This window comes from Leptotrichia sp. SK-5 (assembly GCF_055387215.1).
In genome coordinates this window covers 2,133,846-2,191,516 of sequence record NZ_AP028931.1, presented here as the reverse complement: position 1 = coordinate 2,191,516, position 57,671 = coordinate 2,133,846, and the positions used below count along the sequence as shown (strand labels likewise).

46 protein-coding genes, 1 tRNA gene, 1 other RNA gene and 1 other annotated feature (2 of these 49 cut by a window edge) are annotated in these 57,671 nt (G+C 29.6%); of the genes, 34 read left to right on the top strand and 14 right to left on the bottom strand.

Annotated elements, in window-relative coordinates:
- Together ACZ5B9_RS10755 and ACZ5B9_RS10750 are read left to right on the top strand one after the other, a co-directional pair.
- Positions 1 to 403, top strand: the final stretch of a protein-coding gene (locus ACZ5B9_RS10755; protein WP_464422583.1) for a DUF5724 domain-containing protein. It extends 4,607 nt beyond the left edge of the window; 403 of the gene's 5,010 nt are visible here — the last part of the coding sequence; the start codon falls outside the window, past its left edge; the stop codon is at positions 401 to 403.
- Between the two features lie 147 nt (positions 404 to 550).
- Positions 551 to 1,045: a DUF441 domain-containing protein gene (locus tag ACZ5B9_RS10750; RefSeq protein ID WP_021769871.1), complete on the top strand. Its 495-nt coding sequence runs from the start codon at positions 551 to 553 to the stop codon at positions 1,043 to 1,045.
- 132 nt (positions 1,046 to 1,177) lie between these two features.
- Here the strand turns inward: ACZ5B9_RS10750 and ACZ5B9_RS10745 are convergent, their stop codons facing one another.
- The 6 genes from ACZ5B9_RS10745 to ACZ5B9_RS10720 form a co-directional block, all read right to left on the bottom strand.
- Positions 1,178 to 4,093 (bottom strand): autotransporter domain-containing protein, encoded by a 2,916-nt coding sequence (locus tag ACZ5B9_RS10745; RefSeq protein ID WP_464422582.1) that lies wholly within the window; start codon positions 4,091 to 4,093, stop codon positions 1,178 to 1,180.
- A gap of 145 nt (positions 4,094 to 4,238) precedes the next feature.
- Positions 4,239 to 4,886 (bottom strand): N-glycosylase/DNA lyase, encoded by a 648-nt coding sequence (locus ACZ5B9_RS10740; RefSeq protein WP_464423962.1) that lies wholly within the window; start codon positions 4,884 to 4,886, stop codon positions 4,239 to 4,241.
- Positions 4,887 to 4,972: 86 nt separating this feature from the next.
- The gene (locus ACZ5B9_RS10735; RefSeq protein WP_464422581.1) at positions 4,973 to 5,848 is read right to left on the bottom strand and encodes an alpha/beta hydrolase fold domain-containing protein; all 876 of its coding nucleotides are present in this window, start codon (positions 5,846 to 5,848) and stop codon (positions 4,973 to 4,975) included.
- A gap of 95 nt (positions 5,849 to 5,943) precedes the next feature.
- Positions 5,944 to 6,714 carry a LamB/YcsF family protein gene (locus ACZ5B9_RS10730; protein WP_464422580.1) on the bottom strand — a complete coding sequence of 257 codons (771 nt, stop codon included), beginning with the start codon at positions 6,712 to 6,714 and terminating at the stop codon, positions 5,944 to 5,946.
- A 32-nt stretch (positions 6,715 to 6,746) separates the two neighbouring features.
- Positions 6,747 to 8,090 carry an acetyl-CoA carboxylase biotin carboxylase subunit gene (gene accC, locus ACZ5B9_RS10725; protein ID WP_464422579.1) on the bottom strand — a complete coding sequence of 448 codons (1,344 nt, stop codon included), beginning with the start codon at positions 8,088 to 8,090 and terminating at the stop codon, positions 6,747 to 6,749.
- A 674-nt stretch (positions 8,091 to 8,764) separates the two neighbouring features.
- Positions 8,765 to 9,346 (bottom strand): helix-hairpin-helix domain-containing protein, encoded by a 582-nt coding sequence (locus ACZ5B9_RS10720; RefSeq protein ID WP_464422578.1) that lies wholly within the window; start codon positions 9,344 to 9,346, stop codon positions 8,765 to 8,767.
- A gap of 847 nt (positions 9,347 to 10,193) precedes the next feature.
- Between ACZ5B9_RS10720 and ACZ5B9_RS10715 the strand changes: the two genes are divergently transcribed.
- Together ACZ5B9_RS10715 and ACZ5B9_RS10710 are read left to right on the top strand one after the other, a co-directional pair.
- Positions 10,194 to 12,020 (top strand): DUF4153 domain-containing protein, encoded by a 1,827-nt coding sequence (locus ACZ5B9_RS10715; RefSeq protein WP_464422577.1) that lies wholly within the window; start codon positions 10,194 to 10,196, stop codon positions 12,018 to 12,020.
- A 104-nt stretch (positions 12,021 to 12,124) separates the two neighbouring features.
- Positions 12,125 to 12,910 carry a hypothetical protein gene (locus ACZ5B9_RS10710; protein ID WP_464422576.1) on the top strand — a complete coding sequence of 262 codons (786 nt, stop codon included), beginning with the start codon at positions 12,125 to 12,127 and terminating at the stop codon, positions 12,908 to 12,910.
- Positions 12,911 to 13,011: 101 nt separating this feature from the next.
- On the opposite strand, the gene sfsA is transcribed toward ACZ5B9_RS10710, so the two are convergent.
- Entirely contained in the window at positions 13,012 to 13,752 is a 741-nt protein-coding gene (gene sfsA / locus ACZ5B9_RS10705) for a DNA/RNA nuclease SfsA (RefSeq protein WP_464422575.1), read from the bottom strand.
- A gap of 154 nt (positions 13,753 to 13,906) precedes the next feature.
- Here sfsA and ACZ5B9_RS10700 point away from each other — a divergent pair, with 154 nt between their 5' ends.
- The 5 genes from ACZ5B9_RS10700 to pflA all read left to right on the top strand — a co-directional run bounded on the left by ACZ5B9_RS10700 (position 13,907) and on the right by pflA (position 21,788).
- A complete protein-coding gene (locus ACZ5B9_RS10700) occupies positions 13,907 to 14,731 on the top strand; it encodes an undecaprenyl-diphosphate phosphatase (protein ID WP_464422574.1) in 825 nt (274 codons plus the stop codon).
- Entirely contained in the window at positions 14,732 to 16,255 is a 1,524-nt protein-coding gene (locus ACZ5B9_RS10695) for a coproporphyrinogen III oxidase (protein WP_464422573.1), read from the top strand.
- Positions 16,256 to 16,589: 334 nt separating this feature from the next.
- On the top strand, positions 16,590 to 18,029 hold the full coding sequence (locus ACZ5B9_RS10690; RefSeq protein ID WP_464422572.1) for a hypothetical protein: 1,440 nt from the start codon (positions 16,590 to 16,592) through the stop codon (positions 18,027 to 18,029).
- Between the two features lie 267 nt (positions 18,030 to 18,296).
- Positions 18,297 to 20,528, top strand: a complete 2,232-nt coding sequence (gene pflB / locus ACZ5B9_RS10685) for a formate C-acetyltransferase (protein ID WP_464422571.1) — start codon at positions 18,297 to 18,299, stop codon at positions 20,526 to 20,528.
- 531 nt (positions 20,529 to 21,059) lie between these two features.
- Positions 21,060 to 21,788 (top strand): pyruvate formate-lyase-activating protein, encoded by a 729-nt coding sequence (gene pflA / locus ACZ5B9_RS10680; RefSeq protein WP_464423960.1) that lies wholly within the window; start codon positions 21,060 to 21,062, stop codon positions 21,786 to 21,788.
- A gap of 50 nt (positions 21,789 to 21,838) precedes the next feature.
- Here the strand turns inward: pflA and ACZ5B9_RS10675 are convergent, their stop codons facing one another.
- Positions 21,839 to 22,156 (bottom strand): thioredoxin family protein, encoded by a 318-nt coding sequence (locus ACZ5B9_RS10675; protein WP_464422570.1) that lies wholly within the window; start codon positions 22,154 to 22,156, stop codon positions 21,839 to 21,841.
- 15 nt (positions 22,157 to 22,171) lie between these two features.
- Complete coding sequence (locus ACZ5B9_RS10670; protein WP_464422569.1) at positions 22,172 to 22,825, bottom strand: 2'-5' RNA ligase family protein; 654 nt, start codon at positions 22,823 to 22,825, stop codon at positions 22,172 to 22,174.
- Between the two features lie 187 nt (positions 22,826 to 23,012).
- Between ACZ5B9_RS10670 and ACZ5B9_RS10665 the strand changes: the two genes are divergently transcribed.
- From ACZ5B9_RS10665 to ACZ5B9_RS10545, 25 genes are all read left to right on the top strand, one after another.
- A complete protein-coding gene (locus ACZ5B9_RS10665) occupies positions 23,013 to 24,500 on the top strand; it encodes a nucleotidyltransferase family protein (RefSeq protein WP_464422568.1) in 1,488 nt (495 codons plus the stop codon).
- A 165-nt stretch (positions 24,501 to 24,665) separates the two neighbouring features.
- Entirely contained in the window at positions 24,666 to 25,619 is a 954-nt protein-coding gene (locus ACZ5B9_RS10660; RefSeq protein ID WP_464422567.1) for an alpha/beta hydrolase, read from the top strand.
- 97 nt (positions 25,620 to 25,716) lie between these two features.
- Entirely contained in the window at positions 25,717 to 27,045 is a 1,329-nt protein-coding gene (locus ACZ5B9_RS10655) for an MFS transporter (protein WP_464422566.1), read from the top strand.
- A 45-nt stretch (positions 27,046 to 27,090) separates the two neighbouring features.
- Positions 27,091 to 27,909: a transketolase gene (locus ACZ5B9_RS10650; RefSeq protein ID WP_464422565.1), complete on the top strand. Its 819-nt coding sequence runs from the start codon at positions 27,091 to 27,093 to the stop codon at positions 27,907 to 27,909.
- A gap of 393 nt (positions 27,910 to 28,302) precedes the next feature.
- Positions 28,303 to 29,229 carry a transketolase family protein gene (locus ACZ5B9_RS10645; RefSeq protein ID WP_464422564.1) on the top strand — a complete coding sequence of 309 codons (927 nt, stop codon included), beginning with the start codon at positions 28,303 to 28,305 and terminating at the stop codon, positions 29,227 to 29,229.
- A 41-nt stretch (positions 29,230 to 29,270) separates the two neighbouring features.
- An RNA gene (rnpB, locus tag ACZ5B9_RS10640) (RNase P RNA component class A) lies at positions 29,271 to 29,618 on the top strand.
- Positions 29,619 to 30,235: 617 nt separating this feature from the next.
- Positions 30,236 to 32,500, top strand: a complete 2,265-nt coding sequence (gene glgP, locus ACZ5B9_RS10635) for a glycogen/starch/alpha-glucan family phosphorylase (protein ID WP_464422563.1) — start codon at positions 30,236 to 30,238, stop codon at positions 32,498 to 32,500.
- A gap of 153 nt (positions 32,501 to 32,653) precedes the next feature.
- Positions 32,654 to 32,827, top strand: a complete 174-nt coding sequence (locus ACZ5B9_RS10630) for a hypothetical protein (RefSeq protein WP_464422562.1) — start codon at positions 32,654 to 32,656, stop codon at positions 32,825 to 32,827.
- Positions 32,828 to 33,374: 547 nt separating this feature from the next.
- On the top strand, positions 33,375 to 33,524 hold the full coding sequence (gene rpmG, locus ACZ5B9_RS10625; protein WP_006807173.1) for a 50S ribosomal protein L33: 150 nt from the start codon (positions 33,375 to 33,377) through the stop codon (positions 33,522 to 33,524).
- A 16-nt stretch (positions 33,525 to 33,540) separates the two neighbouring features.
- Positions 33,541 to 33,616: transfer RNA gene (locus ACZ5B9_RS10620), tRNA-Trp, on the top strand.
- Between the two features lie 161 nt (positions 33,617 to 33,777).
- Positions 33,778 to 33,993, top strand: a complete 216-nt coding sequence (gene secE, locus ACZ5B9_RS10615; protein WP_021768937.1) for a preprotein translocase subunit SecE — start codon at positions 33,778 to 33,780, stop codon at positions 33,991 to 33,993.
- A gap of 1 nt (position 33,994) precedes the next feature.
- Positions 33,995 to 34,621 (top strand): transcription termination/antitermination protein NusG, encoded by a 627-nt coding sequence (gene nusG, locus ACZ5B9_RS10610; RefSeq protein ID WP_464422561.1) that lies wholly within the window; start codon positions 33,995 to 33,997, stop codon positions 34,619 to 34,621.
- Between the two features lie 118 nt (positions 34,622 to 34,739).
- Complete coding sequence (gene rplK, locus ACZ5B9_RS10605; RefSeq protein WP_006805107.1) at positions 34,740 to 35,165, top strand: 50S ribosomal protein L11; 426 nt, start codon at positions 34,740 to 34,742, stop codon at positions 35,163 to 35,165.
- A gap of 110 nt (positions 35,166 to 35,275) precedes the next feature.
- Entirely contained in the window at positions 35,276 to 35,983 is a 708-nt protein-coding gene (gene rplA, locus ACZ5B9_RS10600; RefSeq protein WP_021768935.1) for a 50S ribosomal protein L1, read from the top strand.
- 164 nt (positions 35,984 to 36,147) lie between these two features.
- Positions 36,148 to 36,313: a sequence feature (ribosomal protein L10 leader region), on the top strand.
- A gap of 11 nt (positions 36,314 to 36,324) precedes the next feature.
- The gene (gene rplJ / locus ACZ5B9_RS10595; protein WP_464422560.1) at positions 36,325 to 36,831 is read left to right on the top strand and encodes a 50S ribosomal protein L10; all 507 of its coding nucleotides are present in this window, start codon (positions 36,325 to 36,327) and stop codon (positions 36,829 to 36,831) included.
- Positions 36,832 to 36,894: 63 nt separating this feature from the next.
- On the top strand, positions 36,895 to 37,266 hold the full coding sequence (gene rplL, locus ACZ5B9_RS10590; RefSeq protein WP_464422559.1) for a 50S ribosomal protein L7/L12: 372 nt from the start codon (positions 36,895 to 36,897) through the stop codon (positions 37,264 to 37,266).
- Between the two features lie 622 nt (positions 37,267 to 37,888).
- Positions 37,889 to 41,335 (top strand): DNA-directed RNA polymerase subunit beta, encoded by a 3,447-nt coding sequence (gene rpoB / locus ACZ5B9_RS10585; RefSeq protein ID WP_464422558.1) that lies wholly within the window; start codon positions 37,889 to 37,891, stop codon positions 41,333 to 41,335.
- 109 nt (positions 41,336 to 41,444) lie between these two features.
- Positions 41,445 to 45,506, top strand: coding sequence for a DNA-directed RNA polymerase subunit beta' (gene rpoC, locus ACZ5B9_RS10580; RefSeq protein ID WP_464422557.1), 4,062 nt, complete (start codon positions 41,445 to 41,447; stop codon positions 45,504 to 45,506).
- A gap of 169 nt (positions 45,507 to 45,675) precedes the next feature.
- Positions 45,676 to 46,221 carry a guanylate kinase gene (gmk, locus tag ACZ5B9_RS10575; RefSeq protein WP_021768929.1) on the top strand — a complete coding sequence of 182 codons (546 nt, stop codon included), beginning with the start codon at positions 45,676 to 45,678 and terminating at the stop codon, positions 46,219 to 46,221.
- Between the two features lie 91 nt (positions 46,222 to 46,312).
- Positions 46,313 to 46,519 carry a DNA-directed RNA polymerase subunit omega gene (gene rpoZ, locus ACZ5B9_RS10570; RefSeq protein WP_071123889.1) on the top strand — a complete coding sequence of 69 codons (207 nt, stop codon included), beginning with the start codon at positions 46,313 to 46,315 and terminating at the stop codon, positions 46,517 to 46,519.
- A 100-nt stretch (positions 46,520 to 46,619) separates the two neighbouring features.
- Positions 46,620 to 48,443: a DNA primase gene (gene dnaG / locus ACZ5B9_RS10565; protein ID WP_464422556.1), complete on the top strand. Its 1,824-nt coding sequence runs from the start codon at positions 46,620 to 46,622 to the stop codon at positions 48,441 to 48,443.
- Complete coding sequence (gene rpoD, locus ACZ5B9_RS10560; RefSeq protein WP_071123887.1) at positions 48,436 to 49,614, top strand: RNA polymerase sigma factor RpoD; 1,179 nt, start codon at positions 48,436 to 48,438, stop codon at positions 49,612 to 49,614. The genes dnaG and rpoD overlap by 8 nt, the downstream gene beginning before the upstream one ends.
- Positions 49,615 to 49,690: 76 nt before the next feature.
- Positions 49,691 to 50,641, top strand: coding sequence for a sigma-70 family RNA polymerase sigma factor (locus ACZ5B9_RS10555; protein ID WP_464422555.1), 951 nt, complete (start codon positions 49,691 to 49,693; stop codon positions 50,639 to 50,641).
- A 26-nt stretch (positions 50,642 to 50,667) separates the two neighbouring features.
- The gene (locus ACZ5B9_RS10550; protein WP_464422554.1) at positions 50,668 to 51,480 is read left to right on the top strand and encodes a Nif3-like dinuclear metal center hexameric protein; all 813 of its coding nucleotides are present in this window, start codon (positions 50,668 to 50,670) and stop codon (positions 51,478 to 51,480) included.
- Positions 51,481 to 51,649: 169 nt separating this feature from the next.
- On the top strand, positions 51,650 to 52,924 hold the full coding sequence (locus ACZ5B9_RS10545; RefSeq protein ID WP_376823076.1) for an NRAMP family divalent metal transporter: 1,275 nt from the start codon (positions 51,650 to 51,652) through the stop codon (positions 52,922 to 52,924).
- 117 nt (positions 52,925 to 53,041) lie between these two features.
- Here ACZ5B9_RS10545 and ACZ5B9_RS10540 read toward each other — a convergent pair whose 3' ends face one another.
- From ACZ5B9_RS10540 to cbiT, 5 genes are all read right to left on the bottom strand, one after another.
- Positions 53,042 to 54,064 (bottom strand): hypothetical protein, encoded by a 1,023-nt coding sequence (locus ACZ5B9_RS10540; protein ID WP_464422553.1) that lies wholly within the window; start codon positions 54,062 to 54,064, stop codon positions 53,042 to 53,044.
- Positions 54,065 to 54,088: 24 nt separating this feature from the next.
- The gene (locus ACZ5B9_RS10535; protein ID WP_464422552.1) at positions 54,089 to 54,805 is read right to left on the bottom strand and encodes an FtsZ/tubulin family protein; all 717 of its coding nucleotides are present in this window, start codon (positions 54,803 to 54,805) and stop codon (positions 54,089 to 54,091) included.
- A gap of 24 nt (positions 54,806 to 54,829) precedes the next feature.
- On the bottom strand, positions 54,830 to 55,777 hold the full coding sequence (locus ACZ5B9_RS10530) for a helix-turn-helix transcriptional regulator (RefSeq protein WP_464422551.1): 948 nt from the start codon (positions 55,775 to 55,777) through the stop codon (positions 54,830 to 54,832).
- A 93-nt stretch (positions 55,778 to 55,870) separates the two neighbouring features.
- Entirely contained in the window at positions 55,871 to 56,959 is a 1,089-nt protein-coding gene (locus ACZ5B9_RS10525; RefSeq protein ID WP_464422550.1) for a hypothetical protein, read from the bottom strand.
- Between the two features lie 144 nt (positions 56,960 to 57,103).
- A protein-coding gene (cbiT, locus tag ACZ5B9_RS10520) for a precorrin-6Y C5,15-methyltransferase (decarboxylating) subunit CbiT (protein ID WP_071123880.1) crosses the window boundary here: on the bottom strand, positions 57,104 to 57,671 show its 3' portion. Its footprint extends 2 nt past the window's final position; the window shows 568 of its 570 coding nt (coding positions 3–570); only part of the start codon is in view: it crosses the right edge, with 1 base visible at position 57,671; it ends in the stop codon at positions 57,104 to 57,106.

Sequence of the window (57,671 nt, the reverse complement as noted above, 5' to 3'; positions counted from 1 at the left end):
TTTAATCTTTACAGAAGTAATGAGAGATGTGGATCTGGCTGTAAGTGTAGCTCATGTTGGCGGTGTTGATCCTGAAGCTAGTCATTCGACTGTTGAAATGAGAAAAGCTATTGTTGAGTTTAATCTTAAATTATTTAAACTTAAAAATATTACATTTACTGAAAAACATGCTATAATAAAAGGTGAACGTGCAGAATACACAGTTCATTTGGGAAGTGGAGTAGTTCATCAGAGAGCAGGAGCTGAAATAAATGTACTTCCAATACATTCTCAGCATAGAGGAAGGATATTTCTACCATTTGTTGATGAAGATCCCAAAACAGCTGAAATTATGAGTAAAATCATTTTATTTGCAGAAGACACTAAAATAAAGGATCCGTTTATTTTAGAACAAATTAAGTAATACTATTTTTCCATTTAAATAATGAATTTATTAAAAATTTTTATTTAGCAAATGATTCTTGGTCTTTTATTACTAACTAACTAAAATATAATGTTTATTGTTTAAATGTAATTTAGTATAAAATAACAAAAATAGAAAGGAAAAATTTTGGAAAGTTTTATTTTTTTAGGGCTAATTTTATTAGTTGGTGCAATTACACAGAATAAATCCATAGTTTATGCAACAATTTTCGTGTTAATTTTAAAAGTTTTATTTAATATTACAGAAAGTTATAAATTAAAAGGAATTGATATTCAAAATTTTATGACTCAATTTAGAAAAGAAGGTATAAATTGGGGTGTTTTAGTAATCACAGTTGCTATTTTAATTCCTATTGCTACAGGAGAAATTGGTTTTTCTCATTTATTAAATGCCTTTAAATCTCCGATTGGATGGATTGCGATTATAAGTGGAATTACCGTTTCTATTCTTTCTTCAAAAGGAATAGGATTACTCTCCGGGCAGCCTGAAATTACAGTCGCTCTAGTAATTGGAACAATAATGGGAGTTGTATTTTTTAAAGGGATTGCGGCAGGGCCTGTTATTGCTAGCGGAATTACTTTTTGTATTTTGAGAGTTGTTGAATTGTTTTTTAAAAAATGATTTTAAAGAAGTATTGTTGTTATGTCCAATAATGATTTAATTTATAATAAGAAAAGTTGTAACTGAAATTAAAAGCCACAACTCTTCTTATTTTTTTATTTTTTAAATAATTATTTTTATAACAAACCTATATTAGAAGTTAAATCTAAGTCCTGTTGTAAACACATTGTTATTTCCTTTACCTTTTCCACTGTCAATAGAACCATCATAGTTTACATACCATCCAAATTTAGAATTTACTTCAGTCAATGCTCCAACTCCTATCCAAGTTCTATTTTTAGCAAGTCCAATTCCTTTTACCTTGAATGTCGCTCCTGGTAGTCCTGTATATCTTGCATCAAAACTTAAATCCTGATCATTAAAAGCTCTTTGATGTGTTACATAACCTTGGAATGTAGTCTTGCTTTCACTATTCCAGTTTACAGCTTTTCCAATTCTAACTCCAAGTAATGCAGCTGTCTGGTTATAATTTTTCTTGTCAGCAGTCAATCCAAATTGACTCTTTTCTTCTGAGAATGATCCTCTTACAACTGTATCGTGAGTTAGTCCCACAAATGGTGTTGCAACAAAGTCTCCATTACCATTTTTAATATCATATCCTGTTTCTAAATATCCAGAATAAACTTTATCATTATGGTTAATTTTAGCTCTTGTGTAGTCATTAGTACTTAAAATAATATCTCTTTCGACATCACTGTCAACAAATCCAACTCCAAAACGTCCTTGCAAGTAGAATGGAATATTTTTGTTTCCTAATCTTCCATATAGTGAAACTCCAAAGTTATTAGCATCAGATTTACCACCATATCTGTTAAATTTAACGTTAGCTTTTGAATAAGACAATGCAGTACCTAAAATCAAGTTTTCACCAAATTGCTTATCAACTCCAACTTGCCCACCAACGACTTTAGTATCTCCTTTACCATATCCATCTTGTTTTAATGTACCATTAGCTCCCAATCCAGAAATCCACAATCCAAAATTATCTCCAACATTGTCAAGAGTTCCAAGCATAACTAATCTGTTTGACAAGTCCTTATTTACAGTTTGTGAATGTTGAAAAGTAAGAGCTTGTGCAGAAGCATAAATTTGTCCAGATAAGCTATCTAAAACAGCAGCTCTGTTAGAAGAAGTAAGAGCTTGTAGAGTAGCAGCTTTTCTTTCAAACTGAGCGACATTTCCAGCAGTACTATTTTCTATATTTTGATCTAATTTTTGGAAGGCAGTTTCCAAGTTTTGTGCAGTGTTTTTTTGCATTTCATCAGATTCTGCTATTTTTTCTACATAGTCTAATACATTTTTTCTGCTTACATTTGCAGAAACAGTATTTTCATTTTGATTAATTTTAGCATTTAACATTTCATCAGTGTTTACATTTTCAAAATTTCCTTCGATTTTGTGGTCTGATGTAATTACATTTTGTGTAGTCCCATTAGCTGTCACATATTTTCTTTCTCCATTTTCTTCTGGTTTAATTTCAAGTCTTGAATTATTTAAATTAACTTTTCCTTGTACATGTAAGTTAGAATTTAAATCTGTTACAACTCTTGAATTTTCCAAAGCCTCATAATTTCCAGAAACTTGTGTTGAACCAGAATTTTCTATAATACCATTATTTGTAATATCATTTTTTATTACAGCATTATTTGTAGAAAGAATAGCTTGTTTTTTGACATTTATTGATGAAGCATAAACACCATTTACTTGTAATCTTCCTGCATTTACTGTTGTTGGACCTGTAAATGTAGAGTTTCCAGATAAAATTAAATCTCCAGAACCATCTTTAATTACACCAGCATCTCCTGAAATATCATTTGAAAAAGTATAACTTCCATTTGGAATATTAATAGTCACATTATCTCCAAGTGCAAGCTGTTTACTAAATAATGCAGGTCCTTTAAGAGCTTTATCAATATTTAAAAGTCCCCATCCATAAATATCGTCAACTCCAGTTGCTCCTATGTCAGTTGCAGTTGATAAAATTGTTTGACGAATTAGACTAGCATCCATCCAAGGATATTTTTCTTTAATCAATGCCGCTGTTCCTGTTACAAGTGGTGCGGCAAACGAAGAACCACCACCCACATAATTTTTTCCTTTTATTGAGAATACTTGATCTCCAACTGCTGTCACAGTCCAATTTTTTGCAACTCCTGCAGGTGAAAGCGGTGTCAAGTTATCCCAGCTTGTATCTCCTAATTTTGATTCTTCTTTTGAAGTTAATGCAACTACATTTATCCATCCTTTTTCAAGTCCAGTTTCAAAATAAGGCAATCCTCCTTCAAGAGTAGGTTGTGTATCAGATGAATCATTTCCTGCAGCCCATACAAATAACGAACCGTTATTTACTTCATCTTTATAGAATTCAAGTATATTGCTTCCTATTTGATGCCCATAATAATGGCTAGAAGTTGAAGTATTGTTAAAATCTGTTACTACTCCGTCAATTCCAAATGATTGGTTATAAATAGTAACCCCTTGATTTTTTAATGCTTGATACATTTCCAGTGTTATTTTAGGATATACTCCTTTCTCACCTTGTTTACTAGAATCAATGGCATAAACAGTTGCATTTTTTGCAATTCCAGCAGAAGAACCTGCTGCAAGATCAGCTACAACTATACCATGATCATCATTCGCAGTAGATTCAGCTGTGAATCCAGGAACTGTAAGTTTTGACAAACGACTTCCAAATTTTGTTGATAAATCTGCATCAAATGATGAATTTTGGAATCCTACATCAATAATTCCGATTTTAACATTGGAACCTGTAAATGTCGAATTCGAATTGTTATGTGGGTTATCTTTGTTGTATGAAAAAGTGGAGTCGTTCCATGCAATTGAACTAGCTGATTTAGTTACAGTTGGCTTAGTTTTTACTGGTGCTGTAGGTAGAGAACCAGTATCAGACGTTGGAGTGCTTGATGATGTGGAACCTCCACCGCCACCACAACTTACTAATAATGCAGTTAACGCAATAAGAATTGATTTTTTTCTGAAGTTATATTTTTTTATATCTTCATTAAATTTTTGTAAATTAGCAGTCATAACTATCTATACTCCCTTCAATATATATTTTCAAATTGTTTTATTTATTTTTCTTTGTTAACATTAATATTAAATTAACAAAAATGATATTTTCCAATACTATTTTACCATATTTTTTAAAGAATTTCACTGTGAATTAAAAATTTTATTTAAAAATTTCCCCAGCTTCCTTGTACCATAAAACTAAGTCCAGCTCATCCATTTTTATTTTTGAAAAATTAGAATATTCTCGCATTTTTTCTTCAATTTCATAGTATTTTTTTTCAGTTATTGTTTTAGGAATTTCGCTAATTACATTAAGTGCTTTGAGATTTCTTAGAATATGTCTATCCAAAATGGCAATATTTTCTCCAAACCCAAGATTTCTGAGCACATGATTTGCTTCTTTTAATCCCATTCCTTTAATATTTTTCAAAATCCATTTTCTTTTTTCAAAAGTATCACCAATTTCTGATAATATTTTTTTTGGCTGTAATTTTCCATCTTTTGTCATCAGTTCCCGCAATTCTACTAAATAACGTGATTTATTATTCTTAAATCTGACAATATTTAGAAATTCTACTATTTCTTCAGGCTTCCCGTCGTAAAGCAGTCCATTTTCCACCAAAGTTGTAATGGCTTGCCAAGCATTCTTTGCTTTTGACTGAGGTGTCAGGATACAAAATGCCATTTCTGCAAACACTTCTTTTTCTGTACCTTTCCAAGCCTTTTTATAGCCTTTTATAGCTTTTTCAATACCTCCTTTTATTTCTTTATAAATTTTAAGAATTTCTTCGTGTTTTTCCTTATCAATTTTTTTACTAATTTCATTGTTTTCTATATTCTTTTTTTGTTTTTTTTCAGGCATAATTAAAATTCCTTGTTTTATTATTTTTTATTTTATTTTAGAAAAAAATTTCCGATTTCATCAATAGTTTCTTCTGATTCCTTGAGAGGTGCCAAAATCCAGTCGTGACATAAATTTTCCCCAATTTTTATTTCCACGCTTGTTCCAATCGCAACTTCAAGCATATCACTTAATTTTAAGCAATCAGGATACAAAATTTCATTTGTCCCAAAAATTAGAAAAATTTCTCCAAGATTGTCCATATTTCCATAAATTGGCGAAATCATAGGATTTTTCACATCCAGTTCTCCTGCAAACTGCTTTCCTGTTATAATCAGTCCATTTAGTGGCAAGAGAGGATCTTTTTCTGCAAATTCGGGTATTTCTTCATTTGTCATTGAAACATCTACCCAAGGTGACATTAATGCAGTCTTCTTTGGAAATGGGAAATCTTTCTTATTTTTCAATATTTGTAAAAATGCAAGTGCCAAGCCACCGCCAGAAGAATCACCAAATAAGTAAAATTCATCATCTTTATAATTATTGGTTATATGTCTATAAGCATCCATTAATACTTGATGAGCTTTGTCAACAGTATTTTCTGGAGCAAGCGGGTAGTCAATGAATGTAACTTTTAAATGGAATTTCTTAACCAGCTTTTCAATAATATTTTTGTGAGCCCTGACTGCACGCATTACGTAAGCCCCGCCATGTAGAAAAACAACATGCTTGTTATAGCTTTCTTCTGAAAAAACTGTCAAAACTTGGTATTCATCAATAAACTGTTCATCAAGAATAAGCGTTTTGTCAAAATTTTTTTTATTCAAAAAATCTGTATCTCTTCTTGGATTTAAAAAATCTTTTTCCTTATATTTTTTAATATTCACCAATTTTGCGATTGGCACTGCAATATCTGATAATAAACTCATTTTTTCATTTTATTTTTTAAGAAAAATAATCAAACTCCTTTCTTATTTTTTAAATTTGCTTAATTTAATCAATCAATTAACAAATTTTAAATTTATTATATGATTTCTAATAATTTTTGAACTATGATTCCTTCACTTTCTAATTTTTCACGTATTCTTCTTACAAAAAGCAAAGCTTTTTCACCATCACCGTGAACACAAATAGAATCAGCCTTTATCGGAATTTCTTTTCCTGTTATTGAAGTTACCTTTTGTTCCTTTATCATTTTTATTACACGTTCTATTGCTTCGTTTTCATCGTGAATCATTGCCCCTTCCTTTGAACGTGCCACAAGGCTTCCATCTTCCTCATAAGCCCTGTCTGCAAAAACTTCACTGGCATATTTTAAGCCTAGGTCTTTTGCAGCTCTTAAAGTTTCGCTTCCCGAAAGTCCAAGAATTATGAGAGAACTGTCAAAATAAGCAATAGCCTCACAAATAGCCTTTGATAGTTCATAGTCTTTTGCAGCCATATTATACAAAGCTCCGTGAGGCTTTACATGTTGCAGCTTTACACCTTCATTTTTGCAAAAAGCCCCTAAAGCTCCCAATTGATACAGCACATAGGCTTTCGCTTCATCTAATGAAATTTTCATTTCACGCCGTCCAAATCCCATTAAGTCTAGAAATCCAGGATGAGCTCCTATTCCGATGTTATTTTTTTTAGCAGATTCTATCGTTTTTTTCATAACGACAGGATCTCCTGCATGAAATCCGCAAGCTACATTAGCACTGGAAATAAGAGGAATAATTTTATCATCTCCTCCAATTTTATAATTACCGAAACTTTCTCCCAAATCACAGTTCAAATCAACTTTAAAAGCCATATTTTACCTCTTTTCGTTTTAAATTTAAATTTTTAATAAAGCAATACATTTTCAATAAAACTTGTAGTTGCCTTTCCTTCACAGAAAACCTCGTTTCTCATAATTTGATATTGAAAATCTAGATTAGTTTCCACACCTAAAATAACAGTTTCGTTTAGTGCTGAACGCATTTTTTGAAGTGCCATTTCACGAGTTGGAGCGTGAACTATAATTTTAGCAATCATTGAATCATATTCAGTTGGTATTGTATAGCCTGTGTAAATAGCAGTATCAACTCTTATTCCATTACCATCTGGTAAATGTATGTTTGTTATTTTTCCTGGACTTGGCATAAAGTTTTTTTCAGGAATTTCTGCATTTATACGGCATTCTATTGCATGCCCTCGTAATTGTATATCTTCCTGTGAAAAACTTAATTTTTCATTCATTGCCACTCTAATCTGTTCAATTATCAAATCTGTTCCTGTCACCATTTCAGTAACTCCGTGTTCTACTTGAATTCGAGTATTCATTTCCATAAAGTAATATGAACCATCTGAACCCATTATAAATTCTATGGTTCCAGCATTTGTGTAATTTACTGCTTTTGCTGCTAGAATAGCATATTTATTTAGTGCTTCCCGAGTTTCTGGGGAAATTGCAGGAGATGGCGATTCTTCTACTAATTTTTGATGGTTTCTCTGAACAGAACAGTCTCTTTCCCCAAGAGCCACTACATTTCCAAAATTATCAGCAATTACTTGAATTTCTATATGTCTTGGATCTTCTATAAATTTTTCAATATACATAGTATCGTCACCAAACGCATTTATGGATTCCCGCTGAGCCACATTAAATAAAAATTCAAAACCATTCCTATCCTTTACAACACGCATCCCTTTTCCGCCACCACCAGAAGAAGCCTTTACCATAACAGGGTAGCCAATGTTTTCAGCAGCTTTCATTCCAGATTCTACATCATAAACAGGTTCTTTTGTTCCTGGTACAACTGGTACTCCAGCATCCATCATTGTTTTTCTAGCCTGAGATTTATTCCCCATTCTATCAATAACTTTGGCTGTTGGACCAATAAAGTTTATTCCGTTTTCCTCGCACATTTTCACAAACTCTGAATTTTCCGACAAAAAGCCGTATCCAGGATGAATCGCATCTGCTCCCACATTCAAGGCAGCCGTAATGATACTTTCCTTATTCAAGTAACTATTTCTTGCAGGACCTTCTCCAATGCAAATACTTTGATCAGCCAATTTTATATGAAGACTATCCTTATCTTCCTTTGAGTAAATTGCAACACTCAAAATCCCCATGTTTCTACAGGCTCTAATAATTCTAACCGCAATTTCCCCACGATTTGCAATTAATACTTTTTTTATCATAAATACATCCCCTTTCTTTCTTTTTTTTTATATTTTTTTATTTTGTTTATATCTAAGTTTATTTAAGCAGGGAGATCAGACGCCATCTCCTCTGTTTCGCAATAACAGTTATTTTAGTATAATTAACTAATCAACACTTAATAATGTTTGCGAAAGTTCTACGAACTACTCACGCTTTACGCAAAATTTTCTTATAATAAAGAAAAATAAAACTCGATTTTGAATCAAGATTATTTTGATACAATTAACTAAATACAGTTTCGATTTTATACCAAAATCTCAAACAGTTATTTTTCCTTTAACGAAATTTTACTTGTTATTTGAATTAATTAAACTAACATTGTAATTAATCTAAAATTGTCGTGATTTTTTTGGAATGAAAACGATTGTTTGAGCGAAGCTTTACGTAGCGAGTTTCGTTTTTATTTCAAAAAAATTCTTAGACAAGCCGGGTTTGCAAAGGGGATGGCGTTTGTTCCCCTTTGCTTTATAAAAAAGAAAAAACATAAAAAAGTAGAAAAAATATTTATTAATAAAAATAACTCTTATCAATTTTAATTAAAAATTATTAATCTGAATAATTAAGGATAAAATTTAGTAATTTAATAAAAATAGAATTAGTATAAATTAGATTATTTAAGCAGCAGATTTTTTTGAATATAATACATTATATTTTATTCAATAAATTTTATTTTATCTTCAATTTCTGCATAACGCTCTTTTCCAATAATCTTTTCTAAATCGATATTTGATTTTATGTTACTTTTTTCAATTTCAGGAAGTAATTTTTTTATTTCCTTATTTGTAAATCCTATTTTTTTTAATTCTTTTTCATTTAGCTTGTTAATGCTGTATTTTGTAATTTCACGTCCATAATTCTCATTTGGATTCTGAATTTTTTCATTATCCACAAACAAAAATTTTTGTGCAGTTTCTAATCCAGTTTTTCCAAATCCTGAAATATTTTTCACTTCGTTAATATCTTTAATAATCCCAACTTCATCCCGATATTTCACAAATTTTTCAGCCTTATTCTTATTAATCCCTAATTTTAGTAAATCCTTGTATTCAACATTATTAATGTCAAATTTTACATTACTTTTTGTCAAATCAGCATCTTTTTTAGCCTTTTCCTTTTTATAATTTTTTTCTTTACTAATTTCAATTTTTGGAATATTTTTGTCCTCAATTAAAAGTCTTAAAAAATTTCCCGCAATTAACAGCATTACAAAAATAATGACATATTTTATTTTCATAAATAATCCCCCTTTTGATTACATTATACTTAACATTTTTCCCCAAATCTGCTACTTAAATAAAATAACTTATATTTTATGACAAATTATATCACATTGACTTGTTATTTAACAGATAAAAAAATTAAAATTTGAATTTTATAATTCTGTAATCATTAAACAAAATTTTTAATTATTTAATTAAGTTATTTTCTAAATTTTTTTGATTAATAGTTATTTTTATATTTTAAGTATAAAGGGAATCAATCGCCATCCCCTTTATAATCCTGGCTCGTCTAAGCATTTTTTTGAAATAAAATTGAAACTCGCTTTTTAATAAAAGTTGTTACTAACTCTTAAATTGATTATAACTTAAATGTTTTGAAAAAGCTCAAACAGTCAATTTCATTACAAAAAAATCACGACAATTTTTAGTATAATTACAAAAGATAATTTTATTAAAATAAATTCCAAGCAAAATTTCGTTAGAAGAAAAATAGCTGTTTGAGCTTTTGGAACAAATTTTAAATTAGATAAGATTGTTTGAATTAAAATTATTTATATTCAAAAGCGAGTTCTATTTTTCTTATATAAGAAAGTTTTGCGTAAAGCGGTGTTGTAAGGGCATGGCGTCTGATGCCCTTACGTCAAAAAAGATTTAGAATTATAAATAAAAAAAATAATTAATTAAAATAATCTAGAAAATAAGTGATTAAGGAAATAATTTTATTGAGGGAGAAAAAAGAAAATAAAATAATTTTCTCATTTTTTTTTAATAAAAATGTGTTATTATTATTGTGAAATAAATTGTTTTCTCTATTTATTTAATTTTAGAGAAAAGATCAAAGTATGATAAGAGGTGATTTTTATGAAAAAGATTAAAGAAAATGTAAAGAAACTTCTTTTGCATTTTAAAAGTGGGGTTGAGAGATTTCCAATAACGATTATTCTAGCTTTTTTGCATTTTATTACAGGAATATACATAGCAGAAGTTAGAAGTTTTCAGTCTGATGAATTTGTTGAAGTTAATCTTCTTTTGTTTGGAAGTATTTTTATTACGGCAATGTTTGAAATGCTTTATGAAAAATATTTTTATAAACAAAATAGATGGTTAGTTAGAGGTATTTATTCAGCTATAACATTTGTTATATCGATTATTTTTTTTGTAGAGTATTTACGAACTAATGATTATTACAATATTTATTATTTTACATTGATTCCGATTTCAATAGTTCTGTTTTTATTAATTCCTATTTTGAAAAAAAAAGAGAATAAAGAAAAATATTTACAGTCAGTATTTTCAAATTTTGTTATAACAGGTATTTTTGTGGCAGTTCTCTGGATTGGTATTGAAATAATACTGACAACAGTAAATTATTTGTTTTTTAATTCTGGAGATAGTTTATTTTTTAGATTGACTACGTATTCTTTTTGGTTTATAACTGAAGTATTTGGAGTATCATTGTTTTTATCTTTATTAAAAAAACCTGATGATAATCTTGAAAATTATGAATTTCCATTTATTTTTAATTTATTGATTAAATTTGTAATTATTCCTTTAATTATTATTTACACAGGTGTTTTATATATTTATATGGCGAAGGTTCTTATATCCATGCATTTGCCAAAAGGATTAATTTCTCACCTTGTACTTTGGTACACAGCATTTAGTGTCGCTGTTATGATTTTAATAACGCCATTTACACAGAAAGATAAATTTTTTGAGAACTTTAAGAAGTATTTTCCATATTTTTCGATACCTTTAATTTTTGCTTCACTATTTGCAGTTTTTCAAAGAACGTATCAATATGGAATTACAGAGAATCGGTATTATGTACTAATTTCAATATTCTGGCTATTTTTCTGCATGATTTTGTATATTAGAAAAATGAATATCACAGGAATTTTTATAAGTTTAATTGCCTGTTTAGTCATTTCGGTTTATACTCCGCTTAGTGCCAAAAATGTAAGTAATTTTAGTCAAAGTCAAAGATTAAAAAGAATGCTTGTAAAATACGGAGCTTTAAAAGATGGAAAAATTTCTAAAATTACACAAAAATTGAATAATAGTGAAGGAAGTCAAATTTATACAACGCTTCAATATATATCTGACAACAGCACTATTGCAAAATTAAATTTCAAAAATGAAAAAGGTGAAGTTTATTCGACTCTTGGAGATTTGGAAAAAGGGCTGGATGTGAAAGAGTCATGGAAAGATTATTATTACAGAAGTGATGATCAAGGAAATTATGAAGAACGGAAAGTTATCACATATAAAGTAAAAAATATTGAAAATTCTGAAATTATATCTGATATAGCAGGTTATGATAACCTTATATATTACAGGAATATTTATAATGACGATTCGATAAATCAGGAAAATGAATCTGAAAAATATAAAATTATTTTAAAAAATAAAACAATCACAATAAACAGAAAAGACGGAACAGAACTTGCCAAAATAAACTACGAAGATGCAGTAAAACAAATTGCCTTCAAATTAAGAACTGTAAAATTACCAGATACAAATGATACAGTATACGAAGTTCCACAAAAGGATTTGGAATATATTGGAACAATAGGAAAAATTAATTATAAAATTTCTTTAAGAAGCATTAATGATGAAATAATAAATGGAAAACCAAAAGATTTATATTATGAAGAATTTGATTTCATGTTTTCTGAGAAAAAATAATTACTAAAGAATGAGAAATAAAAACTCTGAATCTTTCTTAAAATAAAGACGGAGTTGATTTAAAAGTTATAAGTTTGATTTCAGTTTTTTGTGAAAGGAGAAAAATGACAATAAGAAAAAAATATATATTAATAAATTTTTCTGTTACGATATTTGTATTACTAATTATATTCGTTTTGTGGTTACGAATGCAACACTCAATTTTTAATTATATATTGATTATTTCGTTAATCTTGGTATTTGAATTTCTGAAAATAGATAAAAGAATGTATATGTACTTTTATCAAAAATATATGAATATATTAAATGAAGAACTTGATCCTGAAAAATTTATAGAAATTACGCAAAATGAATATGACAGAAATAAAAATAAACGATATAGAAATTATATGAAACTGAATCTTTGTGCTGGATATTCTTCACTAGGAAAAGTAGAAGAAGCGTATCAAAATTTAAAAGACATAGATTTATCTAAAAAATCATTATTCAGGGAACAGCATAAAATCCTGTATTACTATAACGAAGCACTGTTATTGCATGGACTCGAAAGAAAAGAAGAGGCAATAGTGATTTACAAAGAAAAAGTTTTAAAAATGATGGAAAAATTTAAAACTAAAAAAGGAATTGATGAAACAAATGCTATGATTGAATTTTTAAATGGAATTTTATTTTATGAAAATGATACCACAAAAATGATAGAAATTTTATCAGAAACATTAAAAAAATTAAGTGTTAAACGTCAGGTTTTGGTAATTAAACATTTATTGGCAAATTATAAGTCAAAAGCAGGAGAGATAGAAGAAGCAAGAAAATTATACGAAGAAGTTATTGAAAACGGGAATAAGTTATATATTGTAGAAGAGGCAAAAGAAAAGTTGAATAAAATGTAATTATAAAAAAATAAATCGGAATTAATCAATATTTTGAATATATTCCGATTTTTTATTGATTTAAATTTTTAAACTATTTTACGATTTTTTTTATTTGAATATTAAAACAGTTTTTCTGCAACTTCTATATTTTTCACAAAACACACCTTTCCATCTTTCCTGTACTCCAAAAGCATCGGATAAATTTCCACTCCATTTTTTATCGCTTCGTAAAAAGTTTCTGAAAATTCCTTGTCGATAATATGTTCAGGTGCAAAAATTTCTGATTTTCTAAAAATTAAAATAAAGACAGCCGTCCTAAATCCCTCTTTTTTAAGTTCTATGAGTTCCTTCAGATGTTTTAAGGCACGCACAGAAGGAGAGCCAGGAAATTGAGCAGTTTTTCCATTTACCAAGGTACAGCCTTTTACCTCAACATAAATTTTATCTTTTTCAGTTTCCAGATAAAAATCGAGTTTACTATTATTATGCTTAATTTCAGGCTTTATATACAAAGGCTTTCCAAATGGGGAAATTTGTGCATTGTTAAATATAGATTCTGTAATGTAGCGATGAAAAGCTGTATTAATAAGTATAATTTCTCCATGAACCTTTACTGCGATTACATCCCATCTAGTTTTTCGATTCTCATTATTAGCCTTTTTTATAAGCAGCTCAGCCCCATCAATTAATAATTCTGTTAGCCTGCCCGTATCGTGCAAATGTGCAAAATCTTCTCCAGAATAATCTTCATTTTTACAGTTGCTTTTAAATTCAAATCTGACTGTAAATCGAGTAACCCTTTCTTTAAAATTTACAATTTTATCATAATTTACTGTATAAAGAATTTTATTTTTTTTCATTTGTCTTTCCTCTTTAAATAGTTATGATTTTAGAATATCACATTTAAAATAAATAAACAAGAAAATTTTATGACTATTAATAAAGTAAAAAATATGTGATATAATAAATGATAATTTAAAAAAATAGGTTTAATAAAAAAGAAAGGAAAATATTATGTTTGCAGATATTATTAAAGTATTTATTTTAAGCCTTGTGGAAGGGCTTACAGAGTTTATACCTGTCAGCAGTACAGGGCATATGATTATTGTGGATCAGTTTTTGCAGCTTTCACAAAATGAGGAGTTTGCCAATGCGTTCAAGATAATTATACAGTTAGGGGCGATTTTATCGGTAGTTGTATATTATTGGAAAAGAATTTTTCCGTTTGCGAAGGGGCTTAGTCAAAGTCAGCGGATGGATATTGTTCAGATGTGGGTAAAAATAGTGATTGCGGTGCTTCCTGCGGTTGTGCTGGGACTTCTGTTTGACGATATTATTGATAAAGTGCTGTTTAATTCGGTAGTTGTGGCAATAATGCTGGTTATTTATGGAGTTATACTTATCTGGCTTGAGTCTAGGGAGAAAAAGGAAGGTGGAATTAATTCAATTACCCAAATGTCAGTAAAAACTGCGATTGGAGTAGGGCTGTTTCAATGTCTTGCGATGATTCCTGGAACTTCGAGATCGGCTGCTACAATTATTGGTGGAGTTTTGCTTGGATTAAATAGAGTTTTAGCAACGGAATTTTCATTTTTTCTTGCGATTCCGACAATGCTTGGGGCGACGCTTTTAAAACTAGTGAAACTTGGTACAGCTTTAAGCGGATATGAATGGTTTTTGATTGCATTAGGTTTTGTGCTGTCATTTGTATTTGCGTATGCTGTGATAAAAGTATTTATGAATTACATTAAAAAGCACGATTTCAAGATATTCGGATATTATCGGATTGTTCTTGGGATAATTGTGCTGGCGCTATACTTTATAGGAGTTATAAAATAGATGATAAGAGCGAATATTGAAATTAATCAGAACAAACTTGAGGAATTTATGCGTGTGCTTTTACCTGAGCACTATGATATTCTTTTTGAAAATAGTGAAAAAGATGTGGAAATTAGTGTTGATTTTAGAAAAAATCGAGATGTGGAAAACTTTGAGAATAATTGTGGAAAACTAAAAGATTCAGAAAGGGATAATACAGAAACAATTACTGTAAATACAGCGTTAATTGATAATAAAAATAGAAAAATTTTAAAAGAAGTAACATTTTCACATAAGAAAGTCAATGAAGAATATTTTGATCAGGCAGAAGTTATGGCAAAAAGTTCCTTGATGAAACTTTTTGATAAAAAAAATGAATATAAATGGGGTATTTTAATAGGAGTACGTCCTACAAAGATTGTAGGGCGTTTTTTAAAGATGGGGTTATCTTATAATGAAATTAATGAAATATTGGAAAAAATATATCTTGTAAGCAAGGAAAAAAGGAAACTTTTGCTAGACATTGTAAAACGTCAAGAGCCATATTTGGACAAAGAAACAATTGGAATTTATATCGGAATCGCCTTTTGCCCTACAAAATGTTCATACTGTTCATTCCCAGCCTATCTACTACGTGGAAAATATGCAGAGCGATATGATGAATACACAGGGTCTATTTATCACGAAATCCGTGAAATTGGTCAATTAACACAGGAATTAGGCTTAAAAATTAATACGATTTATATTGGTGGAGGAACGCCTTCAATTTTAACGGCGAAAGAAATTGACAAATTGCTAAAAACAGTAAAAGAAAACTATAATTTAGATTATTTAAAGGAATTTACATTTGAAGCTGGAAGAATTGATACGCTGGATGAAGAAAAATTAGCTATTATCAAAAGCTATGGAATAAATAAAATTAGTATAAATCCGCAGTCTTTTAATGAAAAAACTTTAAAACTTGTAAATCGTTATCACGATAGGGAACAGTTTGATAATGTTTACAAACTTGCTAAAAATTTTGGATTGGAAATAAATATGGACTTGATTTTAGGCTTGCCACGTGAAACTACAGAAGATATTTTGTACACAATGGACGAAATTTCCAAATACGATATGGAAAATCTGACAATTCACAATTTGGCAATAAAAAATGCCAGCCGTCTTAACAAAGAAAATTATGCTCACGAAGACGTACTGGATTATGAACAAATTTACGAAAAAATTGAAAATGTAACTAAAAATAAAGGGCTTTTTCCATATTATATGTATCGCCAGAAAAATAGCTTTCAATGGGGAGAAAATCTAGGATATTCACTAAATGGAAGCGAGTCGATTTATAATATAGAAATGATTGAGGAAAATAAGACAATTATTGGAATTGGAGCTGGAGCGATTACAAAACTTATCTGGTTTGACAAAGAAAAAAATCGGGATAATATAAAAAGGCTTGTAAATCCTAAAGATCCGCTGGTGTGGATGAATGAGCTGGAAGATCGGCTGGAACATAAAAAATCTGAAATTCAGAAGTTATTTGAAAAATAAATATTTTTTAAAGAGAGAACGATAACAGTTTTCTCTTTTTTTATTTTGAAATATTATAAGATAAAAAATAATTGAATATTTTGAAATATATTAGTGTGTATTATTCTTTAAATAATAGGTATTTTTAGATAATATTTCATGATATGTTTTAAATTGATTTAATTTTAAATTAATATATATAAAATTAACAAAAGTCAATGTTTACCGGTTATTTTTGAAAAGTAAAAAAACAAAAAATATCGTCTAAAAAAATGAACTCATAATTGTTATTATGAAAATGTTTGTAGCTATTATTATTGCTACAAAGTTAAGAATTATGGGGTGAAAGTAGGCAGTGGAAATTGACTTTAATGAGAGTGACTTGTTAAAAGAAGTTTTAAATTTTAAAATTGCAAGTAGAAAATATTTAGAAGAAAAATATGGATTTAAAAGATTGGATTATACTATTGAGAATATAAATGATTTTTTAAGAAACAACAATAATGGAATAATACACAAAACTAAACACTATTTATATTATTTTGGAAAATATGATGAAAAAATATTTAAAATAGAAGATAGAAACATAAACATGAAAATGTTGTTTAGAAGGGAACTTATTTTAATTATTATATTATTTAAAAAAGAAAAATTAAATATTTATCAATTTAATAAACAAATAAATCGAACACAGGAAAATACAAAAAATATACAAAATGATTTGAAGCAGATATTAAAAAATTTTAATATCAAATATTCAGAATATGTGAAATGCGAAAGTATTGAAAAATTATTTAAAGAAAAAAATTATAATATAAAAGAAATAGGTGAAGATTATTTAAAGGAAATTTTATCTAAAAGATTAGAAAAAATTTATCTTGGAAAAAGTACGTATCAAGAAAATTTTTATTTTAAATTACTTAATGACATTTTGGGTCTTAAAAATATCAAGTACATCAAAAAAGTACTTTTTTCATACATAGAAACATATACCAATATAATTTCAACAGATGAAAAATACAGTATGTTAACATATTTAATTTCTAATATAAAAAATGATAATCTAAAAAGTAGATTCAATATAAAAAGAAACAAGGAAAATGAAGAATATTTTTTTATACTAAATAAAATTTTTAAAAAAGAAAAAATGGAAATGAATCTAAAATTTGCAACAATGTTTTATAAAAAGTTACATAAAAAAAGAGAAAATTATAAAAAAGTGATGTATGAAATTAATGGTGAATTGTCATTTGATGAAACTGTAAAAATAAAAAATCTAAATTTTGAAAATAAAAATATTGAAAAAATAAATAATCAAGATAAAATAAAAATTTATAACATTGCAGAATCATCAGTACATTTTGAAAATGAAAATTTATTGAATAAACAAATAGTAAAACAGTATATTCAGTCTGACAAAATTCCTAAAATCTCAACATTAGTATTAATAGACTTGGAAGAAAAAGAAATTTTAAGAACATATAATAAAATAAAAAAACTTTTTAATTTTATAAATATAGTAAAAGTAGAACATTTAGTATCATTTAAAAAAATAATTTCTAAAATCAGCAACGATTATGAACAAATTCTCTTAATTTCGAGTTCAAAATTTGTGAATACAATAAAAAATTTTTCAGATATACCAATTTATCATTTTGAAATAGAAAAAGAAAAAGGAGCACTGAAAAATCGGATTCATTTTTTAAAACAAATGATATATTTGAGAACAATGATGTTACAACATCTAGAATTTAAAAAAGAAAGAAAAATATTTCCTAAAAAGATTAAAAATTAAAAATAAAATTAAAATAATTGGGTGCATTTGAAAAAAAAGAATAAAAAAATAGTAATAAACTTTCTAAAAACAACAAGTTATTTTTTTCACTATAGAGCAGAAGTTTTATAGATTTTTGTTAGAAAAAAAATATTAAAAAATTTTATAAAATATGTTTGCTTTTAAAAATTTTTTGAGGTATAATAAGACATAGAGTGAGAACAATATTATAATGATTACAAAGCAAAGTAAATAAATAAAAAAATTGAAAGGATGTGTTGTTAAATAATGAACGCATGGAGAGGATTTAAAGAAGGAAACTGGAAAGACAACATTGATGTTACAGAATTTATCAGATTGAATTACACTGAGTACTTGGGAGATGACAGCTTTTTGGAAGGACCAACAGAAGCAACTACTGAATTATGGAAAAGTCTTTCAGAAAAATTCAAGGTAGAAAGGGAAAAAGGTATTTATGATGCAGAAACTAAAATACCTTCACAAATTGACGCTTATGGAGCAGGATACATCAATAAGGATTTGGAACAAATCGTAGGATTGCAAACTGACGCTCCTTTAAAAAGAGCAATTTTCCCAAATGGTGGATTGAGAATGGTAAAAAACAGTTTGGAAGCATTTGGGTACAAATTAGATCCTGAAACAGAAGAAATTTTTACTAAATATAGAAAAACTCATAATGATGGGGTTTTCTCAGCATACACTGATCAAATCAGAAAAGCAAGAAAAACTGGTATTATAACTGGACTTCCTGATGCTTACGGACGTGGAAGAATTATTGGAGATTACAGAAGAGTTGCACTTTATGGAGTGGACAGACTAATTGCTGATAGACAAAATCAATTGAAAAATATGGATCCAGCTGAAATGACAGAAGATGTAATAAGACTTAGAGAAGAAATTTTTGAACAAATTAAAGCATTACATGCATTAAAAAGAATGGCTGAAGCTTATGGATTTGACATTTCACAACCTGCAACTAATGGTAAGGAAGCAGTACAATGGTTATACTTTGCATACTTAGCCGCTACAAAAGATCAAAATGGAGCTGCAATGAGTATTGGAAGAACTTCTACATTCTTAGACATTTTCTTGGAAAGAGATTTGCAAGAAGGTACTTTGACTGAAAAAGAAGCTCAGGAAATAATGGATCACTTTGTTATGAAGTTAAGAATAATCAGATTCTTAAGAACACCAGAATACGATGCATTATTCTCAGGAGATCCAGTTTGGGTAACTGAATCAATCGGTGGTATCGGAGAAGATGGAAGATCATTAGTTACTAAAAACTCATTCAGAATTTTACATACATTATATAACATGGGAACTTCACCTGAACCAAATCTAACAGTTTTATGGAGTGAACAATTACCTGAAACTTGGAAAAAATTCTGTGCCAAAGTATCAATTGATACATCATCAGTACAATATGAAAATGACGATATCATGAGACCACAATTTGGTAATGACTATGGAATCGCTTGTTGCGTATCTCCAATGACTATCGGACACCAAATGCAATTCTTTGGAGCGAGAGTAAACTTGCCAAAAGCATTATTGTATGCAATTAATGGTGGAAAAGATGAAAAATTAAAAATACAAGTAACTCCAGAAGGACAATTTGAGCCAATTAAGAGTGAATATCTTGAATTTGATGAAGTATGGGAAAAACTTGATAAAGTATTAGACTGGTTAGCTTCAACTTATGTTAAATCATTAAATATCATTCACTATATGCACGACAAATATTCTTATGAAGCATTAGAAATGGCATTGCATGATGTTCATATCAGAAGAACAGAAGCATTTGGAATTGCAGGATTATCAATTATTGCAGATTCATTGGCAGCTATTAAATATGGTAAAGTAAAAGTTGTAAGAGATGAAGAAGGGGATGCAGTTGACTATATCAATGAAAAAGACTATGTTCCATTCGGAAATAATGACGATGCGACAGATCAGTTTGCAGTAGACATTACAAGAAGATTTATGAACAAATTAAGAACACACAAAATGTACAGAGATGCAACTCCTACACAATCTGTATTAACAATTACTTCAAACGTAGTATATGGTAAGAAAACAGGAAATACTCCTGATGGAAGAAGAGCTGGAGCACCATTTGGACCAGGAGCAAACCCTATGCACGGAAGAGATACAAGAGGAGCTGTTGCTTCACTTGCCTCAGTAGCTAAAATCCCATTTGAAGATGCAAACGATGGAATTTCTTACACATTCGCAATTACACCGGAAACATTAGGTAAAAATGCAAATGAAAAACAAACAAATCTAGTTGGATTAATGGATGGATATTTCAATCAAACAGGACATCATTTGAATGTAAACGTATTTGGTAGAGACTTGCTAGAAGATGCGATGGAACATCCTGAAAATTATCCTCAATTAACAATCAGAGTTTCTGGATATGCAGTAAACTTCGTTAAATTGACTAAAGAACAACAATTAGATGTAATTAACAGAACAATCTCAAGTAAAATGTAATTGAAATCAGTAAAAAATCTGAAAATTAACTGATAATTTTCAACAAATATGAGCAATGTCGCATAGTTTCATAAAAGTATGAGTTATGCGGCATTCTTTTCTATTGTATGATAATTTATATTAAACTCCATTTAAAAATGGGAATAAATTTTTATAATAGGGTTGTTTGTTAGTCAATTCATAAGCATTTAACTAAATTATTTTTTATTATTTTTTAGATATTTTGATTAATAAATATTTTTTCATATTACTATGTTTTTTCATTTTTATTTTCGTAGGATTGCTCATTGCCGCAAATCCTACAACCTATGGCTAGTCTACGACATTTCTCTGTACTGACAAAAAACTCGCTATGCTCAAACAGTTTTGTCAGCACAGAAAAATGCTCCGACAGATTAGTTTATACTAGACTATGTTTAAAAAAATGAAAATAATATAGTATTAAATTCCACTAGGAAATAGTATAAAATAAAATTTAAGTTATTGAATAATTTATTGAATAAAAAAAGAAAGAGAGAAATTAATATGGAAGTGAAAGGGTATATACATTCGTTTGAATCATTTGGGACTAAAGATGGGCCAGGAATTAGATTTGTGTTATTTTTACAGGGGTGTCCGCTTAGATGTCTGTATTGCCATAATGTTGATACTTGGGAAATTAAAGATAAAAAGATGGTGATGACTGCACAGGAAGTCATGAAGGAGATTCTGAAAGTAAAAGGATTTATAAAGACTGGAGGAGTTACAGTTTCTGGAGGAGAACCTTTAATGCAGCCTGAATTTTTGATGGAATTATTTAAACTTTGCCGTGAAAATGGTATTCATACAGCACTTGATACATCGGGATATATTTTTAATGAAAAGGCAAAAAAAGTGCTGGAGCTTGTAGATATGGTGCTTCTTGATATTAAGCAGATAAATCCTGAAAGATATAAAATATTAACTGGAGTAGAGCTTGAAAACACTCTAAAATTTGCAAAATATATAAATGAGATTAATAAGCCAACTTGGTTAAGATATGTACTGGTTCCTGGATATTCTGACGATGAGCAAGATCTTCATGACTGGGCTAAGTTTACTTCGCAGTTGAAAAATGTGGAAAGAGTGGATATTTTGCCATTTCACCAAATGGGGCAGTATAAATGGGAAAAAGTTGGGAAAGAATATAAATTAAAAGATACACCGACACCAACGAGAGAATTAGTTGAAAAAGCTGAAGAAATTTTTAAGTCTTATGGATTAAAATTGCTGGGTAAATAAAATTAAGGGAATTAGTTCTAGTTTTATTAGAATCAGTTCCCTTTTGGTATTTATTTATTTTCACTTATTTGTTCAATTCTATAATTTAATTCGTCAAAATCAATAATTTTAGCTTGTCTGTGTATCTCTCTGCCTTCATAAAATAGAATAACTACTGGGACTGAAAATAGACTTAATTGCCCAACAGCTTCAGCAATTTCAGATGCTTCGATATGATAAGCGGTAAAATTTTTGTCATTAATAATTTTCTCAACTTTTGGCATATCAGAGTGACAGACGCTGCAATTATTCATTGAAACGTATAATAAAAAATATTTTTCTTCTTTTATTTTATTCAGTATTTGTTCATAATTTTCAAGTTTTTTCATATAATTTTTCCTTTTTTATTTTTTAAATTTTACTGAATAAATTATATTTTTTGCTTGCCCCAAATCGTCAACTTGAGCGATTCCGATACCAATAACTTTAGATTTGAAAGGTTTAAAATCATATTTTGAAGTAAATGTATCTATTTTTGCTGAATCTTCTGGAGTAAGTAAAGTTATGTGGGGATCAAAGCTTGTAAATACGTTTGGAGAGCCGTACAAATTAAAGGATTTTACTTTTTCAGGAATAGATTTTGCCCAGTCGGGAACTTGTGCGTCCTTTGCACGATATTTGTTTAAGCTAACTGTTATTTCATCTGCAAGCTGTTGTATAGCTTCATTGTTTTGAGCATCAAGCATAAACCAGTTTCCGCCAGTTTTTCTTAATCTGTAAAACTCTATATCAAAAGGCTTTGTCTGATTTGCAATTTTGTTGACAGTATCTTTTATTGTTTTTAGTGCTTCAGGCTTATATTCTGTAAGGTAAAGAGTTAGATGAACTGCATATCCTTTGGAATAAAGGCTTTCAATTCCTGATTCTTTAAGCCTTTTTGAAATATTTTCCACATTTCTAGTTGCGTTGTTATCCATAATTACAAAAACATTGTAATTTACATTGGAAAAAATGTTTAGACAAAACATTAAAAAAATTGAAAAAAATAATTTTTTCATAATAAAACCTCCTAAATTTTTTATTTTAGATTACTTTTACTACATTATACCTTAAAATATTTTAAAAACAAGATATAAAAAAATTTTAAATAATTGTTGAAATAAAAATTGAAAAAACTTACAAAAATCAAATTAATATATGGTATAATATATATAACGTAAGAAAAGTTTTTAGGAGAGAAAATTGTTGAAAATAGGAATTGTAGCTGAATATAATCCATTTCACAATGGACATTTGTATCAAATCAGGAAAATTAAAGAGATATTTGGTGAAGATGTCTTGATTGTGGTAGTGATAAGCGGAGATTTTGTTCAGCGGGGAGAAATTTCGTTTTTGGATAAGTGGGAGAAAACACATGTTAGCTTAGGATGTGGAGTTGACTTAGTTGTGGAGTTGCCACTTTATTATTCAATTCAGAATGCGGAAATTTTTTCAAGGATGGCAACAAAAATTTTGGATTATTTGGGTATAGATATTCAGGTTTTTGGAGCGGAAGAGGAAAATATTGAGGTTTTGCAAAAGGTGCTTGAACTGCAGAAAAGGCAGGATTATAAGGACAAGCTTATGGAATATATGAAAAAAGGCAACAGTTACAGCACTTCTCAAAGACTGGCATTAAAGGAATATAATTTAGATGGAATTGTGAAGTCAAATAATATTTTGGCTCTGGAATATATGCGTGAGATAGAAAATAGCAATCTTAAAATAAAACCGTATATTATAAAAAGAGAAATTTCAGAATATAATGAAGAGAACGTTTCTGAGGATAGGGAAGAGCTTGCTAGTGCTTCGTTTTTGAGAAATGAGCTGGAAAAGATTTTGGATAAATTTTCTGAAGAAAAATTTGATTTTGAAAAAATAAAAAATTCTATTATTGAAAAAAAATGTAGTTTTTTAAAAGATAGAGGAGTAGAAAATTCAAAAGAAATTGAAAAAAAAAATTATAATTTTGAGAAAAAGCAAAATATTAGGGAAAAAATAGATTTAGAAAGTTTGAAAAATGTAAAAACAGAAGAAAGAATCTTTTGGAAACTAGAAGAGATTCAGAAATTTTTACCAGAAAAATCATTTGACATTATTTTTAAAAATTTAGAATGGAAGATAAATAACAGATTTAGTGGAGATAAAATAAAGGAAGAAATCTTTAAAATTGTGAAATATAAGATTTTGACAGAAAAAAAAGAAAAAATAATGGAAATATATGATATAACTGAAGAAATTTATGCTAGAATATACGGAACAATGTTGAATTCGCAAAAATATATAGAATTTTTGAAAAATACAAAATCTAGAAATTTATCGAATAAACGTGTAGAACGGATTATTTTGAATATTTTACTAAATATAAAAGCTAAAATGATGGATTTTGAAATAAAATATGTAAGAATTTTAGGCTTTAATAAAAAAGGTCAGGAATATTTGAAAGAAATTCGTGAAAATAATAAAATTGAAAACTTTAATGCGGAAAATGAGTTTCAGAAAAAAAATGTCTTTGTAAATTGGAAGGATATTGAAAAATTTGGAAATTTTGCTAAAAAGGATGAAAATTCAGAAAACTTGGAAAATCAAGAAAACTTTTTGGAAAAAATAAAAGTTGAAAAGAATGGATTTCTGATAAAGGAATTAATTTTAGGCAAAAAAGAGAAGTTAAATCCGATTGTTTGTTTAGATTGAATTGTTTTAACAAATAAAATATAAAAAATTATAAAAGTGAATAATGATAATCTTTATACAGAGAAAAGTTAATACATTTGCTCAGAAATAAGATAAAAATAAAAAAATATTATATTAATGAATTTTATAAATAAAAAATAAAAAGAATAGGAGAGGATTATAGGAATGGGATTGTTAATAACAATTAATGTGCTGTTTATGATATTTTTCTTTGTGATAGCATATATGTCGATACGGTATTTTATTAATCAGATTGAAAAATACCCGAGAGTTACATTTGAAGAGGTGTATAACAGTAAAAAATTGAGACAGAAGTATAATATTGAGGATAATAAGGCAAATCCTTATGATTATGGGTATAATTTTAAGGAAATTGAGTATAAATCAGGGAAAATACAGCTTTATGGATGGCTTATTGAGAATAAGGAAGCTACAAAAACGATGATTATTTCGCATGGTCGTGGTGTAAACAGGCTGTCTTCGTTACAATATTTGGAAATGTTTAAAAATATCGGGCTTGACAAGGAGTATAATTTTTTTATTCCAGATTTAAGAAACTCTGGAAAGTCTGATGTGGCTAAAACTAAGATGGGGTACTGCTTTGGACAGGATATTTTTCACACAATGGAAATGCTTAATGAAAAATTTGGGAAAAATAATTTTACGCTATATGGATTTTCACAAGGGGGAATAGGTTCCGCCATTGCGTCTAAAATGTATATAAAAACGCTTCGGAAAAAAGGAATAGTTATTGATAAGCTTATATTAGACAGTTCGATTTCAAATATAAGAAAGAGAATTAAGGAAGATGCAAAAAAACGTCGTGTTCCAAAATTTATTGTAAGTGTTATTGTAAGAATTTTTAATTTAAGAGTTGGAAGCCATCTTGATAAGCTTAGATTATCGTATTTGCTAAAAAGAATACCTACTTTGATAATTCAGTCTAAAAATGACAAGGCTACAACTTATGGAATGCTTATGGAAGAGTATAACGAACTTGCACAGAATGAAAATATCAAGCTAAAAGTTTTTGAAAAAGGTTCACACACAAGAATTTATGCTGATCCTGAATGTAAAGATGAATATGCTGAGGCAGTAAAAGAGTTTTTGACAAATTAAAGTTATAAAAACTGAATAAATTTAAAGTTTGAAGATACAAGTTATAACTTTTAGGTTTGTTTTAAGCAATATAAAAAATAGAAAGGTAGAAAATTTAATGAGTTCAAGATTAACGAAAAAAAGTTACATAATTTACGGGCTTGGGGTTTCATATTTTATGATTGACCAGATTTATAATCAATGGCTGTCGTATTACTATTTACCGCCTGAAACGGAGAAAAATTTAGTTCCGCTGTTAAAGCCGCAATATTTAGTTCTAGCGTTTATTTTTGCAAGAATTATTGATGCAGTATCAGATCCCGTTGTGGGATTTTTATCTGATAACTCAAAATCACGGTTTGGAAAAAGATCAATATTTATGCTAGCTGGAGGATTGCCGCTTGGAATTCTTACGATTATGTATTTTTATCCAATTAAAAGTTCGCAGATGGCAACACTTATTTATTTATCAATCGTTGGAGGACTGTATTTTACGGCATATACTTTAGTTGCAGCACCGTATAACGCTCTAATTCCAGATTTGGCTTCAAATAAGGAAGAAAGGCTTAACCTTTCTACAATGCAGTCAACTTTTAGACTTATATTTACTGGAGTTGCGATGGTTCTGCCGGGTATTTTGATTTCAAAATTGGGAGTAGTAAATGGAGTGCTGAATACAGAAGTTGGAATACGTAAAACAGTAATTTTGATTACAATATTGTCAGTTTTGGGGATTTATGCGTGTATATTTTTCTTAAAGGAGAAGCAGATTACACAAAACCGTCCTAAAACTGAATCGCTAGGGTTTATGAAATCAATTTCACATTTGAAGGATAAGGAAATTATTTTGTACTTTTTAGGATACTTCTTTTTCTTTTGCGGATTTAACATACTTCGTGGAGATTTGACATATTATTTGAGTGCTGTAATGCAAAAGGATATTAAATATTTGACTGTAATATCAGTTGTGCTGTTTGGAATGGCAGGACTGTTTTTTCCGATTACAAATAAGTTTGGGAAAAAATATTCGTATAAGAAAATATTGATTCTGGATATGCTGCTTTTGATAATCGGTACTTTTGGTCTATTGTTTATTAATAAAAATAATTCGATTTTTGCATATTTGCTTTTTGTAATTTGTGGAACAGGATTAAGCGGCGCGGCGTTTATTTTTCCGCAGGCAATGCTTAGTGAAATTTCTGCAAAACTGTCAGAAACAAAAAAAGTAAGTTTGGAAGGCTTTATGTTTGGAATACAGGGAATGTTTTTAAAATTGGCATTTCTAGTGCAGCAAGTTGTTCAGTCAACTTTACTTGTTGTAGGAAATCAGAATGTTCAGAATGGCGTGAAAGGTGCAACTGAAATTGGAGTGAAAGTGACACTTGTCGTGGCGTTAGTGCTGTTTGGCGTCTCGCTGTTTTTCTATAATTTGAAAAAAGAGGATTAATTTTAGTTAATTATTGATATTTATAAATAAAAAATGGAGGTTTTTATGAAAATTGAAGATTTGCAAAAAGAGGCAAAAACATTGAGAAAAGATATTATTGAAATGATTTACAGGGCAAAATCAGGACATCCGGGAGGTTCACTTTCGATTGCTGATATTTTGGCTGTACTTTACTGGAAGGAAATGAATGTTGACCCAAAAAATCCAAAAATGGAAAACAGAGACAGATTAGTTCTTAGTAAAGGGCATGCGGCTCCTGCACTGTATGCGGCCTTGATTGAAAAAGGATTTTTAGGGGATGAAGGAAAGAGCCTTATTCCAACACTTAGAAAATGGCACTCTCCGCTTCAAGGGCATCCTGATATGAAAAAACTGGCTGGAGTTGAAATGTCAACAGGTTCACTTGGGCAAGGACTGTCCGCGGCAAACGGAATGGCTTTGAGCGCAAAAATTTACAATAACGATTTCAGAGTCTATACAATCTTAGGAGATGGAGAATTGCAGGAAGGTCAAGTTTGGGAAGCGGTTATGACATCTGCACATTACAAGCTTGACAATTTAGTTGCAATAGTTGACTATAACAACTTGCAGATTGACGGAAAAGTTTCGGATGTAATGGACGTCGCTCCAGTTGGGGAAAAGTTCAAGGCTTTCAAATGGAATGTAATCGAGATTGACGGACACAATTATGAAGAAATCATAAATGCTCTTGACACAGCAAGAACAGTAAAAGGACAGCCGACAGTTATTGTTGCGAATACTGTAAAAGGAAAAGGGGTTTCATTCATGGAGAATAATGCAGGATTCCATGGAGCCGCTCCAAACGATGAAGAATACAAGAAGGCAATGGAAGAATTGAGTTAATAACAGCAAGGGAAATCAATCGCCATTTCCCTTGCAACCCTGGCTTGTCTAAGCATTTTTTTGAAAGAAAACCGAAACTCGCTACGTAAAACTTCGCTCAAACAGTCGTTTTTCTTCCAAAAAAATCACGACAACTTTAGTTTAGTAGTATTAATTAATTTAATTAAAACGAATATCAAGAAAAATTTTGGTAAAATGTCGTAATTAATATTTCAATTTATGTAATTAAAATAATTTTTAATGAAAGAATCCTTTATACAAATGCTTAGTGATAAAATTTAACTAAGGAATGTTTTAAGGGTTGCAGAACAATTCTATTAAATTATTGCTTTAATGGGAATAGTATTAGAAAATTTTTAAAAATAATGAAATAAAAAATAGGAGAATATGAGAATGGAAAAAAAATCAACTAGAGTGGCTTATGGAGAAGCGTTAGTTAAATTGGGAAAAGTAAATAAAGATGTGGTGGTACTGGAAGCAGACTTGTCAAAATCAACAATGACTGCGTATTTTAAAAAAGAGTTTCCAGAAAGACATATAAATGTTGGGATTGCAGAAGCTGATATGATTGGAACAGCGGCAGGTATTGCAACGACTGGAAAAATACCGTTTGCCTCAACTTTTGCACATTTTGCCGCGGGACGTGCTTTTGATCAGATTAGAAACTCGGTGGCATATCCACAATTGAATGTTAAAATTTGTCCAACTCACGCAGGAGTCTCGTTAGGAGAAGATGGAGGTTCACACCAGTCAGTTGAGGATGTGGCTTTAATGCGTGCAATTCCAGGAATGGTAGTGCTATCGCCAGCAGATGCAGTAGAAACGGAAAAAATGGTCTTTGCGGCGGCTGAATACAAGGGGCCTGTGTACGTAAGGCTTGGAAGACTGAATATTCCAGTATTATTTGATGAAAACTATAAATTTGAAATAGGGAAAGCCGCAACTTTGAGGGAAGGAAACGATGTGGCAATTTTAGCGACTGGACTTATGGTTTCAGAAGCTCTTGAGGCAGCAAAATTACTGGAAGAAAAAGGGATAAAGGCAAGAGTGGTAAATGTTTCTACGATAAAGCCGTTAGACACAGAAACAGTTCTAAAAGCGGCAAAAGAATGTAAATTTATTGTAACAAGTGAAGAACATTCTGTAATTGGAGGTCTTGGAAGCGCAGTTTCAGAATACTTGTCAGAAGTTCATCCGGTAAAAGTTGTAAAGCATGGAATACAGGATGTTTTTGGACAAAGTGCGGATGGAGAGACTATGCTTACGAATTACGGGCTTAGAGCGAAGGATATTGCAGAAATTGTCTTGAAAAATCTATAAATCAAATTGACAAAAATAGAGAAAAAATGATACTATAAATTCAGGTTTTGGAGTTAATCGCTTGAAAATTTATTTTTAAGAGGAAAGTCTGGACTTTGCAGGGCAAGGGAGGCAGCTAACGGCTGCTGGGAGAAATCTTAAGGAAAGTGCCACAGAAAATAAACCGCCTGTTCTTTCAGGTAAGGGTGAAAAGGTAGTGTAAGAGACTACCAGTAATTTAAGGAATTAAATTAGCTAGGTAAACCCCTCTCAAAGCAAGGGCAAGCAGAAAGCTGTTAAGAGGCGGCCCGTCTTGGCTTGATTGGTAGCTCGCTAAAATCCGTAAGTAATTATTGATTTAGATAAATGATTAACGAATACAGAATCCGGCTTATACCAAAGCCTATCAAACTCAGAAAATTTTCTGAGTTTTTTTGTTTTGAAAAAGTTCTATTTTTAAGTGAATCTCATACTAAACCCCATTTAAATAATGAATTTATTATAAACTTTTCCAACAAAGGATAAGAATCTAGTATTTCAAAATAATTAAAATATAATTTTTTGTTTTAATTATCAGTATAAACCTTTACTGCAAGATAAGGATTTGTGGCAATGAGCAATCCTGCAAAAAGAAGAGAAAAACGAATAAAAATAGTAAAAAATGATATTAAATAAAATAATCCAATATTAAATCCCATTATAAAATAGAAACTATGTTAAGAACCAAAAGTTTTAATTCCTTACTAAATAGTATGTAGTTCAAAATTTATTAAACATTCGATATTTAAACAGAGAACCGTATTAATTTCATTCTTTGTGGGTTTTAAAAGCATTTACGTAAATGTCTTGACAAATTAAAAAAATAGTTATATAATATGCCCGCATAGTAAAACAACTTTAAAATTGGATACAAAAAATTAAAACTATTCTATTTGAGTTATTAAGTTTAATGCTTTTAGTATTCCAATTTTGAAGTAGTTTAATAACAAAAATTATAAAACAAATTTGAAAGGAAACAATTAAAATAGTGAACTACAATTTTACAGATTTTTTACAAAAAAGAAATGAAAAACAAATAAGTGAAATGACAAATCAAGAAATTTACTATAAATTACTTGAATATGTTAAAGAAAGAGCAGATGAAAAAACTGCAAACAAATCTAAAAAGAAAATATATTATATTTCTGCAGAATTTCTAATTGGGAAATTATTGTCAAATAATTTGATTAATTTGGGAATTTATAAGGAAGTAAGGGAAGAGTTGAAGGCTGCAGGAAAAAACTTGAGCCATATTGAGGAAGTAGAAACTGAACCTTCATTAGGAAACGGAGGACTTGGAAGACTTGCTTCATGCTTTGTTGATTCAATGTCAACTTTAGGAATCAATGGAGAAGGAGTTGGACTTAACTATCACTGCGGACTGTTTAAGCAGGTTTTCAAGAACAATGAGCAAAAAGCTGAGGCAAACTACTGGATAGAAGACCAAAGTTGGCTAAGAGATACAAATATTGGATATGAAGTTAAATTCAAAAACTTCAGTTTACATTCAAAATTAAAAAGAATTGATATTTTAGGATATGAAAAAGATACAAAAAATTATTTGAATTTGTTTGATATTGAAAGCATTGACTACAATTTGATAGAAAATGGAATATCATTCGATGAAGAAAATATTGAAAAAAATCTAACATTATTCCTATATCCTGACGACAGTACAAAAAAAGGAGAATTGTTACGTATTTATCAACAATATTTCATGGTATCAAATGCAGCAAGATTGATTATTGCTGAAGCAACTGAAAAAGGAAGCAATATTCACGATTTAGCAGACTATGCATTTGTTCAAATTAACGATACACACCCAAGTATGGTAATCCCTGAATTAATTCGTATTATGACGGAAGAGCATAATATTTCTTTTGAAGAAGCAACAGAAATTGTAACAAAAATGACAGGATACACAAATCACACAATTTTGGCAGAAGCATTAGAAAAATGGCCTTTAGACTATCTGGAAGAAGTTGTGCCAAATATTGTTGAAATTATAAAAAAATTGGATAAAGTTATAAAAGCTAAATATTCAGATGAAAAAGTACAAATTATCGACGGACAAAATAGAGTTCACATGGCAAATATGGATATTCATTTCTCTTCAAGCGTAAACGGAGTTGCTTATCTGCATACTGAAATCTTGAAAAATAGTGAACTTAAAGAATTTTATGAAATTTATCCTGATAAATTTAATAACAAGACAAACGGGATTACATTCAGAAGATGGCTTGAAAGCTGTAACGAAGACTTGGCAGACTACTTGAAAGAATTAATTGGTACAGGATACTTGACAGATGCTGAAAATCTAAAAGAACTTTTAAAATATGTTGATGATAAGAATGTTTATGAAAAATTATCACAAATTAAACATGGAAATAAAATTAAATTGAAAAAATATTTACAGCATACGCAAGGAATTGTTATTGATGAAAACAGTATCATTGATACTCAAATTAAGAGATTCCATGAATACAAACGTCAACAAATGAATGCTTTGTATGTAATTAAAAAATACTTAGACATTAAAAATGGAAAATTACCAGAAAGAAAGATAACAGTATTATTCGGTGGAAAAGCTGCACCAGCTTATATCATTGCTCAAGACATAATCCACTTAATACTTTGTCTATCAGAAATAATAAACAACGACCCAGAAGTAAATAAATACTTAAATGTTTACCTAGTTGAAAACTACAATGTAGGATTAGCTGAAAAAATTATTCCAGCAACAGATATTTCTGAGCAAATCTCGCTTGCTTCAAAAGAAGCCAGTGGAACTGGAAATATGAAATTTATGCTAAATGGAGCATTGACTCTTGGAACGATGGATGGAGCAAATGTAGAAATTCATGAACTTGTAGGTGACGATAATATCTATATTTTCGGAAAACATAGTGACGATATAATAGAATTATACGAAACTTCTGGTTATGTTTCAAAAGATTACTACATTCAAGATGGAATAAAAGAAGTGGTTGATTTCATAACTTCTGATGAATTAATAAAAGTAGGAAACAAAGAAAGATTAGAAAGACTTCAAAATGAATTAATAAACAAAGACTGGTTTATGACATTAATCGATTTTGAAGATTACTACAACACAAAAGAAAGAATGTTTAAAGATTATGAAAACAAAGACTTGTGGTACAAACAAGTAATAAATAACATAGCAAAAGCAGGATTCTTTTCATCAGACAGAACAATCGCACAATATGAAAATGAAATCTGGAAAACTAAATAAATTTTATAAGACGGGGATTTAATATCCTCGTTTTAAATTTACAAAAATCTATATTACAAAGTAAACTCTAATCCCCAAAAAAAAATAATTGAAATTATAATATTATAAACATTTGTTATAATAAAACAAAAAACTGTAAGGAAGTTGATATTTATGAAAAAAATATTTTTAATTGTAATACTTGCAATAATTACAGTAAGTTGTGAATTATTTAGTCCAAAAGAATGGGCAGCATATAATAAAAGAAGAGCCGAAAGAGGTGTGCGATGCTATAGAGCCGAAAGTGGATACGTTTACTGTGAAGACAAATATGGAAATCGGCATTAGTCTAAAATTTTAGAGAAATGAATTGTTGTGATTAAAACAGGATTTTTTGGATTGTATTTTATGAAAAAATCTAAATTTGCAAGAAAATTAAGCAAAATTTTGTTAAATAAAAAATAACTGTTTAATATTTTGGAAGAAATTTTAAATTATATATGGTTAATAACACTAAGAATAAGCTTTATTCAAAATAGAATTTTATTTTTTTTATAAGAAAGTTTTATATAAGAAAGGTAGTCCGTAGAACATTTCATCATTACCTCTAAATGATAGTCACTTAAATATGTTAAAACAACCATTATTACAAAAAGTGCATGGCATTTGATGTCCTTACGTTAAAAAACTACATAAATAAAACAAGAAAAAATAATTGTTATTCAAAATAATCTTAAAATAAAAATAGTTATATTTTTTAGGTACTGTAATAAAAATCAGAAAGTTTAAAAAAAAGTAAAGAAAATAGTATTGACAAAAAAAGAGGAATATGATATTATTAATAAGCTAGTTTATTCTGGTAATACCAATATTTTATTGGGAGGGATAGAAAACAATGAGAGTACAAGTTATTTTAGAATGCACTGAAACTAAGTTGAGACATTATGTTACAACTAAAAACAAAAAAACTCATCCCGAAAGATTAGAGATGAGAAAATACAATCCAGTGCTTAAAAGACATTCTCTTTATAGAGAAGTTAAATAATCTCATAAAAATAGATAGGTCAGTAGTTCAATTGGTAGAGCGTCGGTCTCCAAAACCGAAAGTTGCGGGTTCGATTCCTGCCTGGCCTGCCATTTTATTTTATGGGAATTTTTTTTTAAAAAATTAGTTTTGTTAAATTTAAAAGTTAACAAAAAATTTTTTTATGATTACACAATTTAAAAATAAAATAGAAGTTTGAGATTTTGTAATAGAATAACTAAACAAAAATCTTGAAGGATTCTAGGAGAAAATCATGGGTAAATTTAATTTAAAAGAGGCTTTTGGAAATTTGCGTGAAGAATATAAAAAAATATATTGGCCTAATAAAATCGAAGTTTATCATGTTACTATAATTGTAATTTTGATGACAGCGTTTATAGCTATATATACACTTCTTTTTGATACAGCATTTAATTTTATATTGGCAAAAATAAGTGAAATATTGAGAAATCTTATAGGAGGCGCGTAAAGTGACTGAAGCAAATGAAAAACTTGAAGATGAGATTGTATACGAAAAAAAATGGTATATAATTCACACTTATTCTGGTTATGAGAAAAAAGTAGCGACGGATCTTGAAAAAAGAATTGAGTCGCTGGATTTAACAGACAGAGTTTTTAGAATTTTAGTTCCAGAAGAAGAAGTTTTGGAAGAAAAACGTGGAAAACAAGTAAAAGTTTCAAGAAAACTTTTTCCAAGTTATGTGATGATAGAAATGCTTTCTGTTAAGGAAGAAAATGAGCTGGGATTAGGATATCGTGTTGATAGTGATGCTTGGTACGTAATTAGAAATACAAACGGAGTGACTGGATTTGTAGGAATTGGAAGTGATCCAATCCCATTATCTGATGAAGAAGCTTCAGACTTGCTGGCTAAAATTGGAATTGATGTTGATGGAAGCGGACATGCTCCGAGAATTGATATTGATTTCAAAGTTGGTGAAGTTGTTGAAGTAAAAGGTGGCTCTTTTGATGGGCAACAAGGTGAAATTGCAGAAATTGACTATGAACACGGTAAAGTAAAAGTGATGCTTGAAGTTTTGGGTCGTTTAACTCCAGTAGAAGTTGAACATACCGAAATAACAAAAATAGACTACTAAAAGTCAAATACAAAGAAAATAAATCAAGAAGTATTATTAAAGAATAATAATTAGCGAAATTTTAATTTGAAAGAAAAGTGGGAGATTTAACAAATTCAATTACCACAAAGGAGGAAAAATGGCTAAAGAAGTAATCGGAAAGATTAAATTACAATTAGAAGCAGGGAAAGCGAATCCTGCACCACCAGTAGGACCTGCATTAGGACAACATGGGGTAAATATTGCAGAATTTTGTAAATCATTTAATGCACAAACACAAGATAAAATGGGATTTGTAATTCCTGTAGAAATCACTGTTTATGCAGATAGAAGTTTTACATTTGTTTTAAAAACACCACCTGCATCAGACTTGTTAAAAAAAGCAGCTAAAGTTCAAAAAGGTGCTGGAAATTCTATAAAAGAAGTTGCTGGGACTATAACTAAAGCTCAATTACAAGAAATTGCAGAAACTAAATTACCAGATTTGAATGCTGGATCAGTTGAAGCAGCTATGAATATTATTGCAGGAACTGCAAGAAGTATGGGAATTAAAATTTCTGAATAATAAAAATTATTCAAGTTTTAAAGATTGAATAAATGAAAAATAAAATTTAAATGATTTAGAACAAGTGGGAGATTTAGTAAATTCAATTACCACAGAGGAGGAAATAATAAATGGCAAAAAGAGGAAAAAGATATAATGACATTTCTCAAAAAGTAGATAAAATGAAAGTTTACACACCAGAAGAAGCATTAGAATTAGTTTTTGATACTAAAAGTGCTAAATTTGTGGAAACAGTAGAATTAGCAGTAAGATTGGGAGTAGATCCAAGACATGCTGATCAACAAGTAAGAGGTACAGTTTCATTACCAAATGGTACAGGTAAAACTGTAAGAATCTTAGTTATCACAAGTGGAGAAAATATTGATAAGGCATTAGCTGCAGGAGCAGATTTTGCTGGAGATGACGAATACATTAATAAAATCCAAAATGGATGGTTAGATTTTGATTTAGTAATTGCTACACCTGATATGATGCCTAAATTAGGAAGATTAGGAAGAATCTTAGGAACAAAAGGATTAATGCCTAACCCTAAATCAGGAACAGTTACAACAAATGTTGAACAAACAGTTCAAGAATTTAAAAAAGGAAAAGTTGCGTTTAAAGTTGATAAATTAGGATCAATTCATTTGCCAATCGGAAAAGTTGATTTTACAAAAGAAGCTATTGTAGAAAACTTTAAAGTTGCATTAGATCAAATTATTAAATTAAAACCAGCTGCTTCAAAAGGACAATATTTAAGAACAGTTGCAATCTCATTAACAATGGGACCTGGAATTAAAGTAGATCCATTATTAGCTGGAGCATTTGTAGCTAAATAGTAAACAATCTTAATAATAATTTTTATTACCGGGTAGATTTTTCTATTCGGTAATTTATACTATAATTTAAAGGTGTTTTTTCAATAAATTAATAAAAAAATGAAAAACACTTGCAATTTTGTTAAAATTGTAGTATAATACTATATATTGGTTTATAACTATATAAATCAAATATAATATAACCAAAGACAGTAGGTAGAATAAAATTTCTTTAAACCCTACCGAGGTAAGTATTATTATAAATAGATATTAAAATTAAATAATAGATATTTTTATAGTATGATACCTCTGGGCTTATTGTTTTTGTTTCAGAGGTTTTTATTATAAGGAGGTGAAACAAATTGCCAGCACAAGCAAAATTAGAAGCGGTAAAAGGTTTAGTTGAAAAATTAAAAGAAGCTAAAGCGGTAGTATTTGTTGATTATAAAGGGATTAGTGTTAATGAAGATACTGAACTTCGTAAAACTGCAAGAGAAGCAGGAGTAGAATATTTCGTTGCTAAAAACAGATTGTTTAAAATAGCATTGAAAGAAGCAGGATTTGATACAAATGTTGATGATTTATTAGAAGGAACTACATCGTTTGCATTAGGATATGAAGATGGAGTTGCACCATCTAAATTAATTTTTGATTTTGGAAAAAAATTAAAAGATAAATTGTCAATTAAAGGTGGATTGCTAGAGTCTGAAAGAGTTGACGTGTCAACTGTTGAAGCATTGGCTAAATTACCATCAAGAGACGAATTACTTGGTCAAATTGCTTATGGATTGTTGTCGCCAGTTAGAATGTTGGCTGTTGCATTAACAAATGTTGCAGAACAAAAAGAAACTGGAGTATCAGCAGAGTAATTTTAAACATAAAATAATTTTAAAAATATAAAAATAAATAAAAAATTAGGAGGAAATAAAATAATGGCATTTAATAAAGAACAATTTATAGAAGATTTAAAAGCTATGTCTGTATTAGAATTAAAAGAAGTAGTTGAAGCTATTGAAGAAACATTTGGAGTATCAGCTCAACCAGTAGCAGTTGCAGGAGGTGCAGTTGCAGGAGGTGCAGCAGCAGAAGAAAAAACTGAATTTGATGTAATCTTAGTATCAGCAGGAGCAGCTAAATTAGCAGTAATTAAAGAAGTAAGAGGAATTACTGGATTAGGACTTAAAGAAGCTAAAGAATTAGTTGAAGCTGGTGGAAAAGCAATTAAAGAAGGAATTTCTAAAGATGAAGCTGAAGCATTAAAAGCTCAATTAGAAGGTGCAGGAGCAACTGTAGAATTAAAATAGTAAAAAACAGATTAATAGTGAAGGCACTCTTAAAATATAGAGAGTGTCTTTTTCCACTATAAAACTTGGAAAAAAGAAATTTTTCTTTTTTGTATTAATTTTTATAAAAAGTCAATATAGATTATTCATAATTACAGTAAAACACTTTAAATTTAGACATAAAATTAAATGTTTTTACATGCCTGCATGTGTTAAAAAAATTTAATTTTAGCCTATTTTAAGAAGTTTGGCACATAATAATTCATTTTAAGACTAAATATGAAAGTTTAAATTTTCAAAAAAACGGTATTTTTAGTCTATTTTTTAGTTTTTTATATAGTAAAATGCTTTTGAAATTCTTAAAATTCTTCAATGCTATATAATGTGAATTATAAAATAAACATTAGAATTTAAGACTTTGTAAAAATAAAAAGATTTACAGTAAATAGTTTGAAGATACAATGTAAAGATGAATAATCAAATATTTTTTAGATTGCTTATTGAGATAATTAAATTTTTTGTAATTGGATTATTGTTTGAGTAATATGTAATAACAAATCGAAATTATGAGAACATTTTTTTGATAAAAGTTTAATTTTTGAATTAAAACAGAATATGTTCTTTATAGGGAGGAATTTTTTAAATGAACAAACTTATTGAAAGATATAGTTTCGGAAAAATAGTAGACAGAGGGGAAATGCCGCACTTTTTAGAATTTCAGTTAAATTCTTATGAAGATTTTTTACAGACAAAAGTGCCACCTCAAAAACGTGAAAATAAAGGTTTTGAAGCAATCTTTAATGAAATTTTTCCAATCGAATCTAGCAACGGATTATTAAAATTAGAATACTTATGGTATGAAATTCACGATAATGACGAACCTTTAAATGATGAATTAGAGTGTAAAAAAAGAGGTAAAACATATTCTGGTCAATTAAAAGTTAGACTAAAATTAACTAACAAAAGAACAGGAGAAATTCAGGAAACATTAGTTCATTTCGGAGATATACCACTTATGACTGATAAAGCTACATTTATTATAAATGGTGCTGAAAGAGTCGTTATTTCTCAATTACACAGATCGCCAGGAATCACTTTTAACAAAGAATTAAATATTCAGACAGGAAAAGATGTGTTTATTGGGAAAATTATCCCTTATAAAGGAACATGGCTTGAATTTGAAACTGATAAAAATGACATTTTAAATGTAAAAATTGATAGAAGAAAGAAAGTTTTATTACCTGTATTTTTAAAAGCAGTAGATTTTTTCCAAAATAATACCGAAATTATGGATCACTTTTTTGAAGAAAAAGAAGTTGAATTGTCAGAATTTTATGAAAAATATAGAGATACTGAGTTAGAAGAAGTTCTACGTTCAAGATTAGAAGGAAGTTTTGTAAAAGAGGATATTTTAGATGAAGAAACTGGAGAATTCGTAGCGGAAACTGAAGAAATTATTGATATGCCAGTTATTCAAAAAATAATTGATGCAAAAGTACCTGTACTAAGTATTTGGGAAGTAAAACCTGAAGATAGAATTATTGCTAATGCTTTGGTTCACGATAGTACCAAAAACAGTGATGAGGCTGTTATAGAAGTGTTTAGAAAATTACGTCCAGGAGACTTGGTAACTGTGGACAGTGCCAGATCGCTTGTTAAACAGATGTTCTTTAATCCTCAAAGATACGATTTGGCAGATGTTGGAAGATATAAAGTTAACAAAAGATTGAAACTGGATGTGCCAGCGGATGTAATCGTATTGACAAAAGAGGATGTTTTGCAGACTATTGAGTATGTAAAAAATCTTGTAAGCGGAGAAGGATTTACAGATGATATTGACAACTTGTCAAATAGACGTGTAAGAGGTGTTGGAGAGCTGCTTTCCATCCAAATAAAAGGTGGAATGCTTAAAATGTCTAAAATGGTCAGAGAAAAAATGACAATTCAAGATATTACAACATTGACTCCACAAAGTTTGTTAAATACAAAACCATTAAATGCGTTAATTCTTGAATTTTTTGGAAGTGGACAGCTATCACAATTTATGGATCAGTCTAATCCATTGTCAGAATTGACTCATAAGAGAAGAATTTCAGCATTAGGACCAGGGGGACTTTCTAGAGATAGAGCAGGCTTTGAAGTTCGTGACGTTCATAACTCGCATTATGGAAGAATTTGTCCAATAGAAACTCCAGAGGGTCCAAATATCGGACTTATCGCTTCGCTTTCGACTTATGGAAAAGTTAATAAATACGGATTTATTGAAACTCCGTTTGTAAAAATAAATGATGGAAAAGCTGATTTTAATGATATTAGATATTTAGCCGCTGATGAAGAGGAAGGACTGTTTATCGCACAGGCTGATACTCCTATTGACAAAGATGGAAACTTCTTGACTGATGAAGTTGTGTGCCGTTACGGAGATGAAATTGTACATATTGATAAATCAAAAGTTGATATTCTAGATGTGTCGCCTAAGCAGTTAGTATCTGTTTCAGCGGGATTAATTCCATTCTTGGAACATGATGATGCCAATCGTGCGTTAATGGGATCAAATATGCAACGTCAAGCCGTACCATTATTAAAAACTCAGGCTCCTTATGTAGGAACTGGGCTTGAAAGAAAAGTTGCTGTGGATTCAGGGGCAGTTATTACTTCAAAAGCAACTGGAACTGTAACTTTTGTAGATGCAAGAAAAATTATTGTAACTGATGAAGATGGAAAAGATTATTACCATAGATTGTTAAACTTTGAAAAATCTAACCAATCGATGTGTTTACATCAAAAACCGATTATTGACTTGGGAGATAAAGTTAAGAAAGGTGATATTATTGCAGATGGGCCATCTACTGCAGGTGGAGATTTGGCATTAGGTAAAAATATTCTATTGGCATTTATGCCTTGGGAAGGGTATAACTTTGAGGATGGAATCCTTATTTCTGAAAGACTTAGAAAAGATGATGTGTTCACATCAATTCATATTGAGGAATTTGATATTGAGGCAAGAACTACAAAACTAGGTGATGAGGAAATTACAAGAGAAATTCCTAATGTTTCTGAAGAAGCCTTGAGAAACCTTGATGAAAATGGAATTATAAGAATAGGGGCTCACGTAACTCCTGATGATATTCTTGTTGGAAAAGTAACTCCTAAAGGAGAAACTGAACCACCAGCAGAAGAAAAATTATTACGTGCAATCTTTGGGGAAAAGGCAAAAGATGTAAGAGATACTTCGCTTAGACTTCCGCATGGGGTAAAGGGTACTGTTGTGGATGTGCTTGAGTTGTCTAAGGAAAATGGAGATGACTTGAAAGCTGGAGTAAACAAACTAATCAGAATTTACATTGCAGAAAAAAGAAAAATAATGGTTGGGGATAAAATGTCTGGACGTCACGGAAATAAAGGGGTAATTTCAAGAGTATTGCCAGTCGAAGATATGCCGCATTTAGAAAATGGAACACCAATTGATGTGTGTCTTAACCCTCTTGGAGTACCATCACGTATGAATATCGGACAGGTATTGGAAGTGCATTTGGGACTTGCAATCGGAGATATTGACAAATACATTGCAACACCAGTATTTGATGGAGCAAGTGAAGAGGATGTTAAAAATTACTTGGAAGAAGCTGGATACAGCAGAACTGGTAAAGTAAAACTGATTGACGGAAGAACTGGACAGCCATTTGACAACCCAGTAACAGTTGGACGTATGTATATGCTAAAACTTCACCATTTGGTAGAAGACAAAATGCACGCCAGAGCAATTGGACCGTATTCACTTGTTACTCAACAGCCACTTGGAGGAAAAGCCCAATTTGGTGGACAAAGACTTGGGGAAATGGAAGTTTGGGCATTGGAAGCCTACGGTGCGTCAAATATCCTTCAAGAAATGCTTACAGTTAAATCAGACGACATCAGCGGAAGAACAAAAACTTATGAAGCTATCGTAAAAGGACAGGCAATGCCAGAAGCAGATGCTCCAGAATCATTTAGAGTATTAATTAAGGAATTTCAGTCACTTGGACTAGATGTGGCTCTTTATGATAAAGATGGGGAACAAATTGAATTAGATAAGAATGTAGATGCTTAGAAAAAAATGATTAAAACAGATTTTTAAATTTAAAATTGGAATATAAAAAGTTTTCCCACTTTACTTTTCAAAAAAAGTGGAATCAAAGAATAGAGGAGGCTCTTAACGAATGAGTATAAGAGATTTTGACAGTATTCAAATAAAATTGGCATCGCCAGAAAAGATTTTGGAATGGTCGTATGGTGAAATTACAAAAGCCGAAACAATAAATTATAGAACTTTAAAACCTGAAATGGACGGATTATTCTGTGAGAGAATATTTGGACCGTCTAAGGACTATGAGTGTGCCTGCGGGAAATACAAGAGAATGCGTTACAAAGGCATGGTATGTGAAAAATGTGGTGTTGAAGTAACAACTTCAAAAGTTAGACGTGAAAGAATGGGACATATTAAGCTTGCTACTCCAATTGCACATATCTGGTATTCTAAAGGTACGCCTAACAAAATGAGCCTTTTATTGGGAATCAGTACGAAGGAACTTGAGTCAGTTCTGTATTTTTCAAGATACATTGTAACTGATCCAGGAGAAACTGAGCTTAAAAAAGGAGAAATTTTGACTGAACGTGAATACAAATTGCATGAAAATCAGTTTAAAAACGAATTTACAGCGAAAATGGGGGCTGAAGGAGTTTTAGCCTTGCTTGAGGAAATTGACCTGTTTGATTTGGAGAAAAAACTGCAAGGTGAAATGGATACAGAACATTCTACGCAAAAAAGAAGAAAAATTATAAAAAGATTAAAAGTAGTAAGAGATTTAATAGAGGCTGGGAATAGGCCTGAATGGATGATTTTGACTGTACTGCCTGTAATTCCTGCAGATTTACGTCCAATGGTTCAGTTAGATGGTGGAAGATTTGCCACTTCTGACTTGAATGATTTATACAGAAGAGTAATCAACAGAAATATAAGACTTAAAAAATTAATGTCAATAAAAGCACCTGAAATTGTAATAAAAAATGAAAAAAGAATGCTTCAGGAAGCAGTTGATGCATTAATTGACAATGGTAGACGTGGGAAACCAGTTGTTACACAAAATAACAGGGAATTAAAATCGCTTTCTGATATGTTAAAAGGTAAACAAGGGCGTTTCAGACAAAATCTTTTGGGAAAACGTGTTGATTATTCAGGAAGATCGGTTATCGTCGTTGGACCAAACTTGAAAATGAATCAATGTGGACTTCCTAAAAAAATGGCACTTGAGTTGTATAAACCATTTTTAATGAGAGAACTTGTAAAAAGGGAACTTGCCTCAAATATAAAAGTGGCTAAGAAAATGGTTGAAGAAGAAGACGAAAATGTATGGGAATTAATTGAAGAAATTATTAAAAATCACCCAGTTCTTTTAAATAGGGCACCAACATTACATAGACTTTCAATTCAAGCCTTTGAACCAACATTGATTGAAGGAAAAGCTATAAGACTTCATCCACTTGTATGTTCTGCTTTTAATGCGGATTTTGATGGAGACCAAATGGCAGTACACTTGGTATTGTCACAAGAAGCACAAATGGAAGCAAAATTATTGATGCTTGCAACAAATAACATTATTGCACCATCAAGTGGTAGACCAATAGCGGTTCCATCACAAGATATGGTAATGGGATGTTATTATATGACAAAGGAAAGAAAAGGTGTTAAGGGAGAAGGGAAATCGTTCTCTAACAAAAATCAGTTAATCACAGCCTATCAAAATGGACAAGTTGCAGTTCACGCTCTTGTAAATGTAAGAATTGATGGAGAAATAGTTCAAACTACACCAGGACGTCTTATGTTTAATACAATGCTTCCAAAAGAAGTGAGAGATTACACAAAGACTTTTGGTAAAGGTGAATTAGGAAAATTAATCGCTGAATTATATAAAAAATTTGGATTTGAAAAGACATCAGAATTATTGGATAAAATTAAAGCATTTGGATTCCATTATGGAACACTTGCGGGGATTACTGTTGGAATTGAGGATTTGGAAATTCCAGAAAGTAAAAAAACTATTTTGGAAAAAGCTGAAAATGAAGTGGTCGAAATTGAAGAGCAGTATAAATCTGGTGAAATTATTGATGCAGAAAGATACAGAAGAACAGTTGCTATATGGGATGAAGCTGTTTCAAAGGTAACTAAGGCAATGATGGATAATCTAGATGAATTTAACCCAGTTTATATGATGGCAAACTCTGGAGCCAGAGGATCAATTGCACAAATGCGTCAACTTGGTGGAATGCGTGGACTTATGGCAGACACGCAAGGTCGTATTATCGAAATGCCAATTAAAGCCAACTTTAGAGAAGGACTTAATATTCTTGAATTCTTTATGTCATCACACGGAGCGAGAAAAGGACTTGCCGATACAGCATTGAGAACTGCCGATTCGGGATATTTAACAAGAAGGCTTGTTGATATTTCACACGAAGTTATTGTAAATCATGATGACTGTGGATGCGAACACGGAATTGTGGTATCAGATTTGATGGATGCTGGGGAAGTAATCGAGAAATTAAGTGAAAGAATTTATGGAAGAAACTTGGCAACAGACTTGATTCATGAAGGAAAAGTTATTGCTGAGAGAAATACTTTGATAACTGATGATTTAATTAAGAAGATTGAAGAATTAGATATTCGTGAAGTTGAAATAAGAACACCTTTAACTTGTAAACTGGAAAAAGGAGTTTGTAAAAAATGTTATGGATTAGACCTTTCTAACCATAAGGAAATCCTAAAAGGTGAAGCAGTTGGAGTTATTGCGGCCCAGTCAATTGGGGAGCCAGGTACACAGCTTACAATGCGTACTTTCCATACTGGAGGGGTAGCAACGGCAGCGTCTGTTCAATCTGATTACAAAGCTGATGTTTCTGGAAAAGTTAAACTTAAGGATATTTCCATACTTGTAAATGATGAAGGAAAAGAAATTGTTGTTTCACAAAATGGACGTGTGATAATAGGAAAACACAGATATGAAGTGCCATCAGGCTCGACTTTGCATGTAAAAGATGGAGATTCAGTTAAGAAAGGGCAAGTGCTAGTAGAATTTGATCCTTATCAAATACCGATTATTACTTCTGTGGCAGGAAAAGTAGAATTTAGAGATATTTACGTGAGAGAAAATATTGACGTAAAATATGGGGTTACTGAAAAAGTAGCAATAAAACCTGTAGAAAGTAATGATGTCAACCCTAGAATTATAATTTATACAAAAGGTGACAAGAAAGTAGAATATGCAGTTCCTTATGGAGCATATTTGATGGTAAATGAAGGAGATACAGTAAAAAAAGGGCAAATTATTACAAAAATCTTGAAAACTGGAGAAGGAAATAAGGATATCACAGGAGGTCTTCCTCGTGTCCAAGAGTTGTTTGAGGCAAGAAATCCTAAAGGGAAAGCCATTTTGTCAGAAGTCGCAGGGCGTGTAGTTTTCTCGGATAAAAAGAAAAAGGGTATGAGATTAATCTTGATTGAAGATCCTGAAAATGGGGAATTAATCCAAGAATATACAGTTCCAGTAGGAGAACATTTAGTTGTAACTAATGAAATGTTAATCGAAAAAGGTACGAAAATAACGGATGGACCTGTTTCACCACATGATATTTTGAAAATAAAAGGGCTTGTAGAAGCACAGCAATTTATTCTTGAGTCAGTACAGCAAGTATATAGAGAGCAAGGAGTTGCAGTTAATGACAAGCATATTGAAATAATCGTAAAACAAATGTTCCAAAAAATCAAGATTAAAGAAGCTGGTGATTCATTATTCCTAGAAGACGAATTAATTGATAAGAAAGTTGTGGAACGTGAAAATGAAATATTAATTTCAAAAGGAAAACGTCCAGCAACTTATGAGCCAGTAATTCAAGGTATTACAAAAGCCGCAGTAAATACAGAAAGTTTCATTTCGGCATCATCATTCCAAGAAACAACAAAAGTTCTTGCTAATGCTGCTGTTGAAGGTAAAACAGACAGACTTGAAGGACTTAAGGAAAATGTAATTATTGGTAAGAAAATACCAGGTGGAACTGGATTTAAGGACTATAAATATTTGGATGCAGTCTTAAAAAATGACATTGTGGAAGAAGAAACAACAGGAACTGAAAGTGAAGCGAACGGAGAAGAAGTTGAAACTACAGAAACTTTGGATGCTTTGAAAGACAATTCCAATGAAACTATAGAAACAGTAGAAGCTGAATAATTAAGTTAGATAAATAGCTTAATTGTTGTAAAAAATACTTACAGTAAATGTTAGAGTATGATATTCTAATAAATTTTTAGGATTAGATTATCGGTATAAATATTGTGAATAGGGAGATTTATGAATATGAATTTCCCTTATTCGCGTAAAAAATAAAAGGCGGTTTTTAATGAAAGGAAAGCTAATCATCGTTTCAGGGCCATCTGGCTCAGGAAAATCAACAGTCACAAAATTAGTAAAAGATAGACTAAATATCCCATTATCAATATCAGCTACAACTCGACAGCCAAGAGTCGGAGAAATCGACGGAAAAGACTACTTTTTTTTAACCAAGGAAATATTTGAACAAAAAATAAATAATGATGAATTTTATGAATATGCAAATGTTCATGGTAATTATTACGGTACACTGAAGGAAGTAGTAGAGAGTAATCTGAATAAAGGTTTAAATGTAATTCTGGAAATTGATGTACAAGGAGCATTAATTGCGAAAGAAAAGAAAAAGGATGCTATTCTTGTGTTTTTTCGTACAAGAGATATGGAAACGTTGGAAAATAGACTTCGCAATAGGAAGACTGACAGCGAAGAAGTTATTCAACTCCGCCTAAAAAATGCAGCAAAAGAGCTAGAATATGAACCAAAATATGATTACACTATAATAAATGATGATATTGAAATGTCTTGTCAAGAATTGATAAACATTATTAATTCATAAGTACACTCGAAATCTTTTAAAATTAAACATATAATTAACAATCGTAGATGTTGTTTTAAAGTGGTTTTATTATATAAGAGGAGAATTTAAAATGAAAAAAGAAAAGATAACAATAGATGAATTATTGACTAAAATACCTAATAAATACGAACTTGCAATTGTTTCAGGAAAAATTGCAAAAAAGGAATTTGCTAAAGGGAAACAAAAATCGGAAATAATGGATGAAGTTTTTAAGGACATAATGGATGACGAAGTAGAAGTTATTCGTGAAATTGATGAAGAACATACAGAAAATTAAAAAATTTATTTACAAAGTATTGACTATTTAGAAAAACAAATTATACTAATAGTGTAAATATTTTTTATAAAGCTGTTTTTTGATGGAGGAATAAAAAATAATGATTTATGATGAAAAAGAGATACAAAAATTAATTGATAATTTGGATATTGTTCAAGTGATTGGAGAATATGTAAATTTAAAAAAGACAGGTTCAAATTATAAAGGGCTATCTCCTTTTAAAGATGAAAAGACCCCATCATTTACAGTTAGTCCAGTAAAAAATATTTTTAAGGATTTTAGTACACAGATTGGCGGAAATGTAATTTCATTTTATATGAAAATTAATGATATCAGTTTTGTGCAGGCAGTGGATGAATTGTCAAAAAAGTATAATATTCCACTAAAAAAAAATAGAGCATATCAGACAATTAATCAAGAAATTATTAGAAGAAAATCGGCTAATAAAGAATATTTTGACATAATGAACGAAGCCTTGGTATTTTTTAAGGAAAACATTGAAAAAGCCAACGAAGCATTAGAATATATGAAAGAACGTAATTTTTCCATTGAAGATATAAAAAAGTTTGGAATTGGATTTGCTTCAAATACTCGTGATGACTTGTTTCAATATTTGTTAAAAAAGGAATTTTCTGAAATAAAAATAATGGATCTAGGACTTGTCAAAAGAAATGAAAATGGCGAAATTTATGATACCTTTAGAAACAGGATAATTTTTCCTATTTATAATACTGATTCTCAAATTGTAGGATTTGGTGGGCGTATAATTGACAAAAATACTAATTTGCCTAAATATCTAAATTCACCAGATTCGCCTATTTTTAAAAAAGGAAATGAGCTTTTCGGAATAAAGTACCAAGGAGAAAATATTAAAAAAAAAGGTTTTGCAATGTTGATGGAAGGTTATCTAGATGTATTGACAGCTCAGAAAAATGGCTTTGAGAATGCCGTAGCAAGTCTTGGTACAGCATTTACTGAAGAGCAGGCACAGCTTTTAAAAAAGTACACAGATAAAATTTTGATTTCGTATGACAATGATGAAGCTGGGAAAAACGCAGTCATAAAGGCAAGCTATATTTTAAAAAAATATGATTTTGATGTAAAATGTCTTGTTATAGATGGTAATGAAAAGGATCCTGATGAATTCTTGAGAAAAAATGGGAAAAAAGCGTTTATAGAAGTTGTAAAAAAATCGGAGGAAGTATTTGATTTTTTAACTAAAGAGGCTTCAAAGGATTTGGATTTGGAAGATATAAGTGGTGAAAGAAAATTTATTGAAAGATTAAAGCCATTTTTTTCCAATGTTACAAACAATCTTACTAAAAATCTCTATTTACAAAAATTATCAACCAATTTTAATATTAATGAATTTATTGTAAAAGAGGAGTTAAAGGATTTATCAAAAGAAACTCCAAAACGAAAAAAAAGAATAAATTACGAAAACCAGAAAGTTCAATATAAAAAGGAGAAAAAAGACTTACATATTGAGCTGGAAGAACAGACACTCACTTATATTTTGGAGTTTTACAATTCTGAAAGAGAAAAGTGTGAAGAATTACTAAATAAAAAGTTTAGTTATTCAATATTTAGCGAACTGATAGAAAAATTAAAAAGAATAAATTTTGATATAATACAGCTTGATAAAACAGATATTTCTGAAGAAAAAAGAGAAATTATTACAAAGTTGAAATTACGGGGAGATAATGATATTAACGATGAGGAGAGTTATTTTAAAGAAATTTATTCTGGTTGGCTTAAACGTGAAATAGATGAGGAAAGAAAAAAAATTGATGAAAAGAATGATAAAATAAAGAAACTTAAATTAAAAAAAATATTATCAAAATTAGAAAATATTAGTAAAATTGATGAAATTGAAAAAGTATATGATGAATTTATATTGATAAGGAGACAGGGGTATGTCTGATAAAAAACAAAATTTAAAAAATAGTCTCGCAAATTTTATAAAACAGGCACGAGAACAAAAAATTGTAAGTTACGAAGAAATAAATTCTGTTTTATCTATTGGATTTTCAACAGAGAAAATCGAGCAGTTAATAAAAAAATTAACTGATGATGGTATTCAAATTGTCGATACTAAAAAAGAAAAAGAAGACTTATTAAAAGTCCCTGATTCTTTAGAGGATATTGAAAAACTAGAAATATCAGATTTTGAAGATTCGCATGATGAATTTGTAGAGAGTGAAATCGACGATTCGGAAGTGGATAAATTATTACAGACAGATCTATTGAAAATGGCAGAAAGTATGGATGTGGATGAGCCGATTAAAATGTACTTGCGTGAAATTGGACAAATTCCATTACTTAGCTATGAAGAGGAAATTGACTATGCTCAAAGGGTTTTAAATGGAGAAGAGGAAGCAAAACAAAAATTAATTGAATCAAATTTAAGACTTGTTGTAAGTATTGCTAAAAAGCATACAAATCGTGGCTTAAAAATGCTGGATTTAATTCAAGAGGGAAATATGGGTCTTATGAAAGCCGTAGAAAAATTTGAATATGAAAAAGGATTCAAGTTTTCAACTTATGCAACTTGGTGGATTAGACAGGCTATAACACGTGCAATTGCAGATCAGGGAAGAACAATAAGAATACCTGTTCATATGATAGAAACAATTAACAAAATCAAAAAGGAAAGCCGTATTATTTTACAGGAAACTGGAAAAGAGCCAACAGCTGAGGAATTAGCGGAAAAGCTGGAATTGCCAGTAGAAAAGGTAAAAAGTATTTTGGAAATGAATCAAGATCCAATTTCACTTGAAACACCAGTTGGAAGTGAAGAAGACAGTGAACTTGGAGATTTTGTAGAAGATGACAAATTTGCAAATCCTTATGATGCAACAACAAGAGTTCTGTTAAAAGAACAGCTTGACGAAGTTTTAAAAACATTAAATGAGCGAGAAGAGATGGTACTCAGATATAGATATGGATTGGATGACGGTTCTCAAAAAACACTGGAGGAAGTTGGAAAAATATTTAATGTTACAAGAGAGCGAATCAGACAGATTGAGGTAAAAGCATTAAGAAAATTAAGACACCCAAGTAGAAGAAAAAAATTGGAAGATTACAGGAGCTAAAGGTATTATTTAGCTCTTTTTAGATATTTAGGATTTTTAGATGAACTAAATAATAAATAAAATAAGGGGAAAAAAGATGTTAAAAAATGTTTTTGAAGATATAAGAAAAAAAGGAAGTTTCAGTTTTGAAAAAATTATAGAAAATCATACGATGAATGATGATGAATTTTTTGAATTTTTGAAATTTATCCATTTGGAAAATATTCCAGAGGTTAGGACTTCAACTGATGGGAGTGATTTTATCGTATTAGAAGACGAGAATATTTTTATTGAAGAAAAGGATATGATAAAATCATATTTAGAAGATATAAAGAGAAAATACGAGGAACTTGAGAAAAAAAGTAAAAATGAGAAAGAAAGGGAAGAATTAATTGATAAATATTTAAAAATTGCAGTAAAAGAAAGCTTGCTTTATTCAAAATACGGATTTTCGTTTTTAGATACAGTTCAGGAAGCTACACTTGGAATTATGTCAGGTTTGAATTATTATGATGAAATTATGAAAATAACAAAAGATCCTAAATTTTTTGTGAAAAATTTTGCTGTAAAATATATTTTGGAATTTCAGAAGGAACTGCTAAAAGATATTAAATCATCTGAATTATCATATATTTTATATTTAAAAGTAAAAGTTGATAGGAGTATGGGATTTTCAATGGATGAAATAAGTAAACAGATGAATGTTTCAAAAGAATATATTGAACAGCTTGAAAAACTATTTGACGAGGTAGAGCCTGAAGAGTTAATCGGAAATACACAAATATTGGAGAAAGCTGATAAAATTACACAAATGTATATCTTAGAAAATATTCCAAAAAAATTGAATTATCTAGATGAACAGATTTTGGTAATGACTTATGGACTAGATGATAAAGTGTATACAGAAAAGGAAATTGCAAAATCACTAAATATAGCAAGTCACAATGTGAAGATTTTAAAGGAAAAGGCTCTTAATAAATTGTCAATTGATTTAATGAGAAATGATTTTGTGGAAAATAGTGAAGCAACGGATTATACAATAAATTAATTAAATTACGAAAGGGAAAAATAATTATGAAACTTTGGGAAATAATGGGAGAACTACATACAATTTTTAGTCCAAGAATTGCAGAAGACTGGGACAATGTGGGGCTTTTGATAGGAGATAACACAAGAGAAGTAAACAAAGTATTGTTTTGTCTAGATGTTACTGAAAAAGTTGTACAAAAGGCGATAGATAAAAATATAGATTTGATAATTTCACATCATCCAGTAATTTTTTCTGGCTTGAAACGAATTACAAATGAAACTTCACATGGAAGAAAACTTTTAAAATTGATGGAAAATAGAATAGCAGTTTACTCAATTCATACAAATGCTGACTTTGCTATTAATGGTTTGAATGACTTTATAATGGACAAATTAAATTTAGATGGAGAAAAAATAATTTATAACGAGCAAAAATTTGATGATTATAACCCAATAAAACGTAAAATGGAGCATATACATGGTGGGCTTGCCAGAATAAAAGTATTGAACAAAGCAATGAAACTGGGAGATCTGCTTGAAAGAATAAAGGATTCGCTTGGAATAAGCTATGTAAGATATGTTGGAGATAAAAATGCTTATGTACGTAAAATTGGACTTGTTACAGGTGGTGGAAGCTCATTTTTACATGATGTTGCAGATAAAATTGATGTTTTTTTGACTGGAGATTTGAGATATCATGAGGCTTTGGATGCTCTGGAAGATGGAAAGATTCTCGTAGATGTAGGACATTTTGAAAGTGAGTATTTGTTTGTGGATATGATGGAAAAAGAAATGTCAAAATTTTTTGATGGAGAAATGATAAGGCATTTTGAAGAGGAAGTGTTTAAATTAGGATAGAAAAATATTAAAAATAATCTAATGAAAATTAAAAATATTGATAAAAATACTAAAAAAATTTTGAATATTCATTACAAAATGTTATAATACCTCTATAATTTCAAAAATTTGATAATCAAATGATTTGTTATAATTTTTGGAAAGACTAAGAGAAAAGGAAGGTATTTTTATGACAGCTACTCACTCAAGCTGGTATCACAAGTTTAAAGCCTTTGGACCTGGTATCCTTATGGCTTCAGCAGCTATTGGAGGTTCCCATATCGTAGCATCTACGCAGGCAGGTGCATTATATGGATGGCAATTGGCAATTATAGTTATTTTAGTCAATATTTTCAAATATCCATTTTTCCGTTTTGGGACACAATATACGCTGGAACGTAAACATTCGTTAATAGAAGGATATGAAGAAAAGGGGAAAATTTATCTTTGGGTATTCTTTATTATGAATATATTTTCTGCAGTTATTAACGTGGCAGCAATTGGTATTTTGACAGCGGCAATTTTAGCAAATATTTTAAAATTGACATTTTTAAGCAGTCTTACTCCTGCGGCGATGGCTTCAATGATTAACATGCTTACTACAATTGTTCTTGTAGGTTCACTTGCAATGCTGGTATTTGGAGGTTATAAACTGTTGGACAGTTCTTCAAAATTTATTGTTATTTCATTGACAGTTGCAACAATTATAGCAGTTGTTATTGCGTTATTCAAGCAACATCCGATGGCACCTGATTTTGTTATCCAATCGCCTTGGAAACTGACAGCATTGCCATTTATTGTATCATTAATGGGATGGATGCCTGCTCCAATTGAAATTTCGGCAATTAATTCGATGTGGACTGTTGAAAAACAGCAAAATATGAAAGTTCCCCACAAACTTGCAATGTTGGATTTTAATGTAGGTTACTGGGTTACAACAATTCTAGCCTTTGTATTTTTGGCACTTGGAGCATTGATTCAATATGGAACGGGAACAGCGATTAAAGGAGCAAGTGCAGCTTATATCGCCCAGTTTATTCAAATGTACTCAAGCGTTATTGGAAGCTGGTCAGGGCTTCTTATTGCATTTATCGCATTTATGTGTATTTTTGGTACAACAATTACAGTTGTAGATGGTTATTCACGTGCTAATGCTGAATGTCTTAGATTAATTATGAAACAGAAAGAAGTTAAAACCTCACATTTTAATATATGGATGATAGTAACAGTAGCTGTGGCAATGGTTATCGTATTCTTTTTTGCTGGAAATGTAGCCGCAATGATGAATTTTGCCATGATATTCTCATTTGTTTCAGCTCCAGTGTATTCATATCTTAATTTTTCACTTGTTAAAGACAATAACAAGCTGCCTGTTTGGCTGTGGTTCTTATCAGTGGCAGGAATTATATATTTAGCAGGGTTTACAATATTTTTCCTTGTTTATTTGTCTGGAATTTTGAAATAATATCGTTATTTTATAGAGGAAACCATCCTATAATATGATTTGTCAATTGTATTAGAGGGAGTTTCCTCTTTTTTGTATTTTGAATCTGATTGAAATTATTTTTTTTTAAATTTATTATTATAATATTTCTTCAAAAATTTCTTTCAATCCAATACTTTTAATATTTGAAATAAAAATTAATTTTTTTAATTCTTCTGAAAAAATAACTTTTATACTTTTTTCTTGGCATTTTTCAACTAAATTTTGATTATCTTTTCTTTTAGCTGAAGTGATAATTAAAATTTTATCAATTAATTTTCTATTATTACTCCATTCGTATTCTTCTGATTTATTAATTTGCTCTATAATTTTATCGATATTATTAACCACGTATTTATAGTTTTTTATCTGAATAGCAATCATATAATTTTCAAAAATCCCAGGAATAGTTATTGAAATATCAGTCCCGTGTTTTTTTTCTTTAATGCCTCCCGTATTTTCAACAATATATTCAGACGGATATATTTTCTCTAAAACATTTTTTAATACTTTTTCCCAATCAGTAGCTTCAAATTTATCGTTATATTTTTTATAAATTTTTTCAGAAAATTCATTTAATGATTTGAAATATGTATCCATTTCTTCTGATACAATATTTTCTATACTTTCGTTAACACTTATAAAAGTTTGATTATTTTCTAAATTCTGAATAATTTTTTTTATATTTTTTGAAAATCGAGTTATATTCCAAAATCTATTTCTTGCTTTTAATGTACTCTTTATTTCTCCAGAAACATCCTTTCCATTTCTGTTAAACCATCCAATATACGTTACAGGAAAAATATGTCCGAAATCTTCTTTTTCACCATCAATTTCAAATTTATATCCTTTATCCCAATCTTCGGTTGCTTCAGCTATAGCAACGTCACTCCATTTTGGCAATCTTGGTATTAAAAGAATATCTCCTTTTTTTACATTTTTGTACATACTTAAATTTTTTTTAGCACCACTATCCTTTGTATCAGGTAGTTCTTGATTTTTATCATATCCCCAACCTTGTCGTAATCGTCCTTGTTCTAATTCCTTAAAAAAGAAATCTTGATTTTTTACATCGATTCTGTATCCCCAGTAATGTTTTTCTCTTTCTTGTGTATTTTCCATTCTAAATCCCTTCTTTCTATAATATTAATTAATTAATTTAACTGAATCTTCCACAATGTAAGCAATAATATTTATGAAATTTTCATTTTCTGGATATATTTGCAGTCCCCAAAGAAATACCCGCTCATTAAGAATATTAGTCATTATTTTAGCAATATCTTTTATCTGAGTCAATTCGATATTTTTTCCTGCTGTTATATTCAAAAATATTTTATAAGTTTTATTTTTATCAAAAGTTTCCAGCTTTAGTTTTAGGTTTTGTAGGAAATCATCAAAAGTTTCTAAATTTCCTTTTTCAAAAATTACGAAAGATTTTGAGGTTTTTTGAAATACAGTTTTTAAGTCCGCTAAATCAAGAGTAACCATTCCTTTTGCTGTTAAAGTTTTTGTTATTCCGTTGATTCCATTTTTTAAATCTTCGGAAGATTTGCATTTTATGATAAAGTTTATTTTTGAATCAAATAGGTCGGTATAACCATTTCCAATATCATAAATGCCAGTAAAAATGTCATTTTTCCCAGTATTTTTGATTATTTCTAAGGCAAAATTTTTATTATTTTCAAAATATGTATTTAAAATTATCAAAATTACATCTGTATCTTGAAAATTTATTTTTAAATCTTTGTAGTCATTTTTAATTGTAATAATGCTTATATTTTCATGTGTAATTATTTCTTTCTCAATAGTGCTTAGAGCTGTTTCTCCTAAACTTATAATTTTTATTTTTGGTATTTTTTCCATAGATTTTCTCCTTTTTGTAGAAATTTATTTTAAAATTTTGTATTCAATAACATAATCTCCCTGACTTCGTAGCCACATTTCCGCTCCAAAACTTCCATAAACTTCGATTTTTACAGTGTAAACTGTAGTTTTCCGATTATTTTCCTTAACTATTTTTTTATCTAGTATTTCTGCAGTTGGAAATTTATCAAGCACATACTCGATATAGCCTCTATATTTAAATTCTATTCTTGTAAGAGGCCCTGAGTGCATAAAATGTATATATTTTCTAAATTCACCATCTTTAAATTTTTCAGAATAATTCAAAATCTTAAATTTCTTGCCAGTATTTTCAATTTCAGTAATTCTATCAATCCTGAAAATTGCAGGGTATTCTTCTTTATTTTCGATGTATGCGATTAAGTAAAAGTAGTATTCAGAAAACATTACGGACAAAGGCTTTATATTGTAATTTTTACCTTGTTTATCTTTTGTAGTGTAATTTATATTTATTAATTCCTGTTTTTTTATATGCTGTGCTAAATTCCAGATAACTGTAAGCAGATTTTGTCCGTGCTGCAAAGGGATATAGTTGGATTTTTCGCTATTGATAAGACCTTTTATTGTTTCCCTGTCATTTCCTGATGAGTGATTAATTAACTTATTTATTAATGTTTGAGTTTCATTTTTGTTAAATGCCCTGCTTTCAAGTATAATTTTACTTATTGCTAAAAGCTCTTCATTAGTAAAAGAATTTTCACTATTTTCTTGAAGATAATACCCTTTTTTAGATTTGGAATACTTTATTTCTGCTCCATTTTCTTCCAAAAAATAGGCTCTCAAAGTTTCTATATCTCTTTGAACTGTTTTTATATCAATGTTAAATTCGTTAGCTAAATCAGTTCCATTTAATATTTCCTTCTGATACAACCTTTTTATTATTTTTAGTATTCTAATTGATTTTTCTTCAGAATTTTGATTTTTTCCCGCCATAATCAAGCCTTTCGTACATTTTTTTATTCTATGCTTTAATTATAACTTTATTTCTTATTTTGTCAAATAATCAAAATTTTCTTTTCTAATCTTTTACCAAAACCGAATACCACCTTTTCGCCTTTCATTTTTAATATATTCTTTTATATCTAAACTACTTCTCGCTTCATTAAATTTTTCTATTTTTTCTGTTATTTCATCCAATATTTCCTTTATTTTACTCACCGAAGCCTCTTTATCTACTTTTAAATAAAATAATGGAACTTCTTTCTCTTTTAAGTCAACTTCTTCCAAATAAATTTTTTGAAAATCTGGAAATATATTTTTTAATTCACGTTGAACTGATTCAAACATATCTTCATGTAATTCATCAAGATGAAACCAATTTAACACAAACAGTATATCAAATTCTCTATTTCTATTTTTTTTATATACACATTCTACAAAAAATTCATCTTTTATCCACTTTATATAGTAATCATTTCTATATATATCATAGTTTTTTCTTTTTTTATCAAAATACCACTCCAAAATACTGTATAGTGCTGAAACATTAAAAGAATCATAATCCTCTTCACTTACTTCTCGCATGAGCTGGTTATAATAACTATCAAAAATACTGTCATCAATGTCTTTTTTAAAAGTTTTAAAAAATTCTAAAAGTCTTTCTTCGTCATACATAATAATTTTTTCTCCTATTTCTTCTTTTTCATATCTAGAAATTTTATCAGGAGTAATGTATACGATTTTTATTTTATCTGTCTCATTATTTCCTAAATTTTCATATATTTTAAGTAATTGAACTAGTTCTTGATTATATTCAAAAAAATATGGTGAAAATTCGTCGTAGTCAAAACATTTGAAAAATATATATTTTCTATTGCTCTTTTTCTTTTTATTCACAATAAATAAAAGTGTATATTCATTTAGAATTCTATTAATAAAATCCTCATAGTCCTTCCCAATATAAAAATTAGAATAACATATTTCAATATCTTTCGTATTCAGTTTCTGTCCTAAAATTTCCTCAACGAATTTTTTTGCCATATTTTTTAAAGCTTTTTTATTACTATTATTTGTAGTATCGACTTTTAACCATTTTAACATCCAATACAAAAAAATATCATTATCAAATTTCATATTGTAAAAAGCATCATTTTCAGTTAATTTTAAATTACTCATAATAATTGTCTCCTTTACCTTCATGATATTTTTTACATTATACTTTTTATAAAGGACATATTTTGTCTGTCTAAAAAAAATTGTGTAATTCTCTAAATTTTAGAGTTTTACACAAATTTAAATTATTATTTTTATTTTTATTTATTATTTCTTGGCAGTAATCACATAAATTGGATTTTCTGCCATCATCATATTAAAATCTTTAACTTTTCTATTTTTACTCACAATTAACTGACAAATATCCACATCTTTAAAGTCGTATTTTTTCAATTCCTCAACAGCCGTAAAAATATTTTCCAGCACGATAAAGTTTAGTACTAAAATTCCATCGTCAACAAGGTTATCATAAGAATATTTTATAATTTCCACCAGATTTCCAGCAGAACCTCCAATAAAAATTTTATTAAACTTTGTATTTAAGTCTTTTAGTCCATCTGGAGCCATTCCTTTAATTACAGTAATATTTTCCAATCCTAATTTTTCCTTGTTTTTATGAATTAGCTCAACTGCCTCATCATTTCTCTCAATTACAAAAACTTTTCCGTTTCGTGCAAATCTCGCCATTTCCATACTTACAGAACCAGTTCCGCCACCAATATCAAGACAAATATCATCATCTTTCATCTCCATTTTCCCAAGACTTACAAAACGGATTTCCTCTTTTGTCATAGGAACTTTTCCTCTTAAAAATTCTTCATCTTTTATATGATAC

Coding starts and splice junctions, on each gene's coding strand:
- ACZ5B9_RS10540 (WP_464422553.1), bottom strand. CDS start 54,064: ATGGAAAATACACAAGAAAGAGAAAAACATTACTGGGGATACAGAATC.
- ACZ5B9_RS10745 (WP_464422582.1), bottom strand. CDS start 4,093: ATGACTGCTAATTTACAAAAATTTAATGAAGATATAAAAAAATATAAC.
- ACZ5B9_RS10555 (WP_464422555.1), top strand. CDS start 49,691: ATGTTAAAAAATGTTTTTGAAGATATAAGAAAAAAAGGAAGTTTCAGT.
- ACZ5B9_RS10670 (WP_464422569.1), bottom strand. CDS start 22,825: ATGAAAAAATTATTTTTTTCAATTTTTTTAATGTTTTGTCTAAACATT.
- ACZ5B9_RS10550 (WP_464422554.1), top strand. CDS start 50,668: ATGAAACTTTGGGAAATAATGGGAGAACTACATACAATTTTTAGTCCA.
- ACZ5B9_RS10545 (WP_376823076.1), top strand. CDS start 51,650: ATGACAGCTACTCACTCAAGCTGGTATCACAAGTTTAAAGCCTTTGGA.
- dnaG (WP_464422556.1), top strand. CDS start 46,620: ATGATTTATGATGAAAAAGAGATACAAAAATTAATTGATAATTTGGAT.
- ACZ5B9_RS10525 (WP_464422550.1), bottom strand. CDS start 56,959: ATGAGTAATTTAAAATTAACTGAAAATGATGCTTTTTACAATATGAAA.
- ACZ5B9_RS10675 (WP_464422570.1), bottom strand. CDS start 22,156: ATGAAAAAACTTGAAAATTATGAACAAATACTGAATAAAATAAAAGAA.
- ACZ5B9_RS10720 (WP_464422578.1), bottom strand. CDS start 9,346: ATGAAAATAAAATATGTCATTATTTTTGTAATGCTGTTAATTGCGGGA.
- ACZ5B9_RS10735 (WP_464422581.1), bottom strand. CDS start 5,848: ATGAGTTTATTATCAGATATTGCAGTGCCAATCGCAAAATTGGTGAAT.
- rpoZ (WP_071123889.1), top strand. CDS start 46,313: ATGAAAAAAGAAAAGATAACAATAGATGAATTATTGACTAAAATACCT.
- ACZ5B9_RS10645 (WP_464422564.1), top strand. CDS start 28,303: ATGGAAAAAAAATCAACTAGAGTGGCTTATGGAGAAGCGTTAGTTAAA.
- accC (WP_464422579.1), bottom strand. CDS start 8,090: ATGATAAAAAAAGTATTAATTGCAAATCGTGGGGAAATTGCGGTTAGA.
- ACZ5B9_RS10700 (WP_464422574.1), top strand. CDS start 13,907: ATGTTTGCAGATATTATTAAAGTATTTATTTTAAGCCTTGTGGAAGGG.
- ACZ5B9_RS10715 (WP_464422577.1), top strand. CDS start 10,194: ATGAAAAAGATTAAAGAAAATGTAAAGAAACTTCTTTTGCATTTTAAA.
- ACZ5B9_RS10710 (WP_464422576.1), top strand. CDS start 12,125: ATGACAATAAGAAAAAAATATATATTAATAAATTTTTCTGTTACGATA.
- pflB (WP_464422571.1), top strand. CDS start 18,297: ATGAACGCATGGAGAGGATTTAAAGAAGGAAACTGGAAAGACAACATT.
- rpoD (WP_071123887.1), top strand. CDS start 48,436: ATGTCTGATAAAAAACAAAATTTAAAAAATAGTCTCGCAAATTTTATA.
- secE (WP_021768937.1), top strand. CDS start 33,778: ATGGGTAAATTTAATTTAAAAGAGGCTTTTGGAAATTTGCGTGAAGAA.
- rplA (WP_021768935.1), top strand. CDS start 35,276: ATGGCAAAAAGAGGAAAAAGATATAATGACATTTCTCAAAAAGTAGAT.
- ACZ5B9_RS10530 (WP_464422551.1), bottom strand. CDS start 55,777: ATGGCGGGAAAAAATCAAAATTCTGAAGAAAAATCAATTAGAATACTA.
- ACZ5B9_RS10630 (WP_464422562.1), top strand. CDS start 32,654: ATGAAAAAAATATTTTTAATTGTAATACTTGCAATAATTACAGTAAGT.
- ACZ5B9_RS10660 (WP_464422567.1), top strand. CDS start 24,666: ATGGGATTGTTAATAACAATTAATGTGCTGTTTATGATATTTTTCTTT.
- ACZ5B9_RS10695 (WP_464422573.1), top strand. CDS start 14,732: ATGATAAGAGCGAATATTGAAATTAATCAGAACAAACTTGAGGAATTT.
- rpoC (WP_464422557.1), top strand. CDS start 41,445: ATGAGTATAAGAGATTTTGACAGTATTCAAATAAAATTGGCATCGCCA.
- rpoB (WP_464422558.1), top strand. CDS start 37,889: ATGAACAAACTTATTGAAAGATATAGTTTCGGAAAAATAGTAGACAGA.
- gmk (WP_021768929.1), top strand. CDS start 45,676: ATGAAAGGAAAGCTAATCATCGTTTCAGGGCCATCTGGCTCAGGAAAA.
- rplK (WP_006805107.1), top strand. CDS start 34,740: ATGGCTAAAGAAGTAATCGGAAAGATTAAATTACAATTAGAAGCAGGG.
- rpmG (WP_006807173.1), top strand. CDS start 33,375: ATGAGAGTACAAGTTATTTTAGAATGCACTGAAACTAAGTTGAGACAT.
- ACZ5B9_RS10730 (WP_464422580.1), bottom strand. CDS start 6,714: ATGGCTTTTAAAGTTGATTTGAACTGTGATTTGGGAGAAAGTTTCGGT.
- ACZ5B9_RS10650 (WP_464422565.1), top strand. CDS start 27,091: ATGAAAATTGAAGATTTGCAAAAAGAGGCAAAAACATTGAGAAAAGAT.
- ACZ5B9_RS10655 (WP_464422566.1), top strand. CDS start 25,717: ATGAGTTCAAGATTAACGAAAAAAAGTTACATAATTTACGGGCTTGGG.
- ACZ5B9_RS10535 (WP_464422552.1), bottom strand. CDS start 54,805: ATGGAAAAAATACCAAAAATAAAAATTATAAGTTTAGGAGAAACAGCT.
- sfsA (WP_464422575.1), bottom strand. CDS start 13,752: ATGAAAAAAAATAAAATTCTTTATACAGTAAATTATGATAAAATTGTA.
- rplL (WP_464422559.1), top strand. CDS start 36,895: ATGGCATTTAATAAAGAACAATTTATAGAAGATTTAAAAGCTATGTCT.